The following is a 57,671-nucleotide window of genomic DNA, read 5'->3' as shown; positions in this document are numbered from 1 at the left end:
CTTCGTTTTCAGTTTCCATTTGTATGCCAAAATCACTAAGGTCATCTGTAGAAATGAATCGTTTCTGTTTTTTAATGTCGTTTGAACGAAAACGAAGACAGGTGTTGAGTGTAATTCTATATACCCAGGTTTCAATTGAAGATTTAGACTTGAAAGAGGGTAACGATTTCCAAATATTAATCAATACTTCTTGCAGAAGGTCTTTTGCATCCTCAGAGTTTTTGGAGTAAACCGAGCAAATTCTAAAAAGCTTTTGTTGATTTTGTTCAATTACGTTTAAAAATAGATTCTCCAGTTTGTCACTCATAGTTTCATTCTTGTTTCTATTATATTAGTTACAAGAACTTTAAAAATATGACAATTAAAATGAGATTATTTAATTAGAATTTAAAAACTGTAGATGTTAAAACATTATTTTATTACTTGGTTAATTTTATTAACCATACTCACAGCATTTCTACCATCAGGTTTTAAACTCAATACTTTATAATAGCTTTTTAAAGTTTCGGTATAGTTTTTAGTTTCAAAATAAGCTTCACCTAAACTATCATAAACATTGTGTTTGTAAGGAAATATTTTGGTGTTTAAATTAAAAACAAATAATGCTTTATCTGTTTGATTTGATCGCAAAAGCGAATACTCAAAAGTATTTAACTCTCTGCTGGCTTTTACAAATTCTGTAAGTCCTGAAGCTAAATTAAGCTCTTGTGATTTTAAACTGTATATAGGCTTTGTGTTTAGTAAATAATGCATATAATTTGCTGCAACATAATTTGGGGGTGTACGTGTTTTTAGTTACAATATTTAGTATATCGCGCTCATAAGTTTCCTTTGGGTGTTCAACAATTCTATTTATTTTCTTTACCGTTTTTGTAGAAAATAAAGGTAGGAACACGATGAATATTTAACCCTTTTTCCTCATGATTAGAACTTTGCTTATAGGTTTCTTTAGTTCTATTAACCGCAATAACTTGTAATTGGTTTTCAGGGAATTTTGTCGCTTCTAAAACTTTGTAAAATCTTAGAATTTCCTTTTTACTATCGCCACACCAAGTACCTAAAAAAACTTTAATTTCATATTGATTTAAAGAGCCTTTTAATTTTTTAGTAATGCTTTTATCAACTAAATAATTGTTATAATTTTTTGAAAACCAAGTATAAAAAGTATTATTAGTTAAATCAGATTTTGAGATTTCTCCAAGTAAAAGTTCATTTCCTTTTTGGTCTGTTCTAAGTTTATTAAATGATTGAGAAAACACAAAATGTAGGTTATTAATAAAAGCATAAATTACCCGAGAATATATTTATACAAGTCCACAAATCTTTTATTATCAACAGTAAATTTGTAAATAAAATTTCAGGAAATATACTTTTTATAAAAGATAATAAAATTCCAATCGGAAGGACTTATAAACAAAAATTGCTTAAAATTTTAGGTGTTTAAGCTTTATGAAGAAGTTACTATCTTTAGCTCATGCAAAACAAGTCAAAACTCCCAAACGTTGGTACAACCATTTTTACGGTTATGGGCGCATTAGCTAAAAAGCATAATGCTATAAATTTATCGCAAGGGTTTCCAGATTTTAAAATGGACGCAAAACTTATTGATTTAGTTACAAAGGCGATGCAGAACGGGCATAACCAATATGCTCCAATGCAGGGAAGTATTGAGTTGCGCGAAGCGATAGCTAAAAAGTTTGATTTGTTATATAGCACAAGTTATCATCCTGAAACCGAAATTACAATTACAACAGGTGCTACTGAAGCTATTTTTAGTATTATATCTGCTTTTATAAAAGCTAATGATGAAGTTATTATTTTTTCACCAGCTTACGATTGTTACGAGCCTGCAATAGAATTGCAAGGAGGAAAAACAATATCAATTGAACTTAAATCGCCAAATTTTAAAGTCGATTGGAACGCTGTAAAAACCAAAATTAATAATCGTACTAAAATGATTATTATCAATACGCCACAAAACCCAATTGGCACTGTTTTTTCTGAAGTAGATATGCTTCAATTACAAGAGATTACTAAGGGCACAAATATTATTGTATTGAGCGATGAGGTTTACGAACATATTGTTTTTGATGGCAAAAAGCACCAAAGTGCATGCTTGTTTTCAGATTTAAAATCGAGGAGTTTTGTTGTGGCTTCTTTTGGTAAAACATTTCATAATACCGGTTGGCGCATCGGGTATTGTTGTGCCTCAAAAGAGTTGATGAGTGAGTTTAGAAAAGTGCATCAGTTTAATGTGTTTTGTGTAAATCATCCTATGCAAAAAGCGCTGGCAGAATATTTAGAAAACGAAAATAATTACTTAGAAATAGCAGCTTTCTATCAAGAAAAAAGAGATTTGTTTTTAAGCTTGGTAAAAGACTCACGATTTAAGTTTACACCATCAAAAGGGACTTATTTTCAGCTTTTAGATTATTCAGCGATCACTCAAGAAAATGATGTCGATTTTGCAAAACGACTAACTATCGAAAATAAGTTGGCATCTATACCCATATCAGTTCTTTACAATACTAAAATAGAAAGTAAAATACTTCGGTTTTGCTTTGCTAAAAAAGATGAAACTTTAAAACAAGCCGCAGATATTTTAAATGGTATTTAAACAAAGTAACTTTTTTATAAATGATGTGTCTAAATCAATATTAATCCTAAAAATTTAGATGAAAATGAAATTTTTAATTGTAATATTATTGATGTGTTTTAGTTTTATACTAAATGCACAGGAAGTAAATTTCAATGGAACTATATACACGGTAAAAGGAAGCAGTATTTTAACAGAAGGCGTTGATGTTACAAGTAAACTTTCTGTTGAAGAACAAGAACAAATAAAGGAAGCTTTTAATAAAAAAAAGACCTTAGAAAAAACTTCTGAAAAAAAGGAGAAGCAGATTAAAAAAGCTGAAAAGAAACAGAAACTGGCAGAGAAGAAACAGAGAAAAGCCGAAAAAGCTTTGAAACAAAAGCAAAAAGCACAATCTAATTTTGATAAATCTGCTAAAAAGCACATGCAGTCTATAGAGAAATATGAGAGACTAAAAAAGAAAGGCAAGCTATCTCCTGAAGATGAAGCTAAGTGGCTTAAAAAGATTGAAAAACTTAAAGAAGCCCATGAAAAAGCCGAAAAGAAACTAAAACGCGTTTAGTATGGCAAAACAACTTAAAATAGCATTAGTGCAATCCGATTTGGTTTGGGAAGCTCCTGAATTGAATAGGAAAATTTTATTATCTAAAATTGAAGCTATTTCTGAGCAGGTTGACATCATTATTTTACCCGAAATGTTTACAACGGGTTTTACAATGCATGCCAAAGAAGTTGCCGAAACTATGCAAGGAAAAACGGTTGAATGGATGAAAAGTATAGCCTTAAAATATAATACGGCCATTACTGGAAGTATTATAATTTCAGAAAATAACACCTATTATAATCGATTGTTGTTTGTTGAACCTTCTGGGAAAATAGCTATTTATAATAAACGACATACGTTTACTTTAGTTAGAGAAGGCAAAGTGTTTACTGCAGGTACCGAAAAAGTGATTATAGCGTATAAAGGTTGGAAAATTTGCCCACAAATTTGCTACGATTTACGTTTTCCTGTTTGGGCAAGAAATACTGAAGATTATGATGTTTTAATGTATGTTGCCAATTGGCCTAAACCAAGAGTATCTGCTTGGGATGCTTTGTTAAGGGCACGTGCTATTGAAAATATGAGTTACTGTATTGGTGTAAACAGAGTTGGAATTGATGGTGTAAATAGTGAATATTCTGGGCATTCTGCAGTTTACGATGTTTTAGGGAATTTGGTTACTTCATTTACACCCAATAAAGAACAGATAGAAATTGTAACACTTGAAAAAAAGCATATTACAGCTTACAGAAACAAGCTTAAGTTTTTAGATGATAGAGATTTATTTAGTCTAATAAATCAATAATCCATACATCATCCCAACCAGCTCTAATCTCATCATCAGGTTTACTTGGTAAATAGCTAACACGTTCTGGTTGAATCTTTTTAAGAAAGTTACCAGTGTCGTATCTTCCATTGCCATTGCTATCAAATATAACCCTCAAAAAATATTTACCGGGGTCTATTTTTAAAAAATCTAAAGCTTCTTTTTTTGTAGAAATCTTTTCATATTTTACTTCCTCATTATTATTTGTTAATTGAACGATAATTGGGTAAGTAGCATTGTTAACAATAACTCTAAGATTACCTATGTCAGATTCTTTTTTAGTGCTTAAAGCGTAATTTAAAGTATCATTTTTATTATCAAAAAAATCAATAAAGGCTTCGGGTAAAACCTGTACTTTATAGCTGTTGTCTTCGGTTCTTTTAAAATCAAAACTGTATATGTTTTTTATGGAGTCGTACACAGTTGTAAATTCAACATTTGTAGAATCTTTATCTAAAATCTTCATTTTAGAAGCATCAAAAGCAGTTAAAGGTGTGTTGGCAAAAATATTAAAAGCTTCTTGGTCGTTAATTTTTCCAGTAGGTTCAGCTTTAATTATTAATGAATCTCTTTTTTGCTCGCTAATACGTGCTTTATAATCTTTTTCAATAGTAGGATGCGTTACTTTAAACAACAACGAGTCTACTTTTAATCTGGGTTTATACCAATAATAGAGCGTGTCTGTTTTTTCATCTTTGGTAATTCTATATGTAAAATCATCTGGTGTTTCAGAGGTGATTTTAATGTCCATATTTTTATAATCGCCTTCATAACCAAAAGCAATTTTTTCTCCAGATATTAAACGTGGTTTTACAGGTTTAAAATCGAGTTCTTCATTAAATAATTTTAAAGTGTAAAATGTTGAATCTGAGGGCACATCAATAAATTCTTTATGAAATGCTATTTGATCTGTTTTTTGCTGAAATTTATTATCGCCATTACCATCTTTTAAAGCCATAAGCAAATATTTTCCAGCTTTAATGTTTTCTATAGAAAAGGTGGTGAGACTATCTAAAGTATTAGTAACATATTTCGGAACTTCTTTATAAATTATAGAATCGGTATATGTAGAGTCTACCTCATACAGAGCCACAGTAACAAAAGTTTCGGGTTCTCGTTTAAAAGCATCTATAATTTGGCCATTTACTGTAAGCGAATCTATGTAATCGCCTGTAGAAAAGACATATCTAAAATAAGGAAATGGATTACCTTCGTTATTATCGGTAATACTATTTCCAAAGTTAAATGCGTATGTGGTATTAGGTGGTAATGTATCGTTAATTTTTATTCTTATCTCTTCACTAGCATTCCCAAGCGGTGTAATATCTGGTTGGTATTTCATGGGTGGCGATATAATAAGCTGTTTTTGTATGTCTTTAATTTTAATGTATTCATCAAAAACAATTCTTATTTCGTTACCTTTAAAGTTAGTAGTAAAGTTTTCTGGAGTAGATTTTTCAATAACTGGTGGTGTTACATCTTTAGGGCCACCTTGTGGAGTGCCTCTATTAGCGCACTTAGTAAAAACCAAGCATATAAAAGCTACAAAAATAAAGTTAGAAAGGGATTTATTCATCAACTAATTTTAAATTTTTAGCAAAAGTACATGATTTTAGAAACATAACGAGCAAAACGTTATGCTATTGCCATAGTTGCAATACTTATTTTTATGTTTTTGGCTTGATTTAAAACCGAAATACAAGCTTCAAGCGTAGCGCCAGTAGTAATTATATCATCAACCAAAAGGATGTGTTTGTTTTTAATAGTTGATGCATTTTGTAAAGTGAATAATTCTTCATTATGATTCCACCGAGCCAATCGTTTTTTATTAACTTGAGATTTAGTGTTAGTAACCTTAATAAGGACATTATCTTTATAATCAACTTGTAAAGAATTTGCAATTTGTTGCCCAAACTTTGCTACTTGATTAAAGCCTCTTTTTTTTAATTTGTTTTTATGAAGCGGTACAGGAATTACAACATCAATATTTTTATAAGCTTCAATTTCTATCAACTCACCACCAAGCCAATTTCCTAAGAAAAATCCAATATTATCGTAACCTTTATATTTTAATCCGTGAATAAGTTGTTGTACCAACCCTTTTTTTTCAAATCTAAAAAGAGCTGTTCCGTTTTCAACTTTTGCTCTACCGTAAAGTACTTTTTTTACCGCATCACTATCGTCAAAATGGAAGTTAGTAACAGGTAAATCGTGCCTGCAATCAATACAAATAGTGTCTTGGTTGTCATTCAATAAGTTAAGACAAGCATAGCATACTTTTGGGAAGAATAAATTGACAAGTGATTTAAACATTTTGCGAAATCGAGGATTATTACTAAAAATCAGTCTCAAATACACGAATATAAATATTTATTAATGAATTAGTCGCAAATTTTAACCAAGAACGCATTTAGTTTAAAGCGGTTTTTTATTTTTGCACCTATGGCAAATCAAGATGATAAATTTAAGAAGGTAATTTCGCATGCAAAGGAATACGGATATGTGTTTCAAAGTAGTGAAATATATGATGGTTTAAGCGCTGTTTATGACTACGCACAAAACGGAGCAGAACTAAAGAAAAACATACGTGACTACTGGTGGAAAGCCATGGTGCAAATGAACGAAAATATAGTGGGTATTGATGCTGCTATATTTATGCATCCAACCACTTGGAAAGCGTCGGGACACGTAGATGCGTTTAACGATCCATTAATAGATAATAAAGACTCCAAAAAACGATATAGAGCCGATGTTTTAATTGAAGATTATTGTGCTAAAATTGAAGCGAAAATTGATAAAGAAGTTGCTAAAGCTGCAAAACGTTTTGGAGATGCTTTTAATAAAGAGGAGTTTTTATCTACTAACGGACGTGTTTTAGGATATCAAGAAAAAATAAATTCTACGCTTTCGCGGATGGCAAAATCTTTAGAAAATGAAGATTTAGACGATGTAAAAGCGTTGATTGAAGAGTTAGAAATAGCCGACCCTTTAACAGGAAGTAAAAACTGGACTGATGTTAAACAGTTTAATTTAATGTTTGGAACCAAGTTGGGTGCATCGGCAGATTCTGCTATGGATTTATATTTACGACCAGAAACGGCGCAAGGTATTTTTGTAAACTTTTTAAATGTACAGAAAACAAGTCGTTTAAAAATTCCGTTTGGAATCGCACAAACTGGAAAAGCTTTTAGAAACGAAATTGTTGCAAGGCAGTTTATTTTTAGAATGCGCGAGTTCGAGCAAATGGAAATGCAGTTTTTTATAAAACCTGGTACGCAAAAAGAATGGTACAAACACTGGAAAGAAGCACGATTAAAATGGCATCTTTCTTTAGGAATGGGTGAAGATAATTACCGTTTTCACGACCATGAAAAATTAGCACATTATGCTGATGCCGCTGCCGATATTGAATTTAAATTCCCATTTGGTTTTAAAGAATTAGAAGGTATTCATTCGCGTACAGATTTCGATTTAAAAGCACATGAGGAATATTCAGGAAAAAAATTACAATATTTTGACCACGAAGATAATGCAAGCTACACGCCATATGTTTTAGAAACTTCTATTGGCCTAGATAGAATGTTTTTAGCAGTATTTTCAAATTCATTGCAAGAAGAAGAACTAGAAAACGGAACAACACGTACGGTTTTAAAATTACCAAGTGTTTTAGCACCTGTAAAAGCAGCAATTTTACCTTTAATAAAAAGAGATGGATTGCCTGAAGTAGCACGTGAAATTGTTGACGAGTTAAAATGGGATTTTAATGTGATTTACGACGAAAAAGACGCAGTTGGAAGACGCTACAGAAGGCAAGACGCCAACGGAACACCATTTTGTATTACAGTAGATCATGATACATTAGAGGATAACACCGTTACCATTAGACATAGAGATTCTATGGAGCAACAACGTGTTAAAATAGAAGATTTAAGAGCTATAATTAAACAAGAAGTAGATGTGCGTTCTTGGTTGATGAAGATGTAATACAGAAAACGTTTTGTAGTACTGAATTTTATTTAGCATCTCAATTGTAATAATTTAAAGCCAAAACAATTGTTTTGGATTTGTACTTTAAATACTTATCTGTCTATCAATTTGTTGGTCTAACGATATAAAAGTTTCGGTACGCGAAACACCAGAAATCGATTGAATTTCTCTATTTAATAAATGCATTAAGTGTTGGTTATCTTTACACAATATTTTAATAAAAACACTCCAATTACCTGTAGTGTAATGGCATTCTAAAACCTCGGGTATTTTTTTAAGTTGTTTTACCGCTTCGGGATTACTAATAGCTTTATCTAAATAAATACCAATAAAAGCCATAGTAGTGTAACCCAAAACTTTAGGGTTGATAACAAATTTAGAGCCCGAAATTAATCCAGATTTTTCTAGTTTGCGCAAACGTTGATGAATAGCAGCTCCAGAAATACCAACACTTCTGGCAATTTCCAGAATTGGTGTTCGGGCATCTCCCATTAAAGCACGAAGTATCTTTTTATCGATACCATCAATGTGTATGTTCTGATTTATAATTTTCATTAATAAATTATTTGTATCATTTCCTTGAAGAAGGGAATCTTGTTATTTGATTTGATTTTAAAACATAAAAATAAACATTTGATTTTAAATTGAAACTTGACTTTATAAGAAAAAAAATGATAATTTCGTTTAAGACTGTAATGATGTATCAATTGTCAGCGTAAATTTAATTTAACCTCTAGCCATATTTTAGGATGCGACAGATGACATCTAAACCTTAATTATTTAAAGGATTATACCCTAAATAAGGTGCTTCTTTTTCATTAAATTGAATACCGAAATCTTTTAGCTCATTTAAGATAGGTTTGTAAACTTCTTTAGTAATTGGCAATTGTACACCTGGAGTGGTTATTTTACCGTTTAAAATGGCTAGAGTTGCAATAGCTACAGGTAAACCAACGGTTTTTGCCATAGCAGTATAAGTTTGGTCTTTGCCAACTACAACCATAGTGGCATCTATTTGGTGTTTTTTACCATTTAGCTCGTAACCAAATTTGTGGTACATAACAATCATATCTTTATCGTCTTCTTGTAATGTCCAGCTATCCATTAGTATTTTTTGAAGAATTTGCGCTGGGGTTGCTTTTTTTAGCTCAACATTTTTATTGGCGTTAAAAATATCTAGTTCAACTAATTTGTCCCAAACAATATCGTCTTGATCAATTTTAAGCGCATGCCTTAATTTTAACTCTACTGAATCTGAATGACTATATGGTAAAAAAGCATTAACAAAATCGCGGTAGCTCATGTTTTCGCTATCATCAATGGTATAGCTATCATCTGTCATTCCTAGTGTTACAAAAATATTCCATGCTCTACTAAAGCCAACACGACGCATGGTGCCACGGTATAATGTTTTAATATTATCTAAACCATAAACACTTTGATACTTTAACGAATCGCGGTTTGCGTAAACTTCAAAACGTCCAAAACCATCAATATCTAAAAATTCGGTACGTCTAAATAATCTGTTGTACGGAATGTATTTATAAGTGCCTTCTTGTAAAAACTTAGCAGCACTACCTTGTCCTGCGATAACCACATTTCTTGGGTTCCAAGTGAATTTATAGTTCCATAAATTATTGTCACTTTCAGGAGCAACAAGACCGCCAGTAAATGATTCAAATAAAATAATTTTACCGTCTTTATCTCTTATGTTATCTAGAACTTGCATTGCACTCATGTGGTCTATCCCAGGATCCACGCCAATTTCATTCATTAAAACGACTCCGTTTGCTTTAGCATTACTATCTAAAGCTTGCATCTCTTTGCTTATGTATGATGCAGTAACCATATGTTTTTTGTAAGCGATGCAGTTTTTTGCAACTTCAATATGAAAACGCGCAGGTAGCATAGATACTACTATATCAGCATTTTTAATAGCTTCAATACGCGAAGTTTCATCAAATACATCCAAAGTAATTGCTTTGGCATTTTTGTGATGGTCAATTAATTTTTTTGCATTTTTTATATTAATGTCACCTATAGTAATGTGTAGACTTTCTGATGATGATTTATCTAATAAGTATTTTATAAGATATGATGATGATTTTCCAGAACCAATAACTAAAATCTTTCGCATAGTGAGATTTGTTGAGTAATTTTGTTTTTAAAACTAAATAGGTATTTAAGCAGTTTGGTTTTGCGAATTTAATGAATATAAAAAGGATTTTTTACGAATAATTTATATAAATATGAACAAGAAACTATTAATTACAGCATCACTTTTAGGATTAATAAGTGTTGTTTTAGGTGCTTTTGGTGCACATGGATTGAAAGCATCGATATCAGTTGAATCTTTGCAAACCTTCGAAACTGGAGTGCGCTATCAAATGTACCATGCGCTTTTACTTTTGTTTGTAGGTAGCAGTTCTGTAATAAGCCAAAAAACGAAACAATTTACTTTTTACTTTATACTAATAGGAGTGCTTTTCTTTTCGGGTTCAATTTATGGTTTAGCCACTAACCAATTAACCGCTTTTGATTTTAAAACAATAGCTTTTATAACACCAATTGGCGGTTTGCTTTTAATTATTGCATGGATTTTACTATTTGTTAATTTCGTAAAATATAAGGTGATAAATAGCAAAATTTTATAGATACTTTAAAATAAAGTTTTAATTTTGCCAGATAAATAATTTTACAACGATAAATGGTAAATAACAACCAATTTACGAAAACGATTGCGTTAGAAGATTACGGCATTAAAAATGCCAAAGTAAATTATCAACTTTCGCCCAATCAACTTCATGATATTGCAATTAAAAAAGGGCAGGGCAAAGAAGTTTCATCTGGAGCTTTAGCAGTTAATACAGGAGCGTTTACTGGTCGTTCTCCTAAAGATCGATTTATTGTAAAAGACGATATTACCAAAGACCGCGTTTGGTGGGGCGATATTAACATTCCGTTTGATGCCGATAAGTTTGATGCTTTATATGATAAAGTTGTAGAATACCTATCTAACAAAGAAGTTTTTGTAAGAGATAGTTATGCTTGTGCAGATGAAAACTACAAATTAAATATTCGTGTTATTAATGAGTATCCTTGGAGTAATCAGTTTGCCTATAACATGTTTTTACGACCAACGGAAGAAGAATTGACAAATTTTACTCCAGAATGGACGGTAGTAAATGCACCAGGTTTTATGGCGGTTCCTGATATAGATGGAACACGACAGCATAATTTTGCCATTTTAAATTTCACTAAAAAAATTGTTTTAGTTGGTGGCACAGGCTATACAGGCGAAATTAAAAAGGGTATTTTTTCTGCTTTAAACTTTATTTTGCCAGTATTTAAAAACACGTTGCCAATGCATTGTAGCGCTAATGTTGGTGATGCAGGCGATACCGCTATCTTTTTTGGATTATCTGGTACTGGAAAAACGACATTATCTACAGATCCAAATAGGAGTTTAATTGGTGACGATGAGCACGGTTGGACTAACGAAAATACTGTATTTAATTTTGAAGGCGGCTGTTATGCCAAAGTAATCAATCTATCTAGAGAACAAGAACCTGAAATTCATGATGCTATAAAAAAAGATGCTATTCTTGAAAATGTGATTTTAGATGAAAAGGGGCATGTAGATTTTGAAGACATTTCTATTACTCAAAACACAAGAGTAAGCTATCCTATTTATCATATTGAAAATATAAAACAACCATCTATTGGAAAAAACCCAAAAAACATCTTCTTTTTAACTGCAGATGCTTTTGGAGTATTGCCTCCTATTTCTAAATTAACACCAAGTCAGGCTGCTTATCATTTTATCTCGGGTTATACTGCAAAGGTTGCAGGAACTGAAGCTGGTGTTGTTGAGCCGCAACCTTCTTTTTCTGCATGTTTTGGAGCGCCTTTTATGCCATTGCATCCAGCAAAATATGCTGAAATGCTAAGTAAAAAGATGAAAGAATCTGGAGTTAACGTTTGGCTTGTTAATACAGGATGGACAGGTGGGCCTTACGGTGTAGGGATACGAATGAAATTAAAATATACACGTGCCATGATTAATGCTGTATTGAATGGGGATTTAGGATTATACAATTACGATGACTACCATATACACTCTGTATTTGGAGTAGCACAACCTAGAACTTGTCCAGGTGTGCCAACCAGTGTTTTAAGTCCGCGTGCCACCTGGAATAATGATAAAGCTTATTATAAAACAGCATTTAAATTAACCAATGCATTTCGTGAGAACTTTAAAAAGTTTGAAGCACATTGCAACGAAGAAATAAGACGTGGCGGACCACAACGTTACGCATTTTAAAAGAGTGACTAGCTCAAAAACAAAAAAGTCGTCTATAATTTAATTTATAGGCGATTTTTTCATTTCAGTTCTATAAAATCGATTAACCCATTTTGTTCAATATCACCTAGTTTGTTCTTACTCAAAAGTCTTTCGATTGACATTTTGTAGAAAGTAGAAAATTCAATATTGTATAATCGATTGTATTTGTAATATAGCCTTTCACAATCTTGACCTATATTCCAAATATCATTTTTTTCATTAATTAAGATAGGGGAATACCATTCTTTATTGATGAAATTATATTTCATCAAAGCCCATTTGCAATTAAATTTCAAGTTTATGTGTTCCCCACAGAAGTAAAGCCATGATAGGAAATTATCATCTGATTTCTTTAATTGGTTCATTACTAAATGAGTAATCTTTTTAAGATTATCGTAATCAGATATATCAACCTTTTCATGGTTAATAAGTCGAAAAAACTCAAACAACTTTTCTTCTTTATTTTTGTGAATATTTAGTAAAAAGTCTTGATGGTTTTGAAAAACACTTAATTTATCAAACATGTTTTTTTATTAAATTTCATGCTTAATAAAAGTAATTAAATCTATGTTGTAAATAACATTTTTTTGTAAAGTTCAATAAAAAAGCGATTTCATTATATTTGAAATCGCTTTTTTATTTTTTCGGAATTTTAATATCTCGCTTTCTATCGAGGTGTTTTATTTCCCTTTATTTGCTTTGTCAATGTATTTTTGTAAAGCCATGGTCATTGATGGTGTTTCAGGAGTTGGTGCAGCAATATCTACACGCAACCCTTTTTCTTCAACCGCCTTAATTGTAGTATTTCCAAAAACGGCAATACGTGTTTTGTTTTGTTTAAAATCTGGGAAGTTTTGAAATAATGATTCTATTCCAGACGGACTAAAAAACACTAAAACATCATAGGTTACATTTTCTAAATCAGATAAATCGCTAACTACAGTTTTAAAAAATGTAGCTTGTTTCCAATCAACACCAAGAGCATTTAAAGTTTCTGGAACTGCGGGTTTAACTTTATCTGTATTAGGTAATAAAAATTTCTCGTCTTTGTATTTTTTAATTAATGGAGAAAGTTCGGCAAAAGTGCGTTTGCCAACATAAATTTTGCGTTTTCTGTAAACCACATATTTTTGAAGGTAAAATGCTACAGCTTCAGATTGACAAAAATATTTCATAGTGTCTGGAACTTTAAAACGCATTTCTTCAGCAACTCTAAAAAAGTGATCAACTGCATTTCTACTGGTTAAAATAATTGCAGTATAATTATTCAAATCTATTTTTTGTTGCCTAATAGCTTTTGCAGAAACACCTTCAACATGTATAAAAGGTCTAAAATCTATTTTTACCTTTTGCTTCTCTTGTAAATCAAAATAAGGAGAATTCTCTATCTTAGGTTCTGGCTGAGAGACTAAAATTGTTTTAACTTTCATATACAACAAGTCGTTTATTTTTTGAGTTTACGAAGTAAACACCTTGTATAAAATAATATAGGGTGCAATTTCGAGAGCGCAAAGATACAAAATAAAATGCAATAAGTCGGGTTTTATTGTGTTTTGATGGGTTTTGAATGATGTAATTACGCCAAAAATATTAACTATTAATAATAACGTAATAATCACATAAAAAATGGGTAAAGTTGGCTTAACTGAGAAAATTAATAAAGCGTTAATTGGAAGCAATAATAACCCCAAATAATTCTTGTAACTTATTTTTTGAAAAAGATACTGGTCTATTAATTTGTCAATCTCAAAAAGGCTAGCTATAAGCCGTTCAACAAGTACTTTTATTAAAATAAAAGTTGCAATACCAAAAACTAATTTAAAAAGAATATTGATAGAAATTATTTTTGTTTCAGTTACGTTTTGATAGATTAAATAAATAAATACTGAGCCAGAAATAATTAAGTTAGAAAATAATAAGGCATCAAACTTGTCTAAAAACTTTTGGTCTTTAGAATATATTTTAAGGTATTTCGAGTTTCCTAAAACATAAATAAAATCATTAAATCGCTGTGGAGCAACTAATTTTGCTGCAGCTATAGCGGTAATTGCAATAACCATTAAAACCGTAAAAAGTTCGTTTGAGATAACATCGCGATACATACCCTAAAATTATTATAAATATTCACAAATCATCTATAAATATTAAGGAATATTTAAAAAAAATAAATTATTAAATAATGTACATTTGCTAAAAATATCATCTCATAATAAATATATCGTCGTTAATGCAAGATACAGTTGTTATAATTCCAACTTACAACGAAATAGAAAATATTGAAGCTATTATAAGAGCTGTTTTTTCTCAGTCGGATGGTATTCATATTCTTATTGTTGATGATAACTCTCCAGATTTAACAGCTTTAAAAGTAAAAGAATTACAAGAAGAATTCTCAAATCGATTATTTTTAGAAATACGAAAAGAAAAAGCTGGATTGGGAACCGCTTATATACATGGTTTTAATTGGTGCCTAAAAAAATCGTATCAATATATTTTTGAAATGGATGCCGATTTTTCGCACAATCCAAAGGACTTAATAAAACTGTATAAAGCCTGTGAAGAAGAGGGTGCAGATTTAGCCATTGGCTCGCGTTACGTAAAAGGGGTTAATGTAGTTAATTGGCCCATGGCACGTGTGCTTATGTCTTATCTTGCATCAAAGTATGTGCGTGTCATTACAGGTATGCGTATTCATGATACTACTGCAGGTTTTGTTTGTTATAAAAGAAATGTTTTAGAAACCATAGATTTAAAGAAAATTAAATTTATTGGATATGCATTCCAAATAGAAATGAAATTTAAAGCTTATTTAAAAAAGTTTAAACTTACTGAAGTTCCAGTTATTTTTACAGATAGAACAAAAGGGGAATCGAAACTAAGTTCGGGGATTATCTCTGAAGCTGTTTTTGGAGTAATATCGATGAAACTAAAAAGTGTATTTAAAAAATAAAAGTATAAAATGACCTTAAAAACAACTCTAATTAAAAATGCCAAAATTGTAAATGAAGGTAAAATTTTTAATGGCGATATTTTAATTGAAGGCGAATATATTAAACAAATAAGCGAATCTATAAGTGCAAAATCTGCCGATGTACATGTGTTTGATGCAGAAGGAAAATATTTACTTCCTGGTGTTATTGATGATCAAGTGCATTTTAGAGAACCTGGATTAACGCACAAAGCCAATATTGAAACCGAATCTAAGGCAGCAATAGCAGGTGGTATTACCTCGTTTATAGAAATGCCAAATACAAATCCGCAAACTACAACCATTGAGAAATTAGAAGAAAAGTTTGAAATAGCTGCTAAAACATCATCAGCAAATTATTCATTTATGTTTGGTGGCACTAATGATAATTTAGATGAAATTTTAAAAGTTAATCCTAAATCGGTTGCAGGTTTAAAATTATTTTTAGGCTCATCAACAGGCAATATGCTGGTAGATGATCCAAAAGTTTTAGAGAAAATTTTTAAAAGTACAGATATGGTTATTTCTGTACATTGCGAAGACGAAGGAACAATAAAAAAGAATCTTCAAGACCATATTGATAAATATGGTGATGATATTCCTATTAAATACCACCCAGTTATACGAAGTGAGGAAGCCTGCTATATATCTTCTTCAAACGCCATTGAATTGGCTAAAAAAACAGGAGCTCGATTGCATGTGTTTCATTTGTCAACAGGAAAGGAAACTAATTTATTTACAAATGACAAACCTCTAAAAGATAAAAAAATTACAGCTGAGGTTTGTATTCATCACCTTTGGTTTACCGATAAAGATTACGATGAAAAAGGGACATATATTAAATGGAATCCAGCTGTAAAAACACAAACTGACAGAGATCAATTATGGGAGGCTTTATTGGATGATAGAATTGATGTTATTGCAACAGACCATGCACCACATACTATTGAAGAAAAAGAAAACGTTTATACAAAAGCACCATCTGGTGGACCTTTAGTACAACACGCATTACCTGCAATGCTAGAAATGCATCATAAAAATAAAATTTCAATAGAAAAGATAGTAGAAAAAATGTGTCACAATCCTGCTATTTTGTTTCAAATTGAAAAACGCGGATTTATAAAAGAAGGTTATTTTGCCGATTTAGTTTTAGTAGATTTACACCATCCTTGGACCGTTAAAAAAGATAATATTCTCTATAAATGTGGATGGTCTCCATTTGAAGGCGCCACATTTAAATCTAGAATAACTCATACTTTTATAAACGGGAGTTTAGCTTATAAAAACTTTAAGTTTTATAATGTTAATGCAGCAAAACAATTAACTTTTAATAGATGATATTAAAACGATTTTTAACATATTTTTCACTTGTATTATTAGCAACAGCCTGTTATAAATACAATAAACCAAAAAAACCAAAGAATTTAATTCCGAAGGATAAAATGGTTAACATCATAATAGATGTTAGATTGTTAGCTTCTGCAAATGGAAAGAATAAAAGGACTTTAGAAGAAAACAATTTGCAATCAGAAGCCTATATTTATAAAAAATATAACATAGATAGTTTGCAATTTGCTTTAAGCAATAATTATTATGCCTATTATGTTGATGATTATATAGATATATATGAAAAAGTTAAGGATAGTTTAGGTAGTTTAAATGATAAGTTTTCTGATTTAGCAGAAAAAGAGGAACAAGAAAAAAAGTATAAAGATTCTATTAATAGCATTATAAAAAAAGACTCAATTCGTATTTTAAAAATAAAAAATTATATAAGCGCATTAGTAAAAAAAGACTCATTAAAGCCTTTAATTAAAAAAGATTCTATTCGATTAATTAAATTGAAAGATTCTTTGCAGATACTTGTTAAAAAAGATTCTTTAGAAAAAATAAATTTAAAAACACCAGTTGAAGAAGGACTAATTACACCTGTTTCAGATATAGATTTCCAATAGCAGCAATGCTTCCCTCTATTGGTGTAAATTCAAATTCTATGGCTTTTTTTATTTTATAACTACTATAGTTAGTTTCAGTGATTAAAGATTTGGTAATATGTTTTGTTAGTTGTCTTCGTTTGCCAGTTAATTTATGTTTCAACCAATCTAATTTCCAGGCTAAACTCAAAAGATTATTACTTGCTTGGTTTTTTGGAGGTTTACTCTTAACAGCTTTTGCTAAAACTTGAAGAAAATCTTTGTAAGTCCAATTTTCTGCCACTAAAATAAAACGCTCATTCTTTATTGGGCTATTCATTAATTTAACCATAATAGAAACTACATCTCCAACAGAGACTAACCCTACGGTTCCTGAGGTAAAATACTTTAATCCTTTATGTGCTTTTTTAAATAAACTTCCTGTCCCATAATGCCAAATACCTGCCCCTAAAATAAGTCCAGGATTTACTATTACAACATTTAACCCTTCTTGTGTAGCACGCCAAACTTCCATTTCGGCACCATATTTTGTAATGGCATACACACTATTATCGTCTTCAGGATTCCACTCAGTGTTTTCTGTAATAGGCTCGTTATTAGTAGTGTTTCCTGTGGTAGCAATAGAGCTTACATAACATAATTTTTTTATGTTATTGGAAATACATAGGTTAACAATATTAGCAGTGCCTTCAATATTGGTTCTTCGTAAAAGCTGATATTTATTAGGCTCAAAAGATACAAATGCAGCACAATGATAAACGTAACTTACACCTTTAAAAGCATTTGATAATAGTGGAATATCTAAAATATCTGCTTTAACCCATTTAATAGATTTAAAAAGAGATTCGTAGTTTTCAGTATAACACGAAAATACATTTTTTACATTATTAAGCTTGCGTTCTGTTCTATAAATAGCACGAACTGTTTCGCCATTTTTAATAAGCTTAAAAAGTAAATGTGCGCCAACTAAACCAGTACCTCCAGTAACTAAAATCATGGGTCTAAAATAGTGAATATTTGTTACTACTTTAATTCTATTAAAGGTTAATTATAATTGTTATTTTTACTGAAGAGTAAACGGCAAAAATGGTAAGTAAGTATTATAATTTTATAGTTCTCATATTTTTTATTGGAGTTTTTGGGTTCTCGCAGCAAGACTCTAAAACAGTTAAAATTATATCCTATAATATATGGAACGGATATGACTTCGGAAAAGATGAAAAAAGAAGAGCGCAAGTAGTAAATTGGATAGATTCTGAGCAACCAACAATTGTTGGCTTACAAGAGTTAGTTAATTATACTCCCAAAAAATTAGAAGAAGATGCAAATAATTGGGGACATTTATATTCTGTTTTATTAAAAGAGAAAGGATACTCTGTAGGTTTAACTTCTAAATCCCCAATAGAAGTAAAGGAAACTATTTTTGAGGATATGCATCATGGCGCTTTACACTGTAAAACAGGAGGCTTTGATGTATTTGTTATTCATTTTTCTCCGTCAAGCTATAAAAAAAGGCAGCAAGAAGCTGAAATTATTTTAAAGAAATTAAAAGAAGTAGTTAAGAGCAACCCAAATTATATAGTAATGGGAGATTTTAATGCGCTTTCGCCTATGGATGCTGATTTATATAAGAATGATGTATTATTAAATCGGTTGAGACTTTCAAATAAAGATAAGGGGGGAGCAGGTAATTTGGCTCATAATGAATTGGATTATTCTGTGATTTCAAGTTTTATGGCTTTTCCGCTTATTGATGCTTGTCAAAAGTTTACCAACACAATAAATGAGAGAGGAAGTTTTCCAGGAAGAATTTTAGGAAAAGTAAACTCAGAATCTGTTGAGGAATTAGTAAACCGTTTACAGCGTATAGATTACATTTTTCTTTCACCTTTATTGAGCAAAAAACTTAGCAATGCTCAAGTATACAATAAAGAACCAAATTGGTATCTGTCCGATCACTACCCAGTAGGTGTGGAATTAAAAATGCAATAAACACTATACTAGGATATTTTTTAGAATATTTAAAGATTCATCTTGAATTGCTTAGTAATTCTTCATGTATTTTTATCTTTGCCATTGTTTACTAAAATATTTAATAATGATAAAGAATTTTGTTGAAGAATTAACTTGGAGAGGCATGATACATACCGTTATGCCTGGTGCAGAAGGCCATTTAATGGAAAGCATGCGAAGCGCTTATGTAGGATTCGATCCAACAGCAGATTCTTTGCATATTGGCAATTTAGTACCTATAATGTTATTAGCGCATTATCAGCGCTGTGGGCATAAACCTGTTGCATTAGTTGGTGGAGCAACAGGTATGATTGGCGATCCGTCTGGTAAATCTAACGAGCGTAATTTATTAGATGAAAAAACGCTTAGGCATAATCAAGAATCTATAAAAAAGCAATTAGCACATTTTTTAGATTTTGAAAGTGATGCTAAAAATGCAGCAATTTTAGTGAATAATTACGATTGGATGAAAGACTTCTCGTTTCTAGAATTTATTCGTGATGTTGGTAAACATATTACAGTAAATTATATGATGGCTAAAGATTCTGTAAAAAACAGAATTTCATCAGAATCATCAGAAGGAATGAGCTTTACAGAGTTTACCTATCAACTTGTACAGGGCTACGATTTCCTTTATTTATACTCAAGTAACAATTGCTCAATTCAAATGGGTGGGAGCGATCAATGGGGGAATATTACAACGGGAACCGAATTAATTAGAAGAATTTCTGGCGGAAAAGGATTTGCTATAACTTGCCCGTTAATTACAAAATCCGATGGTTCAAAATTTGGAAAATCCGAAGGTGGAAATGTTTGGTTAGATGCTAACAGAACATCACCATATAAGTTCTATCAGTATTGGTTAAACTCTAGTGATGAAGATGCCGAAAAGTACATTAAGATTTTTACTTTTTTAAATGAGGAAGCTATTAATAACTTAATAAAAAAGCATCAAGAGGCACCGCATTTGCGTGTTTTACAAAAACGCTTAGCTGAAGAAATTACAACCATGGTACACTCTAAAGAAGATTTAGATAATGCTATAAAAGCAAGTGATATTTTGTTTGGAAAATCTACAAGTGATGATTTAAAACAGTTAAATGAGCAAACTTTTTTAGATGTTTTTGATGGTGTACCGCAAACAGAAATTTTAGAATCTGATATTGAAAACGGATTAGATATTATTTCAGCATTGGCGCAAAAGGGGGGCTTTTTAAAATCTAATGGGGAAGCACGTCGTGCATTAAAGGAAAATTCAATTTCTGTTAATAAAGAAAAAGTTAAAGAAGATTATAAAATTACCAATAAAGATTTGATTAATAATAAATTTGTTTTACTACAACGAGGTAAAAAAAATTACTTTGTTTTAAGTATAAAATAACTAAAAACCTGAGTTAACCCCCAAGCTTTTATTAACCAACAAACTAATCTTTCTTTTTCTTAGTTCACTTTTTGTCGAATCATTTTAATAAATATTTACAGATACTATAACACCATCAAATTACAGCCTCTAATATCTGAATTGTCAAAACGCCCAATCACTTCAAAAGAGCCATTTTTGTAAGTTCTTCCTAAATCTTGTGTAGCAATAAATGCGCAAGAATTAATATTTGCTAAGTCTATAACATTTATTCCGCCTGTTTTTCCAGATTCTTGAATAGTTAGAGCGTCTTCAGTGTCTCGTGTTAAAATGCGCATCCAACTTGGGCAATTAAAAATGCCATTTCCATTTGAGTAAGCTTGACTTAAAAGTTCAGTCATACCATACTCACTATGTATAGTTTCAACACCAAAACCAGCTTTTAGTTTGTTGTGTAAATCTGCTCTTATTAATTCTTTTCTTCTTCCTTTCATACCACCAGTTTCCATAATAATGCTGTTTTTAAGATTAAATTTATAACTTTCAATCAAATCCAATAAAGCAAAAGAAACACCAATTAAAAGCACTTTTTTTTTATTAGAATCTAGTTTAATTAAAGTGTCCTTTAGCTCAGATAAATTATTGAGATAAAAACCACTTTCTATGTAACCAGATTGAGAAATCATTTCATTTACCATATAAATCAACGATGATCCTTCGCGCTCTAAGTACGAAGGTAACAAGGCTAAAACAACATAGTCTTTTATGTCGCCGTAAAATTGTTGAAAACCTTTGGTGAAACTTTGCTCGTAAATTTTTAAATCTGTTACATGATGTTTGCTTGTAACATTTCCTGTGGTTCCAGAGCTAGTAAATGTAGTTTCAATATTATTTTTAGTGCTTAGTATGTTGTGCGATTTAAAAAACTGAATAGGTAAAAAAGGAATGTCTGTCATAGTTTTAACATCACTAGGGTGCTTGTACAGTAAATCACAAAATGATCGATATACACGATTATTTTTAAACTGATAATTAAAGATTTGCAATGCTAAACCTTCAAATTCTGTTTGATTTTTAATATTAAAAATAGTGTTACTATTAATCATTTAATTTATATAGAAAACAAAAACAAAAGTATATAAAATAAAAAAGCGTCGCTTATAGCAACGCTTTAAAATATTTTTTAAATAGAATTATTTTTACTTTATCACTAATTTACGTGTTTCGCTAATGTCCTCTTCGGTAATTTTTAAAATGTAAACACCTGTACTTAGTTTTGCTATGTTTAATTCTTTACCTATTAGTAATGTAGATAAAATTTGTTTTCCTAAGGCATTAAAAATTTCAATTTTCTTATTAAAGTTATTTTTAGATGTAATATAAATGTACTGTTTACCGTTGTTAACTGGATTAGGGTAAATAGAAAGACCCTCAATGTTTTGTTGTGCTTGCAAACTAGAATTCTCTGTTTGCGCAAACCCTTGTAGGGTTGTAAAAAACACTAAAGTAAAAATAAAAGTAAATAAGTAGTTTTTTTTCATATAAAACTTTTAACCGTATAAAATTAAATAAAATACTTCAAAAGTTATACCAAAATTATGTTAAAGATTTTATCATTTCACCGAAAAGTTAATTCACTGTAATTTGTATGTTACCTTAATGTTATTTGTTTTTAGATTTATAATAAAGTTGGGTTATTAGTTTTATCTTTACTCCAGTGTAAAAGATAAAAGTTGTTGTTTTTTTATAATGAATAAAAAGGATATTAAGATATTACTAGTTGATGATGAGCCCGATATTTTAGAGATTGTGTGTTATAATTTATCTAACGAAGGTTACCAAATAATAACTGCCGAAAATGGCATGCAAGCTGTAAAAAAGGCAAAAAAAGAGTTGCCACATCTTATTATTTTAGATGTTATGATGCCAGAAATGGATGGTATTGAAGCATGCGAAATAATTAGGAACAACCCCGAATTAAAAGATACCATTATTACTTTTTTAACAGCGAGAGGCGAAGATTATTCTCAAGTAGCTGGGTTTGATGCTGGAGCCGATGATTATATTACAAAACCTATAAAGCCAAAAGTTTTAGTTAGTAAAGTTAAAGCGCTTTTGCGTAGGTTTAAGCAGGAAACTAAAAACAGTAATGTTAAAAAAATAGGCAATTTAGTTATCGACAGAGATGAGTATAAAATTCTTTTAAAAGGAAAAGAAATTATTTTACCTCGAAAGGAGTTTGAATTACTGTCATTATTAACATCAAAACCAGGTAAAGTTTTTAAGCGCGACGAAATTCTTGATAAAGTTTGGGGAAATGAAGTTATAGTTGGAGGCAGAACCATTGATGTACATATAAGAAAACTACGCGAAAAAATAGGTGACGATAGTTTTAAAACTGTTAAAGGTGTTGGATATAAGTTTGTAGATTAATTTTAAAATCACACTAACATCTAAATAAAAGATTATTCTTGAATTACATTTGACAAAGGAAAATAATGTAATTTTGACAAATGAAATTAAAAAGAACATACCGTTTTGCAATTAAAACTTCGTTCTATATAACACTTTTTATAACGCTCTTATTGGGTGTTTTTTTATACACTTTTTACACTATAAATTGGGGTTTAATTTTAGCATTTGCAATTACGTGTTACTTGTTTTCATTTATTGTAATTCAATTAAGAGTTGAACGTTTTATATACAGACGCGTAAAAAAAATATACGACGATTTAACACTGTTAGAGTCAACTAGTTTTACTAGAGGATCTATTACTACCGATATGGGTACACTTACTAAAGAGATTGATAAGTTTGCCCGTGATAAAAAACTAGAAATAGAAACCCTTAAAGTTAGAGAAAAGTACCGTAAAGAATTTTTAGGTAATATATCACACGAATTAAAAACCCCATTATTCACAGTTCAAGGTTATATTTTAACACTTTTAGATGGTGCTATTGACAATAAAGATATAAGAAAAAAATATTTAGAAAGAGCTAACAAAGGTGTTGAAAGACTCAGTTATATTGTAAAAGATTTAGATATGATAACCAAACTAGAGTTGGGAGATTTAAGTCTTAATTTTGAAGTATTTGATATTGTAGAACTAGTAAATAATGTTTTTGATATGTTCGAGATGCGAGCTCATAAAAAAAATATTACCTTAACCTTTGATACAGATTACACCAAGCCTATTCTAGTAAATGCCGATAAAGAACGGATACAACAAGTATTAGCAAACCTTTTTGTAAACTCTATTAAATATGGCAAAGAAAAAGGAACTACTGAGGTAAGCATAGAAAATTTAATAAAAAACAAAGTTATTATTCGGGTAACTGATAATGGTGAAGGCATTGAAAAAAAACACTTACCAAGATTATTTGAACGCTTTTTTAGAGTTGATAAAACAGGAAATAGAAACGTTGGTGGTTCAGGCTTAGGCTTGTCTATTGTTAAGCATATTATTGAAGCTCACGAAGAAAGAATATATGTTGAAAGCGAATTTGGTGTAGGCAGCGAGTTTTCATTCACGCTCGAAAAGGCTGAATAAATTCTTAAAATCAACTTCAAAATCAAAAGACTTTAAACCGTTATAGTCATCTATATTTTTAAGTTTATCTAAAGTAAATCCTTCTTGACTGCAACTTGGTGCTAATTTTAAATCGCTTAACCGTTTTGCTAAATACTCTTGTTCAAATTGCCTAGGAGTAGGTATAAAAAAAGCTTTTTTATTAAGCTTAGCTAAATCCATTACTGTTGTATAGCCCGATCTGGTAATAATTAATTCGCTTTCGTTTATGGTTTTTTCAAGTAAATCAGAAGTCATAAAATTGTAAACAGCCATATTATCAATAACTTTAACAGTCAGGTCTTTTTCAATAACACCTTTAACAAAAACAATTTTTCCTTTATAATTTTTTAACTCAACCAAGAGTTTTTCTTCAAGAAAAGTACGTTGTGGTTCAGGACCAGAAAGAATCACTAAAATATCGTTTATAATGTTTAAGTTTTGCTGTTTAAATCTGCTTAATGGACCAATATATTTTTTAGTCATTTTAAACGAATGTGTATGTCCCAAATTTCCGCTTAAATTAAAAGGCTTTTGAGTATCAGGAATCCAGCAAACATTAAAATTTTTTATAATTTTTTGATGTATTTTAGTGCTAAGCCAAGTAGTTCTTCCACTTAAAACATTGAGTTGATGCGTTATATAAACAGATGGTGTTTTTTTACTATAAACGCCAAATCGATTATCAGAAATAATACCAATAATGTTATTATTTTCAATAATAGTTTTAGTTATTTTTTTTTCAGTTTTAATCGTTTTAATAAGTTTAGGGGCACCCATTAATAATTTCAACTTAAAATGGCTGTCCTTTTTTGCATATGTAATGCTGTACGATGGCAATTCAATTGAGGTTAAATGGGGAAATTCCTTTTGTAAAAGCTGTAAAGCATTGCCGTCGCTAGCTAAAATCGGGTCAAAACCATAAGTTAGTAATGCTTTAATAATAGGAATGCATCTTGTGGCATGCCCAAGTCCCCAATTTAACGGCGCAACTAATATTCGTTTTTTCATTTTTTACTTTGGGTAGGTTGCCAATACCGATATTAAGCGTTATTTTGCTAATTCAAAGATAAGCATATAAACTCTCTTGTATATTTGCTTAATTTTGCCAATTAATAAATACACTTTGGGAAGTAAAAATAAACTTAAAAGATTTAAAGAAAACGAAACCTTTGATAACGTTTTTCAACCAAAACGCGACGAATTGGTAAATGCTAACTTTAATTTAAAAGGCAACTGGAGAACATTGTTTTTTAAGAATAATAATCCGTTAGTTTTAGAGTTAGGCTGTGGTAAAGGTGAATATAGTGTAGCATTAGCTCAAAAACATCCAAATAAAAATTTTATAGGTATCGATATAAAGGGTGCTCGTTTTTGGCGAGGAGCTAAAACTGCTATTGAAGAAAAAATTTCAAACGTTGCTTTTTTGCGTACTCAAATAGAACTTATAGATTATGCATTTGCCGAAAATGAAGTTGACGAAATTTGGATAACCTTTCCAGACCCGCAAATAAAATACAAACGTACTAAACACCGTATGACAAACGCTGTATTTTTAGAACGTTACAAAAAAATTTTAAAACCAGAAGGCGAAGTAAATTTAAAAACGGATAGCGAATTTATGCACGGTTATACACTTGGGCTATTGCATGGTGCAGGACACGAAGTACTTTACGCAAACCATAATGTGTATAAACAAGAAGGCAGTCCAGAAGACGTTACAAGCATACAAACGTTTTACGAGTCGCAATATTTAGAACAAAACAAACCAATTACGTATATTAAGTTTAAAATTAAGGGTTAGTGGATATTACTTTTATCTTTTTTTTAGGATTATTTATAGCATTAATAGGTGTTATTCCGCCTGGGTTGTTAAATATGACGGCTGCTAAAATAAGTTTAAAAGAAGGGCATTCAAGAGGTATTGTGTTTTCTATTGGCGTTTGTATTATTGTAATGGTTCAGACTTATATAGCTACTATTTTTGCACGTTATTTAAGTAATCATCCCGAAGTTATAGATATACTGCAGCGCGTTGCATTTGTTATTTTTGTTTTAATCACTATTTATTTTTTATTTATAGCCAAAAACCAACCAGCAAAACAAACAACACCAAAAATGAGAAGCAAGCATAGTCGTTTTTTTCATGGGATTTTTTTATCTTCAATAAACGTTTTTCCTATACCATATCAAGCTTATATGACCATAACTTTGGCATCGTTTGGGTGGTTAAAATTCGATCAAATAAGCATCATATCATATGTTGCTGGAGCAGCTTCAGGGACCTTTGTCATGCTGTATGTGTATATTTTCTTTTTCGATAAAATAAAAGAAAAGTCACTTACTACTCAAAAAAACATGAATCGTATTATAGGCGGTATCACAGGAATTATTTCAATAGTTACTCTAATAAACATTATCAAAGAGTTTTAAGAATGAAACATCCATGATTAATATTTAATCACACAACCAAATGATTATTTAGGATGTTACATGTGACCGTTGAATAACAATAAATATAAACACATGAAACTAGAGACTTTAAATTTCTTTGATAAAGTTTACCAAGTAGCTCGATTAATTCCTTATGGAAAAGTAACTAGTTACGGAGCTATTGCAAAGTACTTAGGAGCTGCCAGAAGTGCGCGTATGGTTGGTTATGCGATGAATGGTTCTAGTGGAAAAGATGTGCCAGCGCATCGAGTTGTAAACCGAAAAGGTTTATTAACTGGTAAGCATCATTTTGATGGCACTAATTTAATGCAACAACTTTTAGAAAGCGAAGGTATTGAGGTTGTTGAAAACCAAATCCAAAACCTTGAAAGTGTATATTGGGATCCTTCAAAGGAATTATAATCATGTCTTATATCTTTTAAAAAAATTACAAATAATAGTAAATTTTTAAATCATAAATTTCAATAATAGCATTATTAAAAAACTTCAAGTTTTAGACTTTAAACTTATGGCTTTATTAATTATATTTGTACTTTAGAATAAATCTAAATTAAGAATTGTGAAGTTAAATAAACAAGATATATTAAGAGCACTCGAATCTATTACTGTTCCAGGAGAAGGTATGAATATGGTTGAGAGTAAAGCTGTAAAAAATGTCATTACTTTTGGTGATGAAGTTGTAGTAGATATTACCATTACAAACCCAAGTTTACAAGCAAAAAAACGTGTTGAGGTAGATATCCTTAAAACCATTCATGAGCAAGTTTATGAGAAGGCTAAAATTACAGTAAATGTAAAAGTTGAAGCTCCTGTAAAACCAAAAGCTAATGTAATAAAAGGTAATCCTATTCCTGGAATCCAAAATATAATAGCCGTAGCATCTGGTAAAGGAGGTGTTGGTAAATCTACAGTTACAGCAAATTTAGCGGTAACTTTAGCTAAAATGGGCTTTAAGGTTGGTGTTTTAGATGCCGACATTTACGGACCATCAATTCCTATTATGTTTGATGTTGAAAACGAGCGTCCAGTAGCTGTAAATATTGAAGGGAAATCTAAAATGAGACCTGTTGAAAATCATGACGTAAAAGTGCTCTCAATTGGTTTTTTTACAAAACCCGATCAAGCTGTAGTTTGGCGAGGGCCTATGGCAGCAAAAGCCTTAAATCAAATGATTTTTGATGCACATTGGGGTGAACTCGATTTTATGTTAATAGACTTGCCACCAGGAACTGGCGATATTCATTTAAGTATCATGCAATCGCTTCCAATAACTGGAGCAGTTGTTGTTAGTACACCGCAAAATGTGGCATTGGCAGACGCTAAAAAAGGAGTCGCGATGTTTCAACAAGACAGTATAAATGTACCCGTTTTAGGTATTATTGAAAATATGGCTTATTTTACACCAGCAGAATTGCCAGATAATAAATATTTTATTTTTGGTAAAGAAGGTGCAAAAAACCTTTCGGAAGATTTAAAAGTGCCATTTTTAGGAGCGTTACCGTTGGTACAAAGTATAAGAGAAGCAGGCGATGTTGGTCGTCCAGCAGCATTACAAACGGCAACGCCATTAGAGGAAGCCTTTGAAAAATTAACTCAAAATGTAGTTAAAGAAGTGGTGCGACGAAATGACGATTTACCACCAACCGAAGCTATAAAAATTACAACAATGGCTGGATGTTCAGCAGTTAAAAAATAGATTTATGACAACAGAAGAACTTAAGTTAAATGTAGAAAAAGCATTAGAAGAAATTCGTCCGTTTTTACAAAGTGATGGCGGCGATATCTCGTTGTTGTCTATAGAAGAAGATAATACTTTGGTAAAGGTGCAATTACAAGGCGCTTGTGTAGGTTGCAGTGTTAATCAAATGACACTTAAATCTGGTGTAGAAATGACCATTAAAAAATATGCGCCTCAAATACAACAAGTAGTAAATATTGAAGCTTAGTTCTTTTATAAATTTTTAATCCCTACTAAAATAATAGGATAATCTTACCTAAAAATAATTCAAAACAATTAAATTTGCGGCATGAAATCTGATGCACTTCTTTGCGACGTGTAAAAATCAATTATGGAAGATATTAATATAAAAATAACAGATAGAGATGGTGTAACGCACGAGGTTGTTGCGCCAACAGATATGGCCATGAATCTTATGGAAGTAGTAAGGTCTTACGAGCTTGCGCCAGAAGGTACTATTGGCGTTTGTGGCGGTATGGCAATGTGTGCTTCGTGCCAATGTTATGTAAATTCTAATCACGAACTTCCAGAAATGACAGACGATGAAGAAGCGATGCTCTCTGAAGCTTTCGATGTTAAAAACAATAGTCGTTTAGGTTGCCAAATACAAATGACTCCAGAAATGGAAGGCTTAGAAGTAGAATTGGCTCCCGAAAGTTAAGAATTCCTTTTTAAAAATAAATCTCAAACTTATTATAGCGTTACCCTTCTAAGGTTGGGTCGGGCTTTCACTACTCATCCCCTCCTTCGTCGGGGATTTCAAACATACCGCTCAATTCCTAACGCAGGTGTACTTGCTAATTGTTTTTTTCAGTTATTACTTTCTTAAAACTTGTTCAATTTTTTAATTAAATTCAAAATGAAAGCCCAAATACTGCAATTAGGTCTTTTTCGAGAAAGTTGTCAAAAAACTGTAAGCTAATAATTGATAATTATCCATTGTCAGGTTCCTATGATGATGTTGAATTCAAAAAAGTTGTTTGAAATGTTTTCCAATGTTGATTGGATATAAACTATCTGCTAATATGTTATAAATCTAACACCACATAAATTTGTAATTTTTTTTCTCATAAATTCAAGATTTCACCACCAAACCAAAAACACTTTTTTAATTACCTCATTTTTTAATTTTACCCAAATTAATGACGAATATTTTTCATCAAAGTAATGTTGCGCTATATAAGAAAACAAATTAAAGTTTAACCATTCTACATTATGCATGAGGTGTAATTAACCAATCTTTTTTATTAGGTATGTAAAACTTACAATCGCTAAATTGGTTTTTGTTTATATAAAACCCAACCACACAATCATTATTTAAAGTTTTAAGCGGTATATTTTGGTTGGCAAATGGTAAAAACAATTGCGCTTTAAAATAAACTTGGTGGGTAATGGTTTTAGCTTTTAAATCAAATTTATCTAAAAGGGTTTTGCAACAGTCTTATTATACTATTCTATTTGTCGACAAACAGATAAAAAACACGATTAAATACAAAAAAATCGACGAAATACAAAAAAATTAGTTAAATTGCACTCATAAAATGATTTTGATTAAGATATTTTAATGCTTTTGATTAATATCTTATTGAAAGTTATTGCTATTAATAATTAACAAATCAACCAAATCTATGAAGACAAAATCCCTTTTATGGTGTGCAAAAAGTTTTGTTGCCTTTATTATGGTATTTCTTTGGACACTTCATTCTGTAAATGCGCAGTGTCCAACAATTACCAATCCTACACCAACAGCAATTTGTGATGCATCAGGTTATACTTTTGCAGACTTAAGTGCAGATTATGCAACTGATACAGGAGATGGTATTGTATGGTACGATGCAGATTCAGGAGGTAGCGCATTTAATGATAATGAATTAGTTGCTGAAGGCATTTATTATATTGATAATATCTCTGGAAGTTGTCCAGCACCAAGGCAGTCTATAACAATAGATTTTCAAGTTGATGCATCTAATCAAAATCTTGATCGTATTTATTGTAGTAATGAGAATGCAACTATACAAACTTACATTGACGATGTTTTAATATTAGGTATTCCATCAGGAGGTTTAGTAGAAGTTTATAATGATTTTGAGTTGCTTAGTTTAGCTAACTCAACAGATCTTTTGCCTGTAGGCGCTTCAATATACTACATTATATTTGAAGATAATACAGGTTGTAGAAGTCAAATAGAAATAGGACAAGTAGGCGTTTTTAGTGCGCCAACAGATCCAACGCCACCAACACCACAATTGTTTTGTTCAGAGACTAATCCAACTATTGCAGATTTAGACTCTGGAACTACTGCAACGTTTGCATGGTATCAAAATATAAACGGTTCAGGAGAACCAATTCCACCAGCTTTATCGGCTAGCACAGCATTAATTGATGGGGCAACGTATTATGTTCAAATTGAAGAATTGTTTTGCGATAGTAATGCAATTCCTGTAACAGTAATAATAGATATTCCTAATAATCCTGGTACTTCAGGTAGTTTAGAGTATTGCGATGATAATATTCCATCAAGTGATTTTAACTTATTTGATGAATTGGCAGGAACACCTGATACAAATGGAGTGTGGACAGGTCCTTTATCTACAAGTAATGGTTTTCAAGGAACAGTTAGCATCTCTTCCTTAACAACACCAGGAGTATATACATTTACTTATACTGTCCCAAGTAATGGTACATGTCCAGAAAGTACAGCTAATGTAGTTATTACTATAAATGAAACATTAAGTTCGGGTACTGTTGCGGTCATTAATCCAGCAACTTTTTGCGAAAAAGATTTACCAGCTGCTTTCGATTTATCAACTTTATTAGATAATGAAGACCCAGGTGGGCAATGGACACAAGGAACTTTAAGCACAGATCCTGCGGTTAGTTCTCCAATAGATTTAACAAGCTTAACACCTGGAACTTACAATTTTACATATACGCAAAACTTATTGCCTAACCCATGTCCTGAAGAATCGACAACAGTTCAGGTAGAAGTGTTACAAGATCCAGAAGCAGGAAACGCAGTTAATCAAATATTTTGTGAAAATGATTTAGTAGCAAATTCACCCTTTAATTTATTTGATGCTTTAGACGGTTCTCAAGATAACAACAGTGGAACTTGGACTGATTCAGGAAATAATACCGTTTCAAATTCAATAGATATTACTGGGTTTACAGTTTCTGGGAGCCCATATCTATTTACCTATACCATTTCAAACGGAACTTGTGAAGATTCAGAAACGATTTCAATAACTATTGAACCCGCTCCAGAGTCTGGAAATGCTTTAGCTCCTTTTGAAGTTTGTGAAGAAAATGTTGGAGCAAACTCACCATTTGATTTATTCTCGCTTTTAGATGGTACACAAGATACAAACGGAACATGGTATGTTGGAGCTGACACTTCGGGCTCAGTAGCTACAAATCCTATTGATATTTCAGCATTAACAGATGGTACTTATAATTACACGTATTCAGTTCCAGATATAGGAACATGTTCAGATGTAGACGTTACGGTTCAAATTATCGTATTCCCACAACCCGAAACAGGAACTCCAACTACGGCTGTTTTTTGCGAAAATGACTTAGTGGGAAATTCACCTTTAGATTTGTTCGGACAGTTAACTGGAGAAGACTCAGGTGGCACATGGGCAGATGATGATACTACAGGTGCCTTAACAGGAAGTGATGTCGATTTAACACTTTTAACTATTGGTTCATATAATTTTACATATAGTATTACAAGTGCAAACGGATGTACAAATAACTCAACAGTTATTGTAACAATTGAAGATGCACCAGAATCTGGAACGGTTAATGCACCAGCAGAGTTTTGTGAAGCATTAGCACCAGTAAGTTATAATTTATTCGATTTGTTAAGTGGAGAAGACCAAACAGGAACTTGGAACGACGATGATGCTACAGGAACATTAACAGGAAATACAGTTGATTTATCTGGGTTAACACCAGCAACTTATAGTTTTACATTTGATGTTGATGCCATTGGAGGTTGTGATGATGTAAATGTAACAGTAAGCGTTATTATCAATCCGTTACCAAATACAGGCACTACAACAGCAGCAGTTTTCTGTGAAAATGACTTGGTGGCAAACTCGCCTTTAGATTTGTTTGGGCAATTGGCAGGAGAAGATTCAGGTGGTACATGGACAGACGATGATGTATCAGGAGCTTTAACAGGAAGTGATGTTGATTTAACAAGTTTAGCTATTGGTTCATATAACTTCACTTATAGTATTACAGACATAAACGGATGTACAAATAGTTCAACAGTTATTGTAACAATTGAAGATGCACCAGAATCTGGAACACCAAATACACCAGTTGAATTTTGTTTAGCAGATATTACAACAGGTCAAACCTATAATTTATTTGATTTACTAACTGGAGAAGACCATACAGGAACTTGGAATGATGACGATGCTTCTGGAGCATTAAGTGGAAATACGGTAGCCCTTGATGGGTTAACGCAAGGTACTTATAACTTTACTTATGATGTTGATGCTATTGGAGGTTGCGATGATGTTAATGTTACGGTTAGTATTATTATTAACGATACACCGCCACCATCAGCAACATCGCCACAAGAATTTTGTGATACAGCAACAGTTTTAGATTTAGCTGCTACTGGAAACTCTATTCAATGGTATGATGTTATGAATGGTGGTTCAGTTTTAGCAGGAACAACCGCTTTAATTGATGGACAAACCTATTATGCAACTCAAACTGATGTAACAACAGGTTGTGAATCTTCAGTAAGAACAGCAGTTTCAGTTACAATTTATCAATCGCCAAATGCGGGTAATCCAAATACAACAGCAATTTTAGCTTGTAACGATAATAGCAACATAGATTTAGATACAGGTTTAGATGGTACACAAGATTCTGGTGGTGTTTGGCAAGATACAGATGCTACAGGAGCATTATCTGGAAATAGTTTTGATGCTACAGGAATTGCAGCAGGCACGTATCAATTTACATATTTTGTTGCAGGGTCATCGCCATGTGTAGATGAGAGCACAGTTATTACAGTTACCATAGAAGAACCATTAAACGCAGGAACAGATAATACTTTAGATGTTTGTAGCAATAATGGAACAACCGATTTATTTACATTAATTGGTAGTGCAGATTCAGGAGGAACATGGTCGCCAGCTTTAAATAGTGGCACTGGAGTTTTCGATCCATTAATTGATGCTCCTGGAACATATACCTATTCATTATCTAATGGTTGTGGCACATTTTCAAGTGAGGTTGTGGTTTCAGTTGAGCAAGCACCAAATGCAGGTACAGATAGTTCCATTACAATTTGTGTAATAGATGGAGTTACCGATTTATTCCTCTCATTAGGAAGTTCAGCTCAAAGTGGAGGAACATGGTCGCCCACCTTAGCTAGTGGAACAGGTGAATTTGACCCAAATGTTGATACAGCAGCAGTTTACACATATACGGTTGCAGCGGTTTCACCATGTACAACAGATTCAACAGCTCAAATAACAGTTACAATTGACGATACACCAACACCAACGGTAACCGATGCTACACCTGAATTCTGTTTAGTTGATAACCCAACTGTAGCAGATTTAGATAGTACTATTAGTTCATCTGGAACAATAAATTGGTACGACGATGCTGCCTTAACTATTGTGGCAAATGCAACGGATAGTTTAGTTGATGGCGAAGATTATTATGCAACGCAAACCAATAGTTCGGGTTGTGAGTCTTCAACAAGTGTATCAGTAACAGTAACAGTTAACGATACACCAACACCAACGTTAATAGCTTCAAATCAAGAGCTATGTATTAACGATAATCCTATGATTAGTGAATTAACATCAAATATCAATTTTAATTCATCATCACACAGTGTTGTTTGGTATGATGCAGATGTTGGTGGTTCTGTAGTTTCAGAAAGTAGTTTATTAACTAATGGAACTATATATTATGCCGTTTTAGTTGATTTAGTAACAGGATGCGAAAGTAGTGTACGATTATCTGTAACACCAGATTTAACCTCGTGTGGCGATTTGGTAATTCCAGACGGGTTTTCACCAAACGGAGATGGTGTTAATGACACCTTCGACATGGACAATTTAGGAATTCTATATCCGAATTTTGAAATAGAAATATTTAACCGTAACGGAAATATTGTCTATAAAGGAAATGCAAATACCCCAAGATTTAACGGAAAATCTAATCAATCTTCTTTAGGAAGTAATGATTTACCAGTTGGTGTGTATTTCTACATTTTCAATTTTAATGATGGAACCAATAAACCGAAACAAGGACGCTTATACTTAAGCAGATAATTTATAGATAAAGCAAAATTTAAGACACATGAAACATTTAAATATATATCATAAAATAGCTGCTTTGTTAAGTATATTGGTTTTGTCCTTTCAAAGCAACGCACAACAAGACCCTCAATTCACTCAATATATGTATAACATGAGTGTAATTAATCCCGCTTACGCAACTGCCAACGAAGACATATTAAATTTAGGCGGGCATTACAGAACCCAATGGGTAGGTTTAGAAGGCGCACCAAAAACAGGAAGCTTTTTTGCGCACACTCCTATAAACGATAAAATAGAGATGGGAATTTCTTTTACAAATGATAACATTGGTGATGTTGTTAATGAAAATAACATATTTGCAGATTTTGCATATGTTTTGCCTGTTGGTTTAGAAAGTAAACTATCATTAGGTTTAAAAGCTGGATTCACATTTTTTGATGCCACTTTTGATGGATTTATACTGCAGTCTGGTAACCAAACTACCGATGTAGCATTTAATGAAAATATTACTAAAGCATTCCCGAATTTGGGTATTGGTGCTTTCTTGTTTACCGATAATTATTACTTAGGTTTATCGGCACCTAACATGTTAACAACTAAACATATTGAAACTGAAAATGGTGTTAAAGCTACAGGTGTTCAAAGTGTACATTATTTCTTTACAGGAGGTTATGTTTTTGATATTAATGAGAAACTAAAACTAAAACCTGCATTTATGGCAAAAGCAGTTTCAGGCGCACCTTTAGCATTAGATGTTACAGCAAATGTTTTGATTAATGAAAAATTAGAAGCTGGTTTAGGCTACCGATTAGGAGATGCTGTAAGCGCACTAGTTAACTTTAGAATCAGTCCAGATTTAAGAATAGGTTATTCTTATGATTATACAACCTCCAACTTAGGAAGTTTCAATTCTGGGTCGCACGAAATATTCATTTTATTTGATGTCGATTTATTCGGCTTCAAAAAAGGTTACGACCGTTCACCAAGATTCTTCTAAAATTAAATGACTACAATTATGAAAAAACATATATACATACTTGCAAGCCTTTTATTAGTTAGTGGAATGGCATTTGCACAAAAGAAAAATTTAAAACGCGTTAATAAACTTTTCGAAATGCGTTCGTATACACAAGCTGCTGAAGCATACGAAACCAAAGAGCGTACTCAAGAAGTACTTCAAAATTTGGCCGATAGTTATTATTATAACGCCAGTCTTCAAAAAGCCATTAAAACTTACAGAGAGTTGTTTATTGAATATAGCGACTCGATTGATATTGAATATCACTTCCGTTTTGCACAAGCCTTAAAAGGCGTAAAAGAATATAAAGAAGCTGATAAACATTTAACCAGATATTATAATAAAACTATTAATACACCTGCGTTTATTGTGGAAACTGATAAAACCACACCACATACTTTTGAATTAAAACAAATTGAGAATAAAAATTCTAGTAGTGATTTTGGGTTGTCGTTTTATGGTGAAAACAAAGTGGCTTTTGCATCGGCAAGAAACACTGAAAATCCGTCGTATTCGTGGAATGAGTTACCGTATTTAGATTTATATAGCGCCACTTTAACCAATGATAATGTGCTTGAAAATGTTGAACCATTTTCAGATGCTATCAATACAAATTCGCACGAAAGTAGTGCCGTATTTACCAAAGATGGTAAAACCATGTATTTTAATAGAACCAATACTACGCGCAAAAAAACAGACGATGAGCACATAGCACATATTAAAATTTATAAAGCGGAATTAGTTGATGGTGTTTGGACGAATGTTAAAGCACTTCCATTTACATCAAATACATACAGTACCGAACACCCAGCGCTAAGTAAAGACGAAAAAACACTGTATTTTGCCAGTGATATGCCCGGGACTTTAGGTAGTTTTGATATTTATAAAGTTGTTATAAACGATGATGGAACTTATGGAGAACCAGAAAATTTAGGAGACAAAATCAACACAAAACACAGAGAGCAGTTTCCGTTTATAAGTGAATATAATGTTTTGTATTTCTCATCAATTGGTCATCAAGGTTATGGTGGTTTAGATGTATTTAGAAGCAACATTGTAAATGGCAATTTTGATAAGCCAGTAAATTTAGGAGGCTCCATAAATAGTAATTTAGACGATTTTGCTTATGTAGTTAGAGAAAAAAACAATAGGGGTTATGTGTCGTCAAACCGTACAGGTTATGATAGGTTGTTTGGCTTTGCTAGAGAAGAAAACCCACTAACCAAATACCAAGTAGAAGGAATTGTTCAAGATTTAAATAGCAAAGAATTGTTAGCTGGTTCTTTAGTTACTTTATTTGATGAATCGAATACTGTAATTCAAGATACTCTAGTTGGTAATGATGCTTATTATATTTTTAAAATAGAACCAAATAAAAAGTATAAAGTTCGCGGAACACGTAAAGCTTACATACCTCAAGATGTTGAGTTTTCAACAGACAGTAAAGGAAAAATACAGCACAATATTTACTTAAATTTAGAGTCTTTTGCAGATGCTGAGGAACGTGTAAAAGAAAATGAAAAAGGCGATGTGCAAGTACAATTGGATAAAATTTATTTCGATTTTGATAAATCTGATATTCGTGAAGATGCAGCAGTAACTTTAAATGTTTTAGTCGATTTAATGAAGAAATATCCATCTATGGAAGTAGAAGTATCGGCACATACAGATGCTCGTGGTCCAGACCAATATAACTTAGACTTATCTAAACGTAGAGCAGCATCAACTTTAGAATATTTAGTAAGCCAGGGTATTGAAAGAAACCGATTAAAAAGTATTGGTTATGGCGAAATGCAACCGTTAAATAAATGTATTAAAGAAGGTATTTGTGAAGATGAGGAATATGATATAAACAGACGCTGTGAATTTACAATTCTAAATTAATCTGTCATTCCTGCGATGGCAGGAATCTTATAATAAAAACCAAAACCTAATATATTAACCAACCAAATTATTTTGATAAAGCCTTTCTGAATTGGAAAGGCTTTTTGTTTATATTTGCTTATGCTGAATTTGTTTCAGTATTTTTGTCATTCCTGCAAAGGCAGGAATCCACTTTTTTATAGAGAGTTTGAAACAAAAATGAAATTTCTGTTTTTACAGGAAGTAGATATGAACGAAAACTTAGATCCAACAGACGAGCATTTTTCACCTGAAGAATTAGATGTAGAAAAAAAATTAAGACCCTTGTCATTTGATGATTTTACGGGTCAGGATCAAGTTTTGGAAAATCTTCAAATTTTTGTTCAAGCAGCAAACTTACGCACCGAAGCTTTAGACCATACCTTATTTCATGGGCCACCAGGATTAGGTAAAACCACATTGGCGCATATTTTAGCAAATGAGCTAAGTGTTGGTATTAAAGTAACTTCTGGTCCTGTTTTAGATAAACCAGGAGATTTAGCAGGATTACTTACAAACCTTGAAGAGCGCGATGTGTTATTTATTGATGAAATTCATCGATTAAGCCCTATAGTTGAAGAGTACTTGTACTCTGCAATGGAGGATTACAAAATCGATATTATGATTGAAACAGGACCTAATGCAAGAACGGTCCAAATCAATCTAAACCCGTTTACATTGGTTGGTGCAACAACACGTTCAGGTTTATTAACCTCACCAATGCGAGCACGTTTTGGAATTCAAAGTAGATTACAATATTATAAAACAGATTTACTAACGACTATTGTGCAGCGTAGTGCAACTATTTTAGATGTGCCTATTACTATGGAAGCAGCTATAGAAATTGCAGGACGAAGTCGGGGCACACCAAGAATTGCCAATGCTTTATTACGTCGTGTTCGAGATTTTGCACAAATTAAAGGTAATGGAAGTATTGATATTAAAATAGCAAAATACGCCCTAGAAGCTCTAAATGTGGATGCGCATGGATTGGATGAAATGGATAATAAGATTTTGTCAACGATTATCGAAAAATTTAAAGGTGGACCAGTAGGAATATCAACTATTGCCACAGCTGTAAGCGAAAGCCCTGAAACTATTGAGGAGGTTTACGAGCCCTTTTTAATACAACAAGGATTTATTATGCGTACTCCACGCGGTCGAGAAGTAACCGAACAAGCGTATAAACATTTAGGTAAAATTAAAGGGTCTGTTCAAGGTGGGTTGTTTTAGTATTTAACGATAATTTTACCTAAAGTAATTTATCGAACAAATAAAACCTTTTAACAGATTAACTAATAATTCGTTTAATTTAACAAAAAAGTTGTAAGGTTTTTTGTAGTGTTGTTATGTTTGAAACTTAAAACGTAATAACCCCATTTATAATGAAAAACCTACGAGTATGTAACCTGCTTGCTATTTGTATAGCAACTCTGTTTTTTTCTTGTGCTACAGATAATGATGATTATGTAGACATCACACTTCAAAACAACTTAGAAAAGAAAATTCTTGAATTATACGGTTCTAAAGATGCATTAATTCTTCCAGCCTCAAATGATTACTTAGCAATTCCTAATGATGTTAATAACCCTATAACTGATGCTAAAGTAGCCCTAGGTAAATTGCTTTATCATGAAACAGGATTAGGTTTAAACCCTAAGCAACCTGAAGGCATGAGCACCTATTCATGTGCAAGTTGTCATCATGTAGCTGCGGGATTCCAAAGTGGCATTTTACAAGGCATTGGTGAAGGTGGTTTTGGTTTTGGTTCGTTTGGCGAAGGACGCATTAAATCTTCAAACTATATGGAGGAAAATTTAGATGTACAACCCATTAGAAGCCCAAGTGTATTAAATGTAGCCTATCAAGATGTAATGTTATGGAATGGGCAGTTTGGTGCTACAGGAACCAACTCAGGAACTGAAGTAAGTTGGACAATTGGAACTCCAAAAGAATCTAACACATTAGGTTTTGAAGGTGTGGAAACTCAAGCCATTGCTGGATTAGATGTACATAGATTGGTTATTGATGAAGATTTTATAAAAAACTCATCTTATAAAATAATGTTTGATGAAGCCTATCCTAATGTCGATGAAAGCGACCGCTACTCTAAGTTAAATGCTGGTTTGGCAATTGCAGCTTACGAGCGTACATTGCTTCCAAACCAAGCACCATTTCAAAAATGGCTTAAAGGCGAAGAGCAAGCCATGAGCAATGAAGAGTTACAAGGCGCAACATTATTTTTTGATAAAGGTAAATGCTATACATGCCATTCTGGACCAGGTTTAAATGGTATGAGTTTTCATGCATTGGGAATGAATGATTTGGTAGGTGAAAACGTATTAACAGTAGTTGATGAAGCAACAAAAAAAGGACGAGGCGGATTTACAGGGAACAGTAACGATGATTACAAATTTAAAACGCCACAATTATACAACTTAAAAGGGGTAGGTTTTTATGGCCATGGTGGAAGCTTTAAAAGTGTAAAGGATATTATTAGTTATAAAAATGCAGCGGTACATGAAAATGTAGAGGTGCCATCAGAAAAGCTGTCTTCAATGTTTACGCCTCTTAATTTAACAGAAAGTGAAGTAGATTTTTTAACTCTATTTATTGAAAGATCTTTATACGACGATAATTTAACACGATATGTACCAGAAAAGTTACCTTCTGGCAATTGTTTCCCAAATGCAGATTCACAATCGCAAAAAGATTTAGGATTCATTTAAATTAATTTTAAAAACAAAATTGTAGTTTAGATGTTTTAATAAACAAAGTGAACAAATTAAATTACTCAAAACTCATAAAAACCGAAGCTAAACGCCTCGGTTTTTTGTCTTGTGGTATTAGCAAAGCGCAGTTTTTAGAAGAAGAAGCACCGCGATTAGAAAAATGGTTAAATAACAATATGCATGGAGAAATGCAGTACATGGAAAACCATTTTGATAAACGCTTAGACCCAACAAAACTTGTTGAAGACTCGAAAAGTGTCGTGTCGTTATTATTAAATTATTATCCCGAAGTAACTCAAACTAAAAATACCTTTAAGCTATCTAAATATGCCTTTGGTACCGATTATCATTTTGTAATAAAAGACAAATTAAAATCACTTTTAAACTTTATTCAAGATGAAATTGGCGAAGTAAATGGACGTGCTTTTGTAGATTCAGCACCAGTTCTCGATAAAGCTTGGGCTGCAAAATCTGGTTTAGGTTGGATTGGTAAACACAGTAATTTACTAACCCAACAAGTAGGCTCATTTTATTTTATAGCAGAATTAATAATTGATTTAGAATTAGATTATGATACTCCAGTTACCGACCATTGCGGCACGTGTACTGCCTGTATTGATGCTTGCCCTACAGAAGCCATAACTGAACCATATTTGGTAGATGGGAGCAAATGCATATCTTATTTTACCATAGAATTAAAAGAAAACATCCCTACAGAATTTAAAGGACAGTTTGACGATTGGATGTTTGGTTGCGATGTTTGTCAAGATGTTTGTCCATGGAATAAATTTAGCAAACCACATAATGAGCCCCTTTTTAGTCCTCATCCAGATTTACTTTCAATGACTAAAAAAGACTGGGAAGAAATAACAGAAGACACGTTTAAAAAAGTATTTAAAAAATCTGCTGTAAAGCGCACTAAGTTTTCTGGCTTAAAAAGAAATATTAGTTTTTTAAAAGATTAGTTGTTTCGTTGATAGGATTATTATATTTGCAAATTAGTTAATTAACTACATTATGAGCGAAGAAAGCAAACGAAGAGAAGCCCTTATATATCACGCAAAACCAACTCCAGGAAAAATAAAAGTTGTTCCAACTAAAAAGTATGCGAGTCAAAGAGATTTGTCATTAGCCTATTCACCTGGTGTAGCAGAACCCTGCTTAGAAATTGAAAAAGATAAAAATAACGCGTATAAGTATACAGCCAAAGGTAATTTAGTAGCCGTAATATCTAACGGAACAGCAGTTTTAGGTTTAGGCAACATTGGTCCAGAAGCCTCTAAACCTGTTATGGAAGGAAAAGGTTTGTTGTTTAAAATTTTTGCTGATATTGATGTTTTTGATATTGAAGTTGATACTGAAAACGTTGACAAATTTATAGAGACCGTTAAAAATATTGCACCCACTTTTGGAGGCATTAATTTAGAAGATATAAAAGCTCCTGAAGCTTTTGAAATAGAACGCCGCTTAAAGGAAGAATTAGATATTCCTGTGATGCACGACGACCAACATGGAACTGCAATAATTTCTGCAGCAGCACTAATTAATGCTTTAGAGCTCACCAAAAGAAAAATTGAGGAAACAAAAATTGTAATAAGCGGAGCTGGAGCTGCAGCCATTTCGTGTTCAAGATTATATCAAGCTTTTGGAGCTAAACGCGAAAACATGGTTATGCTTGATAGTAAAGGTGTTATTAGAAATGACCGAGAAAATTTATCTAAAGAAAAAGCAGAATTTTCAACGCATAGAAAAATAGACACATTAGATGAAGCCATGAAAAACGCTGATGTTTTTATTGGTTTATCAATGCCAGATATTGTAACTCCAGAAATGCTTTTAAGCATGGCAAAAAATCCTATTGTATTTGCCATGGCTAACCCAGATCCAGAAATAAAATACGATATTGCTGTTGCTACACGTAAAGATATTATTATGGCAACTGGCAGAAGCGATCACCCTAATCAAGTTAATAACGTATTAGGCTTTCCGTTTATATTTAGAGGGGCGCTAGATGTGCGCGCCACAAAAATTAACGAAGCAATGAAAATGGCTGCTGTTAAAGCACTTGCCAGATTAGCCAAGGAACCCGTGCCAGAACAAGTTAATATTGCTTATGGAGAAACACGACTAACTTTTGGTAAAGATTATATTATTCCTAAACCATTCGATCCGCGTTTAATTGCTGAGGTTCCACCAGCTGTTGCAAAGGCAGCTATGGAAAGCGGTATTGCTAAAGAACCAATTACCGATTGGGAAAAATACAAAGATAATCTTAGAGAACGTTTGGGTTCAGATAATAAATTAGTCAGACTATTACTCAACAGAGCTAAACTAAATCCAAAGCGTGTTGTTTTTGCCGAAGCCGATCAATTAGCTGTTCTAAAAGCAGCGCAAATAGCTTATGAGGATGGCATTGCATTTCCTATTTTACTAGGTAGAAAAGAGACTATTCAACACCTAATGAAAGAAATAGAGTTTGATGCTGATGTGCCAATTATAGATCCTAAAACCGAAGAAGAAAATTCTCGTAAAAATAAGTATGCCAAAGTATATTGGGAGCAACGTAAACGAAGAGGTGTAACACTTTATTCAGCTCAAAAACTAATGCGGGAGCGCAACTATTTTGCAGCAATGATGGTTAACGAAGGTGATGCCGATGCTCTTATTTCTGGGTATTCTAGAAATTACCCAACGGTTGTAAAACCTATGTTAGAACTTATAGGTTTGGCAAAAGGAGCCACAAGAATAGCCACAACAAATGTTATGATGACTAAAAGAGGACCACTTTTTTTAAGTGATACCTCAATTAACATCGATCCAAGTGCTAAAGATTTAACCAAAATAGCACAAATGACAGCTTGGATTATTAAAATGTTTGGTATGGAACCCGTTATGGCAATGACTTCGTATTCTAACTTTGGGTCTTCAGAACATATTAATGCATCTAAAGTACGAGAAGCAGTATCGTATTTACATCGTCATTTTCCAGATATGCTTGTTGATGGCGAGTTACAAACCGATTTTGCTTTGAATGATGATATGCTTCGCGAAAAATTTCCATTTTCTAAACTAGTCGGAAGAAAAGTAAATGCACTCATTTTTCCAAATTTAGATTCAGCAAATATTACCTATAAATTACTAAAAGAACTCAATGAAGCACAATCCATTGGCCCAATAATGATGGGTATGCGTAAACCAGTGCATATTTTACAATTGGGAGCCAGTGTTGATGAAATTGTAAACATGACAGCCATTGCGGTAATTGATGCACAGCATAAAGAAAAGAAGGAGCAAGAAAAGACGAATGCTTAATCGTTATTTAATGTAAATAATTTTATTACATTTGGTTGATTAAGATTAAGGGGATTTATGATTACTCACATTCAAGGAAAACTTACCGAAAAAAATCCAACACATGTTGTTATTGAATGTAACGGAGTAGGCTATATACTCAACATTTCGTTGCATACCTATTCTCAAATACCGGATGGAGAACAATTAAAATTATATACACATCTTCAAGTTAAAGAAGACTCTCATACACTTTATGGGTTTTCATCTTTGGCAGAACGCGAAATTTTCAGATTACTTATTTCTGTAAGTGGCATTGGTTCTAGTATTGCGCGTACCATGTTATCCTCTTTAACACCAAAACAAGTAAGAGAAGGTATTGCAGTTGGCGATGTGGCATTAATTCAATCTATTAAAGGTATTGGAGCAAAAACAGCGCAGCGTGTTATTATTGATTTAAAAGATAAAATTTTAAAGATTTACGATATTGATGAAGTTTCTGTTTCTAAAGACAATACCAATAAGGATGAAGCGTTAACTGCATTAGAAGTCCTTGGTTTTACTAAAAAGCAAGCAGAACGTGTTGTCGATAAAATTATAATGTCTCAACCCGATGCTAATGTTGAAACCATTATAAAACAAGCTTTAAAAAATTTATAACAGATTTTGAATATAACTAACCTAAATTTTTATAAATCGATAAAACATTATCTTTTTTTAGTTTTTGTGCTATTGTTTTCACTTTCAATGTGGTCTCAGCAACCAGTACAAGCACAAGATTCTGTAAAAACGGGATTTAGTTTAGGAAAAATAAAAGCTCCAAACCCAAATAGTGTTCAGTCTAAATATACTTTCGATCCAGTAACGAACCGTTATATTTATACCGAAAAAATAGGAACTTACAATATAAAATACCCTGTTATTTTAACACCAAAGGAGTATTTTGATTTGGTTGCTAAAGAAAATTTAAAGTCCTATTACAAAGAAAAAATTGATGCTTTTGATGGTAAAAAATCAGGAGCCAAAGACGGCCAAAAAAACTTAATTCCTGAATTTTACGTAAAGTCAGATTTTTTTACTTCAATTTTTGGAAGTGATACCATAAGTGTTATTCCTCAAGGTTCTGTTGAGATGGATTTAGGGATTTTGTTTACAAAACAGAATAACCCATCATTTTCCCCACGAAACAGAAGTAATTTTACTTTTGATTTCGACCAACGTATCAGTTTAAGTTTATTAGGTAAAGTTGGTACTCGACTTCAAGTAACAGCTAATTATGATACACAATCGAGTTACGATTTTCAAGATATCATAAAGTTGGAATACACACCGACTGAAGATGATATTATTCAAAAAATAGAAGTTGGTAATGTAAGTATGCCATTAAATAGCTCGTTAATTACAGGAGCGCAAAGTCTTTTTGGTGTTAAAGCACAATTGCAGTTTGGTAAAACAACAGTTACAGGTGTGTTTTCTGAGCAACGATCGCAATCTAGTAGTGTTGTTGCCCAAGGCGGCGGAACACTTGAGGAATTTGATAAATTCATTCATGATTATGATGAAAACAGGCACTTCTTTTTAGCACAATACTTTAGAGACACTTATGATACTGCTTTAGAAACTTACCCCTATATAAATAATCGTGGTTTACAAATAACAAGGCTTGAAGTATGGGTAACAAATAGAAGTAACAGAACTGATAATATTAGAAATATTGTTGCGATTCAAGATTTAGGTGAATCAGACGTAATAGGATTACAAACTCCACCAGGAGGCTTTGTAAATGTTGGGTTTGGTGCTATTCCTGATAATGGCAATAATGATTTCGATCCAACTGCTATTGGCTCAACAAGTGTGTTAACTGATGCCGTTAGAGATGTCGCAACAGTACAATCGGGAATTTTAGTACCTAATGTAAATGAAGGATTTGACTATGCGAAATTAGAAAACGCAAGAAAATTAATTAATGGGCAGGAGTATACTTTAAATAAGGATTTAGGGTATATTTCATTAAGTCAGCGCTTAAATAATGACGAAGTTTTAGCAGTGGCTTTCCAATTTACCATTGCAGGACAAGTGTATCAAGTAGGAGAATTTGCAAATGATGGGATTGCTGCAACCGATGTAGATAATAATTCTGGGCAAATCACCAATCAGAATTTAGTATTAAAAATGCTAAAAAGTAGTATTACAGATGTAAATCAACCAGTTTGGGATTTGATGATGAAAAACATTTATGATACAGGTGCATTCAATTTAAGTCAAGATGATTTTACACTTAATATATTTTATAACGAAGCCTCACCTTTAAATTTTATTTCACCAGTTGGAAGCACGCCATTTCCAGATCCTGGTCCTGTAGAAAAACCCTTAAACGAAACGCCTTTACTAAGAGTGTTTAATTTAGATAAATTAAATTTTAATAATGACCCGCAAAGTAAGGGTGATGGTTTTTTCGATTTTGTACCTAACATAACGGTGTTGCCTCAAACGGGTAAAATTATTTTTCCAAGCGTAGAACCTTTTGGAGAATATTTATTTGAAAAATTATCACTTAATCCAGCGGAAGATTATAATGTTAGTTCAACATATAACGAAAATCAAGCTAAATACGTTTACGACATATTATATAAAAGCACAAAAACCGCTGCTTTAGATGAGTTCGAAAAAAATAAGTTTAAATTAAAAGGGCGTTATAAATCTGTTGGTGGTGGAGGTATTCCAATTCCATTTGGAACAGCTCGGGGTTCCGTAACGGTAACAGCAGGCGGGCGTGTTTTAGTTGAAGGCGTTGATTATGTAGTGAATTATCCTGCGGCAAGAGTTGAGATTTTAGACGAATCATTAAAAGCTTCTAATACTCCAATTGAGGTGAATACTGAAAACAATGCGGTTTTTGGTCAACAAACAAGACGCTTTACAGGTATTAATATAGAGCATAAATTTAATGAAAACTTTGTTTTGGGTGGTACACTTTTAAACTTAAATGAACGCCCTATTACTCAAAAAGCAAATTACGGTACAGAACCTATAAATAACACCATTTTTGGACTTAATGGTAATTTTTCAACTCAAGTGCCTTTTTTAACGCGGTTGGTAAATAAACTACCCAATATAGATACTGATGTAGAATCTAATTTGTCCTTACGTGGTGAGTTTGCTTATTTAGCACCCGGAGCTCCAAAAGGCACAAACCTTAATGGCGAAGCCACATCTTACGTTGATGATTTTGAAGGAACTCAAGGAAGCATCGATTTAAAATCGCAGCTATCGTGGTTTTTATCAAGTACGCCGTTTGACACCGATTTGGGATATGTAGAAGTAACCGACCCAAATAGTGCGTTAAACTTGCAAAATGGTTACCAAAGGGCCCTATTAAACTGGTATTCAATCGATCCTATTTTTTATAGTTCTAGAAGACCAGACGACATTTCGGATGATGATTTATCAGATTTATTTACAAGTCGTGTTTTTATAAACGAACTGTTTCCAGATAGACAGTTAGTACAAGGTCAAAATTCGGTGCTTTTCACTTTAGATTTAGCATATTATCCATCAGAAAGAGGCCCATACAACTTTAATCCTGCAGCAAACGGAAACACATTACCAAATCCTCAAGAAAGTTGGGCAGGAATTACCCGTCAATTAACATCAACAGATTTAGAACAAGCTAATGTAGAATATATTGAATTTTGGTTGCAAGATCCATTTCAAGAAAACCCAGCAAACCCAGGTGGTAAACTGGTGTTTAACTTAGGTAATATTTCTGAGGATGTACTATCAGATGGAAGAAAACAATACGAAAATGGATTACCCGATTCATCGAACAATGCGTTTACAACAGAAACGTCTTGGGGAAAAACACCATCAAATCAATCATTAATTTATGCCTTTGATTCAACGGGAGAAGATAGAGTGCTTCAAGATATTGGTTATGATGGTTTAAGTGATGCAGATGAAAGTGTTAAATTTCCAGATTTTGCAGGGTTAGAAGATCCAGCAAATGATAATTACAGTTATTTTTTAGATACACAAGGTAATATTTTTGAGCGTTACAAAAAGTATAACGGCGTTGAGGGTAATACACCAGATACCTTTTCAGATACTGTAAGAGCTGCAAATACACAACCAGACGCAGAAGATATTAATCGTGATAACACCATGAATACGATTAATAGTTATTTTGAATATGAGTTAGATATTACGCGTCAAAACTTACCAGAATCTGAAGCAGATTTAGATAATTTACCAACCAGTAATCCTTTAAAAGATTTTTTAAGAGATATAAAAGTGAGACCAAGGGCTTTGCCAAATGGAGATTCAAAAGATGTGCGTTGGTATCAATTCAGAATTCCAGTACAAGGTAGTCACGTCACTTCAATTGGAGGGATTAGCGATTTACGTTCTATAAGATTTGCGCGTGTATTTCTAAAAGAATTTCAAGAGAACACCGTATTTCGTTTTGGTACTTTAGATTTAGTACGTAGTGATTGGAGACGATACACAAAAGCTTTAGATGAAAATGACGCAACACCAGACGACCCACAAACCGATTTCTCAGTAGGTGTTATAGGTACGCTTGAAAACGAAGGAAGTTACGCAAGACCACCAGGGATTGAACCAGAAGAGCTCTTTAATAATAACACTGTTGTTCCACAAAATGAACAATCGTTAGTGGTTAATGTATGTAATTTAGAATCAGAAGATTCAAAAGCAGTATTTAAAAACATAAGTATAGATATGCGTCAGTATAAGCGTATAAGAATGTTTATGCATGCCGAAGCTGATGATTCTGGAAATCCATTGGATAATAATGATTTGGTAGGATTTATTAGAATAGGTAACGATTTAAATGAGAATTTTTATCAAATAGAAATCCCATTACAAGTTTCAACTTCAGCTACAAGAGAAGGGCTTTGGCCAGAAGAAAACGAAATTAATTTACCAATAGATGTTTTAGGGCAAATTAAATCTATAGGAATTTCAGATGGTACTTTAACCAACTTAAGCCCCACGTTTTATGATGTTATTAATGGCGAAGCTGTACCTGTTACTGGCGATCAATATTCAAATTACATAGCGGGTCAGCATAGAATAGCCATAAGAGGAAATCCTAATTTTGGAGATGTAAGAACATTAATGGTTGGGGTTAAAAATGCTACAAATAGAGATGATATTTGCGCCGAAGTTTGGTTTAACGAGTTGCGTTTATCCGATTTAGATAACAAAGGTGGTTGGGCTGCAGTTGTAAGTATGGATACAAACTTTGCAGATTTTGCGAATATTAGTGCAACGGGAAGACAGAGCACTTCTGGTTTCGGGGGTATAGAGCAAGGTCCAAGTCAGCGTGCATTAGAAGATGTTAAACAATACGACGTGGTAACTAATGTTAATATTGGGCAATTATTGCCAAAAAAATGGGGCATACAAGTACCATTTAATTATGCGCAAAGTGAAGAATTAATAACACCAAAATTTGATCAGTTTTATAAAGATTTAACCTTAGATTCTAGATTAGATGCTGCAAATGATAGTGCTGAACGGGAGAAAATAAAAGAACAATCTGAAGATTATACCAGACGCCAAAGCATCAATTTTATTGGTGTTAGAAAAATAAGAACAGGCGATGCTAAACCGCGTTTTTACGATGTTGAAAATTTAACACTCAACTATTCTTACAATAAAGTTGAACACCGCGATTTTGAAATTGAAAACTCAGTCAATAAAACCGTTCGAGTTGGTGCAAATTATGCATTCAATTTTAACCCCATTACAGTTGAACCTTTTAAAAAGAACGACTCATTATTTAAAGGCAAGTATTGGAGAATTTTAAAAGATTTCAACTTCAATTTATTGCCAACAAGTTTTACGGTTAATACCGATATAAATAGGCAGTTTAATAGACAAAAATTTAGAGATATCGATTTAGGTGTTGGAAACATTGGTATTGAAGAATTATTTAGAAGAAATTACACGTTCGATTTTCAATACACCATTAATTATAATTTAACAAAGGCTCTAAATTTTAATTTTACAGCAGCCAACAACAACATTGTACGTAATTATTTTAAAGATAATATTGTAAATGGCGAACAAGATCCAACCTTAGATGTTTGGGATGGCTTTCTAGATTTTGGAGACCCCAATAAGCAAACACAAAGTTTGGGTCTTAATTATAAATTGCCAATAGATAAAATACCAACCTTTAGCTTTTTGTCAGCAGATTACAGGTACAATGGCGATTTTATGTGGCAAAAAGGATCAGATTTATTTGGTGAAGTTTTAGGTGGAGAAGTTAATAGTATTCAAAACTCAAATAATCATAGTCTAAATACAACTTTAGACATGAAAAAGCTCTATAAATATATTGGTTTAGTAAAAAAGCCAGTAAGAAATGTAAGGTCAAGAACACCACAAAAAGGCAGACCCCCTGGAGCAGCAAATCAAAATAAAAAACCTGCAAAGAGCAAAAATAAATCAGTTACAAAATTATTAAATGTCGGTGTTGATATTTTAACAAGCATTAAAAGAGTTCAGGTTAACTATTCTGAAAATAACGGTACATTTTTACCAGGATATACTCAAACACCTGGGTTTATTGGTACGTTAAGACCAACCTTAGGTTATACTTTTGGTAGTCAGCGTAATATAAGAGATCTAGCAGCTAGAAATGGTTGGTTAACTGTATTTCCAGAATTTAATCAACAATATACCGAAACACATACAAAGCAGTTGGATTATTCGGCAAATTTAGAGCCAGTAAGAGATTTAAAGATAGATTTAGTTGGTAACAGAGCATATTACGAAAATTATAATGAGAATTTTAGAGTTGAAGATTATAAGGATGCAGATGGAAATTTAGTTTCAGATGGATTTTTACCAGATGGAATATTGGATTATAATTCTTTAACACCAAATGCCTTTGGGAACTTTAATATTTCTACCATTTTAATTAAAACGGCATTTAGTAAAAGTGATGAAAACATATCAGAAGCATTTAACGATTTAAGGTCTAATAGATTAAAAATTGCAGAAAGACTTGCAGAAAAATTTTATGGTAATACAACATACGCGAGAGATGCAGAAGGCTACCCGTTAGGTTTTGGTAAAAACAATCAAGCGGTTTTATTGCCGGCATTTTTGGCAGCTTACTCGGGGCAAGATGCAAGTAAAGTTAAAACTAGTGCTTTTAGAGATATACCAATTCCTAACTGGGATTTAAAGTACACAGGCTTTATGAAGTTTAATTGGTTTAAAAAACGTTTTAAACGTTTTTCTATAACACATGGCTATCGTTCAACTTACACCATAAATCAGTTTAGTACAAATTTAGATTTTGATACTAAAGCTGTAACAGATCCTAACAATCCAAGTACATATCAGCTAGATCAAGGTGGCAATTTTAAAAATGAAACCTTGTTTAGCAATATAAATTTGATGGAACAATTTAGTCCATTGGTAAGGATAGATTTCGAAATGAAAAATTCTATGAAAATACTTGCCGAGGTTAGAAAAGATAGGATGTTATCACTTAGTTTCGATAATAATTTATTGACCGAAATACAAGGAAATGAGTATGTTATTGGATTAGGATACAGAATAAAAGATGTACGTATTCGTTCGCAACTTGCTGGACCAAAAAAGCGTATTGTGAGTGATTTAAATATGAAAGCCGATATATCTGTTAGAGATAACAAAACCATTATACGCTATTTAGATTTAGATAATACCCAGGTAACAACAGGTCAAACCATTTGGGGTTTAAAATACTCAGCCGATTATGCCTTTAGTAAAAATTTAACGGGGATTTTCTATTTTGATTATGCATTTTCAGAATATGCTATATCAACAGCATTTCCTCAAACAACTATTCGATCAGGTTTAACACTGCGATATAATTTTGGGAATTAATCAAAAAGAATTCCCCGCATGCTTGCATCGAGGTTTTCGCTGAGATTGTCATTCTCGCGTATGCGGGAAACTAATAATGAAAAATAATTGATAAACGTAAAGTTTTAATAATCAAACCCGTTATGCATTTTGAAACAAAATGATTGTTATAGGTCAGTTCGAGTGATTTTGAGGCACGAAAAATTGTATCGAGAACTAATTAATAATTTAAAATTCTTATTCTCGATACAAATTTTACTCATTTCAATCGTAAAATTTACTCGAATTGACAGAATTTTATCAAAATGCACAACAGGTTAATCAATATAAAAGCAATCAAATTATTTTTTATTATACAATCTATTTGAAATTATAATCCGAATAAATACATTTGTCAAAATAAACATCCAACTTAAATTATTATAATGAACATTCCATCAGAATTAAAGTACACTAAAGACCACGAGTGGATTAGTATTGAAGGCGACATAGCAACCATTGGTATTACCGATTTTGCTCAGAGCGAATTAGGAGATATTGTATATGTTGAGGTTGAAACTGTTGACGAAACCCTTGATGCTGAAGAAGTTTTCGGAACCGTTGAAGCTGTAAAAACAGTATCAGATTTATTTTTACCATTATCTGGTGAAATTATTGAGTTTAATGAAGCTTTAGAAGACGAGCCAGAAAAAGTAAATAGTGACCCTTATGGTGATGGCTGGATGATAAAACTAAAGTGCTCAGACCTTTCTCAGGTTGAAAACCTTATGTCTGCTGACGATTATAAAGCACTTATAGGTGCTTAAAAAGTATGCACTTATAATTGCGATATTCTATACGCTTGCTCTGGCTTTGGTGAGTTTAGTTAAAATAAATAACTTACCAAATGTGGGAATTTCGCATGCCGATAAAATATTTCATTTTTTAGTATATAGTGTGTTAGCTTTTTTATGGGTTAACACGTTTTTTTTCAAGTTTAAATGCAAAAAAACAAAGGCGATACTTTATGCTACATTGTTTTCAATAATATTTGGTATAATAATTGAGGTATTACAAGGGAGTATTACAGCGTCGAGACATACTGATGTTTATGATGCTGTTGCTAATACTCTAGGTGTGTTAATTATGATGTTAATATTGTTAATTAACAAAAAAGCATATATTAAAAATATATAAACGTTTGCTTTTTTGACAAATAAATAGTTATTTTAGCAATCTTCAAAAACAATTAAATTATGGAACCTAAAAAAAATCCTAAAGCAAATGTAGGTAGAAACAGTTCGCTGTATTTCGCAATCGGCTTATGTTTAATGCTTTTTTTAACAAATTATGCCATTAACTACAAAACATATGATAAATCTGATCTAGATTTAGGACAGTTAAATTTAGATGATTTAGATGAGGAAGAAATTCCACTAATTGAACAAATAAAAACGCCACCGCCACCGCCACCGCCACCAGCAGCTCCTGAAGTTATTGAGGTTGTTGAGGATGAAGAAGAGGTTGAGGAAACGGTTATAGAATCTACAGAATCTGATCAAGAAACTGAAATTGTTGAGGTTGAAGAAGTTGAAGTAGAAGAAGTAGAAGAAGATATAGAAGTCCCTTTTGCAGTAATTGAAAATGTACCTGTTTTCCCAGGATGCGAAAAAAAGAGAACTAATAATGAGAAGAAAGCTTGTATGTCTGAAAAGATTCAAAAGCTTGTTACTAGAAAGTTTAATACAGATTTAGCTGGTGATTTAGGTTTGTCAGGAAGACAACGTATTAACGTGATTTTTAAAATTGATAAAACAGGTAGCGTAGTAGGTATTCGTGCAAGAGCACCACATCCAGGTTTAGAGAAAGAAGCCAAACGTGTTGTTGGTATGCTACCTAAAATGAAACCAGGAAAGCAAAGAGGAAAAGCTGTAACTGTTCCATATTCTTTACCAATAGTTTTCCAAGTACAAGATTAAATTGAAAAGTCTTTCATCGGTACTTTTGTAGCGATGTATCTATTGAAATTATCATTACTGCAAAGGCAGGAATCTAAATAATAAAATCCCGTTACAAATTTGTAACGGGATTTCTTTTTTGGTATGCTTATTGTGATTTTATTATAATATTAACATTATAAACTATAATAATTATGAGAATTCCAAAGAAGACTCACGAACTCATTCGGCAAAATGAGCAAATCGTGAAAAAACCACAAAAACATGATGCAAATTTACAAAAAAACTCAACCCTTTACTTTCAAATTGGGTTAATAGTGTGTTTGCTTACCACTTATGGATTGTTTGAAATGAAGTTTGAAACAACTATCCATGATTATGGAGATTTGCCTCCTGTAGATCCTCCAACTTATATTGATGTGCCAATAATCATAACATTAAAACCTGTTGTTGATGAACCTGTAAAACAAAAACAAAAAGAACAATCTAATAAGTTTGAAGAAGTGCCAAATGATACACCAGATCTTCCATTTGAGAATGAACCAGAAAAACCTTCAGATGATGTAAATCCGCCAATTGATCCGGGAGATATTGAAGTAACCCCTGTGCCAGAAGATGTTCCAGTCCCTATTGCTTTTATACAAAATGCACCTATCTATCCAGGGTGCGAAAAAGCAAAAAATAATGATGAAAGGAAAAGGTGTATGTCTAAAAAAATAACCAATCTTATTCAACGAAAATTTCAGGGAGATGATATTGCTTCTGAGTATGGTTTAACTGGTGTGCAGAAAATTGATGTGCAATTCACTATTGATAAAACAGGAAAAGTTAATAATATTAAAACTAGAGCACCCCATCCAAAATTAGAAGGTGAGGTAATTCGAGTTATTAATTTAATGCCAGAAATGACACCAGGGAAACAAAACGATAAAAATGTAGATGTTATTTACACATTACCTATTAAATTTAAAGTACAATAAAATAGCTTTATAATTTAAAAGCATATAAACCGTTATCAAATAAAATGATAGCGGTTTTTCTTGACCTGAATTTATTTTCAGCTTCTTAATTATTTAGCTCGTATTTTTGAGAAATCTCTAACAATTTTAAGGCTTACTAATCTAATAAAATATAGTATCTTTCTGCTCAAAATCAATTCTTATTAAATTTTATGAAGCGATTCGTTGTCCTATTTCTACTTTTAATTCAAAATAATATCTTCTCTCAAGGTGCTTTTCAATACGAAAAACCGCCAGTTTTTCCAGATTGCGAAAGTGTAGAAATTGACGTTTTGCAACAGTGTTTTAACAACAAAGTATTCACTCATATTTACAACAACTTTAAAGTGCCGCAAAAAGCTTTAGATGAAAATTATAAAGGCGATGTTGCTCTACTTTTTGAGGTTGATACCCTTGGGCAATTTAAGGTGGTTTATGTTGATGCCATTTACAATGAACTAAAAGAGGAAGCTAAACGGGTATTTTCCCTTTTGCCCAAGGTAAAACAGGCAACTTATAATGGCAGAAAAACGTATAAACAGTATTCCGTTGCTATAAAAATACCATTGGTAAATCAATCAGAAGCTATACAAACTGAAGAAGAAGCTAAAAAGATTAATGAAATTTCTAAACTAGAAGCTGCTGCCAAATCAGAGTTTGATAAAGTAAACGAAAGTTTATCAGCTTTTGAAAGTAAGGGGTATACTAGTCAGTTAAACATTCCTTTTACGCATAGCGATTATTCTAGATTTGATAGACAAATGAATTTGATTGGTACTAATAGCCATACCGCTTCAAAACCTTTTGTCTACGATGAAGTTTCAAAATATTACGATTTTAAAGCTGAAAAAGATAAGTTGCTAAAAGAAGCAAGTACTTGGGCAGGACGAAAACTTTGGAACGAACATTTAGTTGAGTTACAAGGAAAAGATTATTGGTTCACTCTAGATCCTATTTTAGATTTACAAGTTGGAAAAGATACCGATGCCGAATTTAGTTCTACATATAACAATACGCGAGGTTTTTTAGTACGAGGTGGTTTAGGAAAAAAATTAAATTTTTATGCTTCAGTTTTTGAGAGTCAAGGTAGATTTGCGCAATACGTTAATCAATATGCCGAAAGTTTGAAAGCTTTTGGACCAGATCCAGCCATAATTCCTGGTCGTGGTATTGCAAAACGATTTAAAACAGATTCTTACGATTATCCGGTAGCCGAAGCTTATTTATCGTATGCACCTGCTAAGTTTATAAATGTGCAGTTTGGGCATGGTAAAAATTTTATAGGCGATGGCTACCGCTCATTGTTGATAAGCGATGTGGCGAGTCCGCATCCATTTTTAAAGTTGAACACTAAGTTTTGGAAAATTAAATACACAAATACTTGGATGTGGCTAAGGGATGTAAGACCAGAAGTTACAGAAGATGGAGCCTTTTTAACCAAATATATAGCAAACCATTATTTAAGTTGGAATGTGTCTAAACGATTTAATTTAGGTCTATTTGAATCTGTTATTTGGACTAATGCAAACGATAGAGGTTTTGATGTAAATTATTTAAACCCAATAATATTTTACAGAGCCATTGAGTTTGAAACAGGTCAAGATGCTGGAAATGCCATTCTTGGGGCATCGGCAAAATATAAATGGAATGATAATGTAAATATTTATAGTCAATTTATTTTAGATGAATTTTCACTAAGTGATGTAAAAGCGGGTGAAAGAAGTTGGAAAAATAAGTACGGTTATCAAATTGGGGTTAAATATTTTAATGCCTTTAAAGTTAATAATTTAATGCTTCAGTTTGAATACAATAGAGTTAGGCCTTATACCTATTCGCACAATACTATTGCTACAAATTATGGACATAATAATCAATCTATGGCGCATTTGTGGGGTGCAAATTTTAGTGAAGCTATTTTAATTGGGCGCTACAATTACAAACGTTGGTTTGCCGATGCTAAGCTTATTTTTGGTGTTAGAGGATTAGATTTTAATGATGGTACAGATAACTTTAGCTACGGAGGAGATGTTTATCGTGATTATGACGACAGACCTTTTGATAATGGTGTTGAAGTAGGTCAAGGGATAAAAACAAAAACCTTTAATGGCAATCTGCAAGCAGGTTATATAATTAATCCTGCATCAAATTTAAAGCTGTTTACTGATATTAGTATAAGAAATTTTAATCCAGATGCTATTACTGCAACAACATTTAAAAACAATACGGTTTGGTTTAATTTTGGATTAAGAACCGATTTGTTTAATTGGTATTTTGATAATTAGGTTTATTTTTTCAAACTTTTATAAAAAGTACTACGTATTTTTTCAGAGGTAATAAAATTCCAACTATATCCTAAATCATCATAAATTTTTGTAATTGATGCGTTGGTAACTACTTCGGCTTCTGTTTTACCATTCTTAATTTCGGCTAAAACATTTGCTTTAATCGTTTCAAGCATCTTTAAAAATGCCTCATATTCTGTTTTATTTGATAATTTACCATGACCAGGAATTATTTTAGTGTTTTCATCTACAAAAATCATAGCACTTTTTATAGCATTAATATAACCATTAACACTTCCGCCAGATTTTAAATATATATGGGTAGCGACCATTAAAATAGGTATCTCCTGTATGTAGTGCATTACTTTGTGTAAAGTAGAGCATTGCATCGCCATCAGTATGTGCGTTTTCTACATGAAAAATAAGAGCTTGTTATCCGTTAATATGAATGCTTAACTTATCGTTAAAAGTGATGATAGGTAACGACTTGTCTGATTGTTTTGCATTTGCTTTAACCCATTTACGAACATTATCGTGTGCTATAATTTGAGTTCCTAATTTTGAGATATTTCCGTTTCCTCCAGTATGGTCTCCGTGATGATGTGTATTGACTAAAAACTTAATGTCTTTGTCACTTAGCTTTTTTATGGTAGCTATAATTTTATCACTTAATGGCGCAAATTGGCTATCAATCATAATAACTCCATCTTCACCTACAGAAACACCAATATTACCACCTCTACCCTCAAGCATATAAATGTTGTCGCTTAGTTTTGTGGTTTTAATAATAACATCTTTGGCTTGTGCACAGGCTATTAAAGAGAAAGAAAAAACAATAAGAGAAAAAATGGCTTTTAAAGTTTTCATAAAAAGAGGTGTTACATTAATTTCAATAAAAGTACAAAATATTGATTAGCTCAACGATTAGAAATAATTTTTAGTAATAAAAAGCATTGCTCAAATTGCTTTAATAAAGTATCTT

Annotated in this window: 49 protein-coding genes and 1 pseudogene (1 of these 50 cut by a window edge); 34 read left to right on the top strand and 16 right to left on the bottom strand. The window is 32.2% G+C overall.

Features of this window, described 5'->3' with window-relative positions; translation table 11 throughout:
- The 3 genes from L3X37_RS08560 to L3X37_RS08550 form a co-directional block, all read right to left on the bottom strand.
- A protein-coding gene (locus tag L3X37_RS08560; protein WP_237239755.1) for an RNA polymerase sigma factor crosses the window boundary here: on the bottom strand, positions 1–307 show its 5' portion. 200 nt of this gene lie to the left of the window's left edge; the window shows 307 of its 507 coding nt (coding positions 1–307); the start codon lies at positions 305–307; its stop codon lies beyond the left edge, outside the window.
- Between the two features lie 104 nt (positions 308–411).
- On the bottom strand, positions 412–753 hold the full coding sequence (locus tag L3X37_RS08555; RefSeq protein WP_237239754.1) for a tetratricopeptide repeat protein: 342 nt from the start codon (positions 751–753) through the stop codon (positions 412–414).
- A 95-nt stretch (positions 754–848) separates the two neighbouring features.
- Positions 849–1,259 carry a thioredoxin family protein gene (locus tag L3X37_RS08550; protein WP_237239753.1) on the bottom strand — a complete coding sequence of 137 codons (411 nt, stop codon included), beginning with the start codon at positions 1,257–1,259 and terminating at the stop codon, positions 849–851.
- A gap of 35 nt (positions 1,260–1,294) precedes the next feature.
- On the opposite strand from L3X37_RS08550, the pseudogene L3X37_RS08545 reads away from it, so the two are divergent.
- The 4 genes and pseudogenes from L3X37_RS08545 to L3X37_RS08530 all read left to right on the top strand — a co-directional run.
- Positions 1,295–1,444 (top strand): annotated as a pseudogene (locus L3X37_RS08545) (LytTR family transcriptional regulator DNA-binding domain-containing protein); the annotation flags it as partial.
- A 30-nt stretch (positions 1,445–1,474) separates the two neighbouring features.
- The gene (locus L3X37_RS08540) at positions 1,475–2,617 is read left to right on the top strand and encodes a methionine aminotransferase (RefSeq protein WP_237239752.1); all 1,143 of its coding nucleotides are present in this window, start codon (positions 1,475–1,477) and stop codon (positions 2,615–2,617) included.
- A gap of 64 nt (positions 2,618–2,681) precedes the next feature.
- A complete protein-coding gene (locus tag L3X37_RS08535; RefSeq protein ID WP_237239751.1) occupies positions 2,682–3,158 on the top strand; it encodes a hypothetical protein in 477 nt (158 codons plus the stop codon).
- Position 3,159: 1 nt separating this feature from the next.
- On the top strand, positions 3,160–3,945 hold the full coding sequence (locus L3X37_RS08530) for an amidohydrolase (RefSeq protein WP_237239750.1): 786 nt from the start codon (positions 3,160–3,162) through the stop codon (positions 3,943–3,945).
- Here the strand turns inward: L3X37_RS08530 and L3X37_RS08525 are convergent.
- Both L3X37_RS08525 and L3X37_RS08520 read right to left on the bottom strand, forming a co-directional pair.
- Positions 3,926–5,542 carry an Ig-like domain-containing domain gene (locus tag L3X37_RS08525; RefSeq protein WP_237239749.1) on the bottom strand — a complete coding sequence of 539 codons (1,617 nt, stop codon included), beginning with the start codon at positions 5,540–5,542 and terminating at the stop codon, positions 3,926–3,928. The two genes, L3X37_RS08530 and L3X37_RS08525, sit on opposite strands and share 20 nt — an antisense overlap.
- A 59-nt stretch (positions 5,543–5,601) precedes the next feature.
- The gene (locus tag L3X37_RS08520) at positions 5,602–6,279 is read right to left on the bottom strand and encodes a ComF family protein (protein WP_237239748.1); all 678 of its coding nucleotides are present in this window, start codon (positions 6,277–6,279) and stop codon (positions 5,602–5,604) included.
- Positions 6,280–6,408: 129 nt separating this feature from the next.
- On the opposite strand from L3X37_RS08520, the gene L3X37_RS08515 reads away from it, so the two are divergent.
- Positions 6,409–7,950, top strand: coding sequence for a glycine--tRNA ligase (locus L3X37_RS08515; RefSeq protein ID WP_237239747.1), 1,542 nt, complete (start codon positions 6,409–6,411; stop codon positions 7,948–7,950).
- Positions 7,951–8,037: 87 nt separating this feature from the next.
- Here the strand turns inward: L3X37_RS08515 and L3X37_RS08510 are convergent, their stop codons facing one another.
- Together L3X37_RS08510 and L3X37_RS08505 are read right to left on the bottom strand one after the other, a co-directional pair.
- Entirely contained in the window at positions 8,038–8,508 is a 471-nt protein-coding gene (locus tag L3X37_RS08510) for an Lrp/AsnC family transcriptional regulator (protein WP_237239746.1), read from the bottom strand.
- Between the two features lie 217 nt (positions 8,509–8,725).
- On the bottom strand, positions 8,726–10,090 hold the full coding sequence (locus L3X37_RS08505) for a saccharopine dehydrogenase family protein (protein ID WP_237239745.1): 1,365 nt from the start codon (positions 10,088–10,090) through the stop codon (positions 8,726–8,728).
- 112 nt (positions 10,091–10,202) lie between these two features.
- Between L3X37_RS08505 and L3X37_RS08500 the strand changes: the two genes are divergently transcribed.
- Both L3X37_RS08500 and pckA read left to right on the top strand, forming a co-directional pair.
- Positions 10,203–10,607, top strand: coding sequence for a DUF423 domain-containing protein (locus L3X37_RS08500; protein ID WP_237239744.1), 405 nt, complete (start codon positions 10,203–10,205; stop codon positions 10,605–10,607).
- Between the two features lie 53 nt (positions 10,608–10,660).
- Complete coding sequence (gene pckA / locus L3X37_RS08495) at positions 10,661–12,277, top strand: phosphoenolpyruvate carboxykinase (ATP) (protein ID WP_237239743.1); 1,617 nt, start codon at positions 10,661–10,663, stop codon at positions 12,275–12,277.
- A 59-nt stretch (positions 12,278–12,336) separates the two neighbouring features.
- Here pckA and L3X37_RS08490 read toward each other — a convergent pair whose 3' ends face one another.
- The 3 genes from L3X37_RS08490 to L3X37_RS08480 form a co-directional block, all read right to left on the bottom strand.
- A complete protein-coding gene (locus L3X37_RS08490; RefSeq protein WP_237239742.1) occupies positions 12,337–12,822 on the bottom strand; it encodes a hypothetical protein in 486 nt (161 codons plus the stop codon).
- A 156-nt stretch (positions 12,823–12,978) separates the two neighbouring features.
- A complete protein-coding gene (locus L3X37_RS08485) occupies positions 12,979–13,728 on the bottom strand; it encodes a uroporphyrinogen-III synthase (protein ID WP_237239741.1) in 750 nt (249 codons plus the stop codon).
- Positions 13,729–13,755: 27 nt separating this feature from the next.
- Entirely contained in the window at positions 13,756–14,400 is a 645-nt protein-coding gene (locus tag L3X37_RS08480; RefSeq protein WP_237239740.1) for a DUF4271 domain-containing protein, read from the bottom strand.
- 125 nt (positions 14,401–14,525) lie between these two features.
- Here L3X37_RS08480 and L3X37_RS08475 point away from each other — a divergent pair, with 125 nt between their 5' ends.
- The 3 genes from L3X37_RS08475 to L3X37_RS08465 are packed head-to-tail and all read left to right on the top strand — an operon-like array spanning position 14,526 to position 17,221.
- Positions 14,526–15,248, top strand: a complete 723-nt coding sequence (locus L3X37_RS08475) for a polyprenol monophosphomannose synthase (protein WP_237239739.1) — start codon at positions 14,526–14,528, stop codon at positions 15,246–15,248.
- 9 nt (positions 15,249–15,257) lie between these two features.
- Positions 15,258–16,604 carry a dihydroorotase gene (locus L3X37_RS08470; RefSeq protein ID WP_237239738.1) on the top strand — a complete coding sequence of 449 codons (1,347 nt, stop codon included), beginning with the start codon at positions 15,258–15,260 and terminating at the stop codon, positions 16,602–16,604.
- Entirely contained in the window at positions 16,601–17,221 is a 621-nt protein-coding gene (locus L3X37_RS08465) for a DUF4296 domain-containing protein (protein WP_237239737.1), read from the top strand. The genes L3X37_RS08470 and L3X37_RS08465 overlap by 4 nt, the downstream gene beginning before the upstream one ends.
- Here the strand turns inward: L3X37_RS08465 and L3X37_RS08460 are convergent.
- Positions 17,190–18,197: an NAD-dependent epimerase/dehydratase family protein gene (locus tag L3X37_RS08460; RefSeq protein WP_237239736.1), complete on the bottom strand. Its 1,008-nt coding sequence runs from the start codon at positions 18,195–18,197 to the stop codon at positions 17,190–17,192. The genes L3X37_RS08465 and L3X37_RS08460 overlap by 32 nt on opposite strands.
- An 89-nt stretch (positions 18,198–18,286) precedes the next feature.
- Between L3X37_RS08460 and L3X37_RS08455 the strand changes: the two genes are divergently transcribed.
- Entirely contained in the window at positions 18,287–19,192 is a 906-nt protein-coding gene (locus L3X37_RS08455) for an endonuclease/exonuclease/phosphatase family protein (protein ID WP_237239735.1), read from the top strand.
- A 106-nt stretch (positions 19,193–19,298) separates the two neighbouring features.
- The gene (gene tyrS / locus L3X37_RS08450) at positions 19,299–20,594 is read left to right on the top strand and encodes a tyrosine--tRNA ligase (RefSeq protein WP_237239734.1); all 1,296 of its coding nucleotides are present in this window, start codon (positions 19,299–19,301) and stop codon (positions 20,592–20,594) included.
- A 104-nt stretch (positions 20,595–20,698) separates the two neighbouring features.
- Here the strand turns inward: tyrS and L3X37_RS08445 are convergent, their stop codons facing one another.
- Positions 20,699–21,679 carry a LuxE/PaaK family acyltransferase gene (locus L3X37_RS08445; protein WP_237239733.1) on the bottom strand — a complete coding sequence of 327 codons (981 nt, stop codon included), beginning with the start codon at positions 21,677–21,679 and terminating at the stop codon, positions 20,699–20,701.
- A gap of 93 nt (positions 21,680–21,772) precedes the next feature.
- Entirely contained in the window at positions 21,773–22,114 is a 342-nt protein-coding gene (locus tag L3X37_RS08440) for a T9SS type A sorting domain-containing protein (protein ID WP_237239732.1), read from the bottom strand.
- Positions 22,115–22,322: 208 nt separating this feature from the next.
- On the opposite strand from L3X37_RS08440, the gene L3X37_RS08435 reads away from it, so the two are divergent.
- Both L3X37_RS08435 and L3X37_RS08430 read left to right on the top strand, forming a co-directional pair.
- Positions 22,323–23,006, top strand: a complete 684-nt coding sequence (locus L3X37_RS08435) for a response regulator transcription factor (protein WP_237239731.1) — start codon at positions 22,323–22,325, stop codon at positions 23,004–23,006.
- Positions 23,007–23,086: 80 nt separating this feature from the next.
- Positions 23,087–24,124, top strand: coding sequence for a sensor histidine kinase (locus tag L3X37_RS08430; protein WP_237239730.1), 1,038 nt, complete (start codon positions 23,087–23,089; stop codon positions 24,122–24,124).
- Here L3X37_RS08430 and L3X37_RS08425 read toward each other — a convergent pair.
- Positions 24,098–25,153: a glycosyltransferase gene (locus tag L3X37_RS08425; RefSeq protein WP_237239729.1), complete on the bottom strand. Its 1,056-nt coding sequence runs from the start codon at positions 25,151–25,153 to the stop codon at positions 24,098–24,100. The two genes, L3X37_RS08430 and L3X37_RS08425, sit on opposite strands and share 27 nt — an antisense overlap.
- Before the next feature lie 115 nt (positions 25,154–25,268).
- On the opposite strand from L3X37_RS08425, the gene trmB reads away from it, so the two are divergent.
- From trmB to L3X37_RS08330, 20 genes are all read left to right on the top strand, one after another.
- Positions 25,269–25,946 (top strand): tRNA (guanosine(46)-N7)-methyltransferase TrmB, encoded by a 678-nt coding sequence (gene trmB, locus L3X37_RS08420; protein ID WP_237239790.1) that lies wholly within the window; start codon positions 25,269–25,271, stop codon positions 25,944–25,946.
- Entirely contained in the window at positions 25,946–26,575 is a 630-nt protein-coding gene (locus L3X37_RS08415; protein ID WP_237239728.1) for a LysE family transporter, read from the top strand. The genes trmB and L3X37_RS08415 overlap by 1 nt, the downstream gene beginning before the upstream one ends.
- A 93-nt stretch (positions 26,576–26,668) precedes the next feature.
- Positions 26,669–26,998 carry an MGMT family protein gene (locus tag L3X37_RS08410; RefSeq protein WP_237239727.1) on the top strand — a complete coding sequence of 110 codons (330 nt, stop codon included), beginning with the start codon at positions 26,669–26,671 and terminating at the stop codon, positions 26,996–26,998.
- Between the two features lie 157 nt (positions 26,999–27,155).
- Complete coding sequence (locus L3X37_RS08405; protein WP_237239726.1) at positions 27,156–28,292, top strand: Mrp/NBP35 family ATP-binding protein; 1,137 nt, start codon at positions 27,156–27,158, stop codon at positions 28,290–28,292.
- Positions 28,293–28,296: 4 nt separating this feature from the next.
- Positions 28,297–28,542, top strand: a complete 246-nt coding sequence (locus tag L3X37_RS08400; RefSeq protein ID WP_237239725.1) for a NifU family protein — start codon at positions 28,297–28,299, stop codon at positions 28,540–28,542.
- Positions 28,543–28,665: 123 nt separating this feature from the next.
- Positions 28,666–28,995: a 2Fe-2S iron-sulfur cluster-binding family protein gene (locus tag L3X37_RS08395; protein WP_237239724.1), complete on the top strand. Its 330-nt coding sequence runs from the start codon at positions 28,666–28,668 to the stop codon at positions 28,993–28,995.
- A 967-nt stretch (positions 28,996–29,962) separates the two neighbouring features.
- Entirely contained in the window at positions 29,963–34,651 is a 4,689-nt protein-coding gene (locus tag L3X37_RS08390) for a T9SS type B sorting domain-containing protein (protein WP_237239723.1), read from the top strand.
- A gap of 28 nt (positions 34,652–34,679) precedes the next feature.
- Entirely contained in the window at positions 34,680–35,636 is a 957-nt protein-coding gene (locus L3X37_RS08385) for a PorP/SprF family type IX secretion system membrane protein (protein WP_237239722.1), read from the top strand.
- Between the two features lie 18 nt (positions 35,637–35,654).
- Positions 35,655–37,541: an OmpA family protein gene (locus L3X37_RS08380; protein ID WP_237239721.1), complete on the top strand. Its 1,887-nt coding sequence runs from the start codon at positions 35,655–35,657 to the stop codon at positions 37,539–37,541.
- 228 nt (positions 37,542–37,769) lie between these two features.
- Positions 37,770–38,792 carry a Holliday junction branch migration DNA helicase RuvB gene (gene ruvB / locus L3X37_RS08375; protein WP_237239789.1) on the top strand — a complete coding sequence of 341 codons (1,023 nt, stop codon included), beginning with the start codon at positions 37,770–37,772 and terminating at the stop codon, positions 38,790–38,792.
- Positions 38,793–38,944: 152 nt separating this feature from the next.
- Positions 38,945–40,288: a cytochrome-c peroxidase gene (locus L3X37_RS08370; RefSeq protein ID WP_237239720.1), complete on the top strand. Its 1,344-nt coding sequence runs from the start codon at positions 38,945–38,947 to the stop codon at positions 40,286–40,288.
- Positions 40,289–40,335: 47 nt separating this feature from the next.
- Positions 40,336–41,256 carry a tRNA epoxyqueuosine(34) reductase QueG gene (gene queG, locus L3X37_RS08365; RefSeq protein ID WP_237239719.1) on the top strand — a complete coding sequence of 307 codons (921 nt, stop codon included), beginning with the start codon at positions 40,336–40,338 and terminating at the stop codon, positions 41,254–41,256.
- A 52-nt stretch (positions 41,257–41,308) separates the two neighbouring features.
- A complete protein-coding gene (locus tag L3X37_RS08360) occupies positions 41,309–43,603 on the top strand; it encodes an NADP-dependent malic enzyme (RefSeq protein ID WP_237239718.1) in 2,295 nt (764 codons plus the stop codon).
- A 57-nt stretch (positions 43,604–43,660) separates the two neighbouring features.
- On the top strand, positions 43,661–44,242 hold the full coding sequence (ruvA, locus tag L3X37_RS08355) for a Holliday junction branch migration protein RuvA (protein WP_237239717.1): 582 nt from the start codon (positions 43,661–43,663) through the stop codon (positions 44,240–44,242).
- Between the two features lie 6 nt (positions 44,243–44,248).
- The gene (gene sov, locus L3X37_RS08350) at positions 44,249–51,493 is read left to right on the top strand and encodes a T9SS outer membrane translocon Sov/SprA (protein WP_237239716.1); all 7,245 of its coding nucleotides are present in this window, start codon (positions 44,249–44,251) and stop codon (positions 51,491–51,493) included.
- 404 nt (positions 51,494–51,897) lie between these two features.
- Positions 51,898–52,278: a glycine cleavage system protein GcvH gene (gene gcvH, locus L3X37_RS08345; protein WP_237239715.1), complete on the top strand. Its 381-nt coding sequence runs from the start codon at positions 51,898–51,900 to the stop codon at positions 52,276–52,278.
- Positions 52,271–52,648, top strand: coding sequence for a VanZ family protein (locus L3X37_RS15405; protein ID WP_369409885.1), 378 nt, complete (start codon positions 52,271–52,273; stop codon positions 52,646–52,648). The genes gcvH and L3X37_RS15405 overlap by 8 nt, the downstream gene beginning before the upstream one ends.
- A 59-nt stretch (positions 52,649–52,707) precedes the next feature.
- Positions 52,708–53,430 carry an energy transducer TonB gene (locus L3X37_RS08340; RefSeq protein WP_237239714.1) on the top strand — a complete coding sequence of 241 codons (723 nt, stop codon included), beginning with the start codon at positions 52,708–52,710 and terminating at the stop codon, positions 53,428–53,430.
- Positions 53,431–53,654: 224 nt separating this feature from the next.
- Entirely contained in the window at positions 53,655–54,389 is a 735-nt protein-coding gene (locus tag L3X37_RS15400) for an energy transducer TonB (protein WP_237239713.1), read from the top strand.
- Between the two features lie 191 nt (positions 54,390–54,580).
- Positions 54,581–56,689: a gliding motility outer membrane protein RemB gene (locus L3X37_RS08330; RefSeq protein WP_237239712.1), complete on the top strand. Its 2,109-nt coding sequence runs from the start codon at positions 54,581–54,583 to the stop codon at positions 56,687–56,689.
- 2 nt (positions 56,690–56,691) lie between these two features.
- Here L3X37_RS08330 and L3X37_RS08325 read toward each other — a convergent pair whose 3' ends face one another.
- Entirely contained in the window at positions 56,692–57,051 is a 360-nt protein-coding gene (locus L3X37_RS08325; RefSeq protein ID WP_237239711.1) for a hypothetical protein, read from the bottom strand.
- Positions 57,052–57,121: 70 nt separating this feature from the next.
- Positions 57,122–57,556, bottom strand: a complete 435-nt coding sequence (locus tag L3X37_RS08320) for an MBL fold metallo-hydrolase (protein ID WP_237239710.1) — start codon at positions 57,554–57,556, stop codon at positions 57,122–57,124.
- Positions 57,557–57,671: the final 115 nt, after the last annotated feature.

Source organism: Wocania arenilitoris (assembly GCF_021728535.1).
Classification (GTDB): domain Bacteria; phylum Bacteroidota; class Bacteroidia; order Flavobacteriales; family Flavobacteriaceae; genus Wocania_A; species Wocania_A arenilitoris.
This window is presented reverse-complemented; position numbering and strand designations above follow the sequence as displayed.

Excerpts from the sequence above, each read along its gene's own strand:
- L3X37_RS08555 (WP_237239754.1), bottom strand. The coding sequence starts at position 753 with ATGCATTATTTACTAAACACAAAGCCTATATACAGTTTAAAATCACAA.
- L3X37_RS08540 (WP_237239752.1), top strand. The coding sequence starts at position 1,475 with ATGCAAAACAAGTCAAAACTCCCAAACGTTGGTACAACCATTTTTACG.
- L3X37_RS08535 (WP_237239751.1), top strand. The coding sequence starts at position 2,682 with ATGAAATTTTTAATTGTAATATTATTGATGTGTTTTAGTTTTATACTA.
- L3X37_RS08530 (WP_237239750.1), top strand. The coding sequence starts at position 3,160 with ATGGCAAAACAACTTAAAATAGCATTAGTGCAATCCGATTTGGTTTGG.
- L3X37_RS08525 (WP_237239749.1), bottom strand. The coding sequence starts at position 5,542 with ATGAATAAATCCCTTTCTAACTTTATTTTTGTAGCTTTTATATGCTTG.
- L3X37_RS08520 (WP_237239748.1), bottom strand. The coding sequence starts at position 6,279 with ATGTTTAAATCACTTGTCAATTTATTCTTCCCAAAAGTATGCTATGCT.
- L3X37_RS08515 (WP_237239747.1), top strand. The coding sequence starts at position 6,409 with ATGGCAAATCAAGATGATAAATTTAAGAAGGTAATTTCGCATGCAAAG.
- L3X37_RS08510 (WP_237239746.1), bottom strand. The coding sequence starts at position 8,508 with ATGAAAATTATAAATCAGAACATACACATTGATGGTATCGATAAAAAG.
- L3X37_RS08505 (WP_237239745.1), bottom strand. The coding sequence starts at position 10,090 with ATGCGAAAGATTTTAGTTATTGGTTCTGGAAAATCATCATCATATCTT.
- L3X37_RS08500 (WP_237239744.1), top strand. The coding sequence starts at position 10,203 with ATGAACAAGAAACTATTAATTACAGCATCACTTTTAGGATTAATAAGT.
- pckA (WP_237239743.1), top strand. The coding sequence starts at position 10,661 with ATGGTAAATAACAACCAATTTACGAAAACGATTGCGTTAGAAGATTAC.
- L3X37_RS08490 (WP_237239742.1), bottom strand. The coding sequence starts at position 12,822 with ATGTTTGATAAATTAAGTGTTTTTCAAAACCATCAAGACTTTTTACTA.
- L3X37_RS08485 (WP_237239741.1), bottom strand. The coding sequence starts at position 13,728 with ATGAAAGTTAAAACAATTTTAGTCTCTCAGCCAGAACCTAAGATAGAG.
- L3X37_RS08480 (WP_237239740.1), bottom strand. The coding sequence starts at position 14,400 with ATGTATCGCGATGTTATCTCAAACGAACTTTTTACGGTTTTAATGGTT.
- L3X37_RS08475 (WP_237239739.1), top strand. The coding sequence starts at position 14,526 with ATGCAAGATACAGTTGTTATAATTCCAACTTACAACGAAATAGAAAAT.
- L3X37_RS08470 (WP_237239738.1), top strand. The coding sequence starts at position 15,258 with ATGACCTTAAAAACAACTCTAATTAAAAATGCCAAAATTGTAAATGAA.
- L3X37_RS08465 (WP_237239737.1), top strand. The coding sequence starts at position 16,601 with ATGATATTAAAACGATTTTTAACATATTTTTCACTTGTATTATTAGCA.
- L3X37_RS08460 (WP_237239736.1), bottom strand. The coding sequence starts at position 18,197 with ATGATTTTAGTTACTGGAGGTACTGGTTTAGTTGGCGCACATTTACTT.
- L3X37_RS08455 (WP_237239735.1), top strand. The coding sequence starts at position 18,287 with ATGGTAAGTAAGTATTATAATTTTATAGTTCTCATATTTTTTATTGGA.
- tyrS (WP_237239734.1), top strand. The coding sequence starts at position 19,299 with ATGATAAAGAATTTTGTTGAAGAATTAACTTGGAGAGGCATGATACAT.
- L3X37_RS08445 (WP_237239733.1), bottom strand. The coding sequence starts at position 21,679 with ATGATTAATAGTAACACTATTTTTAATATTAAAAATCAAACAGAATTT.
- L3X37_RS08440 (WP_237239732.1), bottom strand. The coding sequence starts at position 22,114 with ATGAAAAAAAACTACTTATTTACTTTTATTTTTACTTTAGTGTTTTTT.
- L3X37_RS08435 (WP_237239731.1), top strand. The coding sequence starts at position 22,323 with ATGAATAAAAAGGATATTAAGATATTACTAGTTGATGATGAGCCCGAT.
- L3X37_RS08430 (WP_237239730.1), top strand. The coding sequence starts at position 23,087 with ATGAAATTAAAAAGAACATACCGTTTTGCAATTAAAACTTCGTTCTAT.
- L3X37_RS08425 (WP_237239729.1), bottom strand. The coding sequence starts at position 25,153 with ATGAAAAAACGAATATTAGTTGCGCCGTTAAATTGGGGACTTGGGCAT.
- L3X37_RS08410 (WP_237239727.1), top strand. The coding sequence starts at position 26,669 with ATGAAACTAGAGACTTTAAATTTCTTTGATAAAGTTTACCAAGTAGCT.
- L3X37_RS08400 (WP_237239725.1), top strand. The coding sequence starts at position 28,297 with ATGACAACAGAAGAACTTAAGTTAAATGTAGAAAAAGCATTAGAAGAA.
- L3X37_RS08395 (WP_237239724.1), top strand. The coding sequence starts at position 28,666 with ATGGAAGATATTAATATAAAAATAACAGATAGAGATGGTGTAACGCAC.
- L3X37_RS08390 (WP_237239723.1), top strand. The coding sequence starts at position 29,963 with ATGAAGACAAAATCCCTTTTATGGTGTGCAAAAAGTTTTGTTGCCTTT.
- L3X37_RS08385 (WP_237239722.1), top strand. The coding sequence starts at position 34,680 with ATGAAACATTTAAATATATATCATAAAATAGCTGCTTTGTTAAGTATA.
- L3X37_RS08380 (WP_237239721.1), top strand. The coding sequence starts at position 35,655 with ATGAAAAAACATATATACATACTTGCAAGCCTTTTATTAGTTAGTGGA.
- ruvB (WP_237239789.1), top strand. The coding sequence starts at position 37,770 with ATGAACGAAAACTTAGATCCAACAGACGAGCATTTTTCACCTGAAGAA.
- L3X37_RS08370 (WP_237239720.1), top strand. The coding sequence starts at position 38,945 with ATGAAAAACCTACGAGTATGTAACCTGCTTGCTATTTGTATAGCAACT.
- L3X37_RS08360 (WP_237239718.1), top strand. The coding sequence starts at position 41,309 with ATGAGCGAAGAAAGCAAACGAAGAGAAGCCCTTATATATCACGCAAAA.
- ruvA (WP_237239717.1), top strand. The coding sequence starts at position 43,661 with ATGATTACTCACATTCAAGGAAAACTTACCGAAAAAAATCCAACACAT.
- gcvH (WP_237239715.1), top strand. The coding sequence starts at position 51,898 with ATGAACATTCCATCAGAATTAAAGTACACTAAAGACCACGAGTGGATT.
- L3X37_RS08340 (WP_237239714.1), top strand. The coding sequence starts at position 52,708 with ATGGAACCTAAAAAAAATCCTAAAGCAAATGTAGGTAGAAACAGTTCG.
- L3X37_RS08330 (WP_237239712.1), top strand. The coding sequence starts at position 54,581 with ATGAAGCGATTCGTTGTCCTATTTCTACTTTTAATTCAAAATAATATC.
- L3X37_RS08325 (WP_237239711.1), bottom strand. The coding sequence starts at position 57,051 with ATGCACTACATACAGGAGATACCTATTTTAATGGTCGCTACCCATATA.
- L3X37_RS08320 (WP_237239710.1), bottom strand. The coding sequence starts at position 57,556 with ATGAAAACTTTAAAAGCCATTTTTTCTCTTATTGTTTTTTCTTTCTCT.